Annotated in this window: 62 protein-coding genes and 1 pseudogene (2 of these 63 cut by a window edge); 41 read left to right on the forward strand and 22 right to left on the reverse strand. The window is 56.8% G+C overall.

The annotated features are described in order from the left end of the window. From AFERRID_RS11840 to AFERRID_RS11855, 4 genes are all read right to left on the reverse strand, one after another. Window positions 1–290 carry the 5' end (the start) of a tyrosine-type recombinase/integrase gene (locus AFERRID_RS11840; RefSeq protein ID WP_126605263.1) on the reverse strand. 706 nt of this gene lie to the left of the window's left edge, so 290 of the gene's 996 nt are visible here — the first part of the coding sequence; its start codon is at window positions 288–290; the stop codon falls past the left edge of the window. A 144-nt stretch (window positions 291–434) separates the two neighbouring features. Further along, window positions 435–569 (reverse strand): hypothetical protein, encoded by a 135-nt coding sequence (locus tag AFERRID_RS16020; protein ID WP_257248164.1) that lies wholly within the window; start codon window positions 567–569, stop codon window positions 435–437. Window positions 570–888: 319 nt separating this feature from the next. Then, window positions 889–1,122 (reverse strand): hypothetical protein, encoded by a 234-nt coding sequence (locus AFERRID_RS11850; RefSeq protein ID WP_126605264.1) that lies wholly within the window; start codon window positions 1,120–1,122, stop codon window positions 889–891. Window positions 1,123–1,235: 113 nt separating this feature from the next. Continuing rightward, window positions 1,236–2,000, reverse strand: a complete 765-nt coding sequence (locus AFERRID_RS11855) for a S24 family peptidase (protein WP_126605265.1) — start codon at window positions 1,998–2,000, stop codon at window positions 1,236–1,238. A gap of 81 nt (window positions 2,001–2,081) precedes the next feature. Here AFERRID_RS11855 and AFERRID_RS11860 point away from each other — a divergent pair, with 81 nt between their 5' ends. The 11 genes from AFERRID_RS11860 to AFERRID_RS11910 all read left to right on the forward strand — a co-directional run bounded on the left by AFERRID_RS11860 (window position 2,082) and on the right by AFERRID_RS11910 (window position 11,123). Next, complete coding sequence (locus AFERRID_RS11860) at window positions 2,082–2,306, forward strand: transcriptional regulator (protein ID WP_029316360.1); 225 nt, start codon at window positions 2,082–2,084, stop codon at window positions 2,304–2,306. A gap of 117 nt (window positions 2,307–2,423) precedes the next feature. Continuing rightward, entirely contained in the window at window positions 2,424–3,425 is a 1,002-nt protein-coding gene (locus tag AFERRID_RS11865) for a YdaU family protein (RefSeq protein WP_232027560.1), read from the forward strand. Between the two features lie 10 nt (window positions 3,426–3,435). After that, window positions 3,436–4,290, forward strand: a complete 855-nt coding sequence (locus tag AFERRID_RS11870) for an ATP-binding protein (RefSeq protein ID WP_126605267.1) — start codon at window positions 3,436–3,438, stop codon at window positions 4,288–4,290. Then, window positions 4,287–5,483 (forward strand): hypothetical protein, encoded by a 1,197-nt coding sequence (locus AFERRID_RS11875; RefSeq protein ID WP_126605268.1) that lies wholly within the window; start codon window positions 4,287–4,289, stop codon window positions 5,481–5,483. Before AFERRID_RS11870 ends, AFERRID_RS11875 begins: the two co-directional genes overlap by 4 nt. Further along, window positions 5,480–6,370, forward strand: a complete 891-nt coding sequence (locus tag AFERRID_RS11880) for a DNA adenine methylase (RefSeq protein ID WP_126605269.1) — start codon at window positions 5,480–5,482, stop codon at window positions 6,368–6,370. The genes AFERRID_RS11875 and AFERRID_RS11880 overlap by 4 nt, the downstream gene beginning before the upstream one ends. Before the next feature lie 62 nt (window positions 6,371–6,432). After that, complete coding sequence (gene ssb, locus AFERRID_RS11885) at window positions 6,433–6,927, forward strand: single-stranded DNA-binding protein (RefSeq protein ID WP_126605270.1); 495 nt, start codon at window positions 6,433–6,435, stop codon at window positions 6,925–6,927. A gap of 907 nt (window positions 6,928–7,834) precedes the next feature. Further along, on the forward strand, window positions 7,835–8,341 hold the full coding sequence (locus AFERRID_RS11890) for a DUF4231 domain-containing protein (protein WP_197722436.1): 507 nt from the start codon (window positions 7,835–7,837) through the stop codon (window positions 8,339–8,341). Next, a complete protein-coding gene (locus AFERRID_RS11895) occupies window positions 8,338–9,321 on the forward strand; it encodes a hypothetical protein (RefSeq protein ID WP_126605271.1) in 984 nt (327 codons plus the stop codon). The genes AFERRID_RS11890 and AFERRID_RS11895 overlap by 4 nt, the downstream gene beginning before the upstream one ends. Beyond that, window positions 9,318–10,031, forward strand: coding sequence for an 8-oxoguanine DNA glycosylase (locus AFERRID_RS11900; protein ID WP_126605272.1), 714 nt, complete (start codon window positions 9,318–9,320; stop codon window positions 10,029–10,031). Before AFERRID_RS11895 ends, AFERRID_RS11900 begins: the two co-directional genes overlap by 4 nt. Then, the gene (locus AFERRID_RS11905) at window positions 10,028–10,621 is read left to right on the forward strand and encodes a 7-cyano-7-deazaguanine synthase (RefSeq protein WP_126605273.1); all 594 of its coding nucleotides are present in this window, start codon (window positions 10,028–10,030) and stop codon (window positions 10,619–10,621) included. Before AFERRID_RS11900 ends, AFERRID_RS11905 begins: the two co-directional genes overlap by 4 nt. Window position 10,622: 1 nt before the next feature. Next, entirely contained in the window at window positions 10,623–11,123 is a 501-nt protein-coding gene (locus tag AFERRID_RS11910; RefSeq protein ID WP_126605274.1) for a TIR domain-containing protein, read from the forward strand. 774 nt (window positions 11,124–11,897) lie between these two features. Here AFERRID_RS11910 and AFERRID_RS11915 read toward each other — a convergent pair. From AFERRID_RS11915 to AFERRID_RS16025, 9 genes and pseudogenes are all read right to left on the reverse strand, one after another. Next, window positions 11,898–12,101 (reverse strand): annotated as a pseudogene (locus AFERRID_RS11915) (integrase core domain-containing protein); the annotation flags it as partial. Between the two features lie 243 nt (window positions 12,102–12,344). After that, window positions 12,345–13,891 (reverse strand): IS3 family transposase gene (locus tag AFERRID_RS11920; protein WP_126605275.1). Its coding sequence is split into 2 segments (ribosomal slippage): window positions 12,345–13,429 and window positions 13,429–13,891, totalling 1,548 coding nucleotides; the frame shifts between segments, so codons are not numbered across the junction. Window positions 13,892–14,168: 277 nt separating this feature from the next. Next, window positions 14,169–15,086 (reverse strand): restriction endonuclease, encoded by a 918-nt coding sequence (locus tag AFERRID_RS11925; protein ID WP_126605276.1) that lies wholly within the window; start codon window positions 15,084–15,086, stop codon window positions 14,169–14,171. Window position 15,087: 1 nt separating this feature from the next. Beyond that, on the reverse strand, window positions 15,088–17,394 hold the full coding sequence (gene hsdR / locus AFERRID_RS11930) for an EcoAI/FtnUII family type I restriction enzme subunit R (RefSeq protein ID WP_126605277.1): 2,307 nt from the start codon (window positions 17,392–17,394) through the stop codon (window positions 15,088–15,090). A 9-nt stretch (window positions 17,395–17,403) separates the two neighbouring features. After that, window positions 17,404–18,609: a restriction endonuclease subunit S gene (locus tag AFERRID_RS11935; protein ID WP_126605278.1), complete on the reverse strand. Its 1,206-nt coding sequence runs from the start codon at window positions 18,607–18,609 to the stop codon at window positions 17,404–17,406. Further along, window positions 18,606–20,060, reverse strand: a complete 1,455-nt coding sequence (locus AFERRID_RS11940) for a type I restriction-modification system subunit M (protein ID WP_126605279.1) — start codon at window positions 20,058–20,060, stop codon at window positions 18,606–18,608. The genes AFERRID_RS11935 and AFERRID_RS11940 overlap by 4 nt, the downstream gene beginning before the upstream one ends. 99 nt (window positions 20,061–20,159) lie before the next feature. Continuing rightward, window positions 20,160–20,534: a type II toxin-antitoxin system VapC family toxin gene (locus tag AFERRID_RS11945; protein ID WP_126605280.1), complete on the reverse strand. Its 375-nt coding sequence runs from the start codon at window positions 20,532–20,534 to the stop codon at window positions 20,160–20,162. Next, window positions 20,531–20,728: a type II toxin-antitoxin system VapB family antitoxin gene (locus AFERRID_RS11950; RefSeq protein WP_012536620.1), complete on the reverse strand. Its 198-nt coding sequence runs from the start codon at window positions 20,726–20,728 to the stop codon at window positions 20,531–20,533. Before AFERRID_RS11950 ends, AFERRID_RS11945 begins: the two co-directional genes overlap by 4 nt. A 355-nt stretch (window positions 20,729–21,083) precedes the next feature. After that, window positions 21,084–21,206, reverse strand: a complete 123-nt coding sequence (locus AFERRID_RS16025) for a hypothetical protein (protein ID WP_264318063.1) — start codon at window positions 21,204–21,206, stop codon at window positions 21,084–21,086. Window positions 21,207–21,596: 390 nt separating this feature from the next. Between AFERRID_RS16025 and AFERRID_RS11955 the strand changes: the two genes are divergently transcribed. From AFERRID_RS11955 to AFERRID_RS11975, 5 genes are all read left to right on the forward strand, one after another. After that, complete coding sequence (locus AFERRID_RS11955; RefSeq protein ID WP_126605281.1) at window positions 21,597–22,271, forward strand: hypothetical protein; 675 nt, start codon at window positions 21,597–21,599, stop codon at window positions 22,269–22,271. Next, window positions 22,268–22,591, forward strand: a complete 324-nt coding sequence (locus AFERRID_RS11960; RefSeq protein ID WP_126605282.1) for an integration host factor subunit alpha — start codon at window positions 22,268–22,270, stop codon at window positions 22,589–22,591. The genes AFERRID_RS11955 and AFERRID_RS11960 overlap by 4 nt, the downstream gene beginning before the upstream one ends. A gap of 66 nt (window positions 22,592–22,657) precedes the next feature. After that, window positions 22,658–22,933 carry an HU family DNA-binding protein gene (locus AFERRID_RS11965; RefSeq protein ID WP_126605283.1) on the forward strand — a complete coding sequence of 92 codons (276 nt, stop codon included), beginning with the start codon at window positions 22,658–22,660 and terminating at the stop codon, window positions 22,931–22,933. An 11-nt stretch (window positions 22,934–22,944) separates the two neighbouring features. Beyond that, window positions 22,945–23,292, forward strand: coding sequence for a hypothetical protein (locus tag AFERRID_RS11970; protein WP_126605284.1), 348 nt, complete (start codon window positions 22,945–22,947; stop codon window positions 23,290–23,292). 32 nt (window positions 23,293–23,324) lie between these two features. Further along, on the forward strand, window positions 23,325–23,522 hold the full coding sequence (locus AFERRID_RS11975; RefSeq protein ID WP_329394548.1) for an HU family DNA-binding protein: 198 nt from the start codon (window positions 23,325–23,327) through the stop codon (window positions 23,520–23,522). A gap of 599 nt (window positions 23,523–24,121) precedes the next feature. Here the strand turns inward: AFERRID_RS11975 and AFERRID_RS11985 are convergent. From AFERRID_RS11985 to AFERRID_RS11995, 3 genes are read right to left on the reverse strand one after another with little or no spacing between them, the layout of a single operon-like run. After that, the gene (locus AFERRID_RS11985) at window positions 24,122–24,259 is read right to left on the reverse strand and encodes a type II toxin-antitoxin system RelE/ParE family toxin (protein ID WP_318253106.1); all 138 of its coding nucleotides are present in this window, start codon (window positions 24,257–24,259) and stop codon (window positions 24,122–24,124) included. Further along, entirely contained in the window at window positions 24,246–24,515 is a 270-nt protein-coding gene (locus AFERRID_RS11990; RefSeq protein WP_126605285.1) for a type II toxin-antitoxin system RelB/DinJ family antitoxin, read from the reverse strand. Before AFERRID_RS11990 ends, AFERRID_RS11985 begins: the two co-directional genes overlap by 14 nt. A 24-nt stretch (window positions 24,516–24,539) precedes the next feature. Continuing rightward, window positions 24,540–25,436, reverse strand: coding sequence for a hypothetical protein (locus AFERRID_RS11995; RefSeq protein WP_126605286.1), 897 nt, complete (start codon window positions 25,434–25,436; stop codon window positions 24,540–24,542). A gap of 261 nt (window positions 25,437–25,697) precedes the next feature. Between AFERRID_RS11995 and AFERRID_RS12000 the strand changes: the two genes are divergently transcribed. The 12 genes from AFERRID_RS12000 (at window position 25,698) to AFERRID_RS12055 (ending at window position 39,474) form a co-directional block, all read left to right on the forward strand. Continuing rightward, window positions 25,698–26,189, forward strand: coding sequence for a lysophospholipid acyltransferase family protein (locus AFERRID_RS12000; RefSeq protein WP_126605287.1), 492 nt, complete (start codon window positions 25,698–25,700; stop codon window positions 26,187–26,189). Window positions 26,190–26,258: 69 nt separating this feature from the next. After that, complete coding sequence (abiEi, locus tag AFERRID_RS12005) at window positions 26,259–26,801, forward strand: type IV toxin-antitoxin system AbiEi family antitoxin (RefSeq protein WP_041838684.1); 543 nt, start codon at window positions 26,259–26,261, stop codon at window positions 26,799–26,801. After that, complete coding sequence (locus AFERRID_RS12010; protein WP_126605288.1) at window positions 26,791–27,762, forward strand: nucleotidyl transferase AbiEii/AbiGii toxin family protein; 972 nt, start codon at window positions 26,791–26,793, stop codon at window positions 27,760–27,762. The genes abiEi and AFERRID_RS12010 overlap by 11 nt, the downstream gene beginning before the upstream one ends. Before the next feature lie 135 nt (window positions 27,763–27,897). Next, on the forward strand, window positions 27,898–32,256 hold the full coding sequence (locus tag AFERRID_RS12015; RefSeq protein ID WP_126605289.1) for a DUF3560 domain-containing protein: 4,359 nt from the start codon (window positions 27,898–27,900) through the stop codon (window positions 32,254–32,256). Window positions 32,257–32,316: 60 nt separating this feature from the next. Continuing rightward, window positions 32,317–33,516, forward strand: a complete 1,200-nt coding sequence (locus tag AFERRID_RS12020; protein ID WP_126605290.1) for a hypothetical protein — start codon at window positions 32,317–32,319, stop codon at window positions 33,514–33,516. Further along, window positions 33,513–33,791, forward strand: coding sequence for a hypothetical protein (locus tag AFERRID_RS12025; protein ID WP_126605291.1), 279 nt, complete (start codon window positions 33,513–33,515; stop codon window positions 33,789–33,791). Before AFERRID_RS12020 ends, AFERRID_RS12025 begins: the two co-directional genes overlap by 4 nt. Before the next feature lie 9 nt (window positions 33,792–33,800). After that, complete coding sequence (locus tag AFERRID_RS12030) at window positions 33,801–34,208, forward strand: hypothetical protein (protein WP_126605292.1); 408 nt, start codon at window positions 33,801–33,803, stop codon at window positions 34,206–34,208. Between the two features lie 22 nt (window positions 34,209–34,230). Beyond that, window positions 34,231–35,232, forward strand: coding sequence for an LPD7 domain-containing protein (locus AFERRID_RS12035; protein WP_226832975.1), 1,002 nt, complete (start codon window positions 34,231–34,233; stop codon window positions 35,230–35,232). A 38-nt stretch (window positions 35,233–35,270) separates the two neighbouring features. Next, window positions 35,271–36,050: a hypothetical protein gene (locus AFERRID_RS12040; RefSeq protein WP_126605293.1), complete on the forward strand. Its 780-nt coding sequence runs from the start codon at window positions 35,271–35,273 to the stop codon at window positions 36,048–36,050. Continuing rightward, window positions 36,050–37,600, forward strand: a complete 1,551-nt coding sequence (locus tag AFERRID_RS12045; RefSeq protein ID WP_126605294.1) for a DUF3363 domain-containing protein — start codon at window positions 36,050–36,052, stop codon at window positions 37,598–37,600. Before AFERRID_RS12040 ends, AFERRID_RS12045 begins: the two co-directional genes overlap by 1 nt. A gap of 860 nt (window positions 37,601–38,460) precedes the next feature. Next, window positions 38,461–38,640 carry a Thivi_2564 family membrane protein gene (locus AFERRID_RS16110; RefSeq protein ID WP_009569006.1) on the forward strand — a complete coding sequence of 60 codons (180 nt, stop codon included), beginning with the start codon at window positions 38,461–38,463 and terminating at the stop codon, window positions 38,638–38,640. A gap of 18 nt (window positions 38,641–38,658) precedes the next feature. After that, entirely contained in the window at window positions 38,659–39,474 is an 816-nt protein-coding gene (locus AFERRID_RS12055) for a hypothetical protein (protein ID WP_232027562.1), read from the forward strand. A gap of 416 nt (window positions 39,475–39,890) precedes the next feature. Here AFERRID_RS12055 and AFERRID_RS12065 read toward each other — a convergent pair whose 3' ends face one another. Beyond that, on the reverse strand, window positions 39,891–40,148 hold the full coding sequence (locus AFERRID_RS12065; protein WP_232027564.1) for a hypothetical protein: 258 nt from the start codon (window positions 40,146–40,148) through the stop codon (window positions 39,891–39,893). 536 nt (window positions 40,149–40,684) lie between these two features. Between AFERRID_RS12065 and AFERRID_RS16375 the strand changes: the two genes are divergently transcribed. The 3 genes from AFERRID_RS16375 (at window position 40,685) to AFERRID_RS12080 (ending at window position 41,527) form a co-directional block, all read left to right on the forward strand. Then, a complete protein-coding gene (locus AFERRID_RS16375; RefSeq protein ID WP_012536654.1) occupies window positions 40,685–40,831 on the forward strand; it encodes a type II toxin-antitoxin system RelE/ParE family toxin in 147 nt (48 codons plus the stop codon). A gap of 3 nt (window positions 40,832–40,834) precedes the next feature. Beyond that, window positions 40,835–41,134 (forward strand): addiction module antidote protein, encoded by a 300-nt coding sequence (locus AFERRID_RS12075; protein WP_012536655.1) that lies wholly within the window; start codon window positions 40,835–40,837, stop codon window positions 41,132–41,134. Window positions 41,135–41,242: 108 nt separating this feature from the next. Then, window positions 41,243–41,527: a hypothetical protein gene (locus tag AFERRID_RS12080; RefSeq protein ID WP_126605296.1), complete on the forward strand. Its 285-nt coding sequence runs from the start codon at window positions 41,243–41,245 to the stop codon at window positions 41,525–41,527. 32 nt (window positions 41,528–41,559) lie between these two features. Here AFERRID_RS12080 and AFERRID_RS12085 read toward each other — a convergent pair whose 3' ends face one another. Next, window positions 41,560–43,083 (reverse strand): transposase, encoded by a 1,524-nt coding sequence (locus AFERRID_RS12085; RefSeq protein ID WP_226833168.1) that lies wholly within the window; start codon window positions 43,081–43,083, stop codon window positions 41,560–41,562. A gap of 243 nt (window positions 43,084–43,326) precedes the next feature. Here AFERRID_RS12085 and AFERRID_RS12090 point away from each other — a divergent pair, with 243 nt between their 5' ends. From AFERRID_RS12090 to AFERRID_RS12135, 10 genes are all read left to right on the forward strand, one after another. Next, entirely contained in the window at window positions 43,327–43,779 is a 453-nt protein-coding gene (locus AFERRID_RS12090) for a hypothetical protein (protein ID WP_126605297.1), read from the forward strand. After that, complete coding sequence (gene trbB / locus AFERRID_RS12095) at window positions 43,776–44,744, forward strand: P-type conjugative transfer ATPase TrbB (RefSeq protein ID WP_126605298.1); 969 nt, start codon at window positions 43,776–43,778, stop codon at window positions 44,742–44,744. The genes AFERRID_RS12090 and trbB overlap by 4 nt, the downstream gene beginning before the upstream one ends. Window positions 44,745–44,836: 92 nt before the next feature. Beyond that, entirely contained in the window at window positions 44,837–45,223 is a 387-nt protein-coding gene (locus tag AFERRID_RS12100) for a TrbC/VirB2 family protein (protein ID WP_126605299.1), read from the forward strand. Between the two features lie 3 nt (window positions 45,224–45,226). Beyond that, a complete protein-coding gene (locus AFERRID_RS12105) occupies window positions 45,227–45,604 on the forward strand; it encodes a VirB3 family type IV secretion system protein (RefSeq protein WP_126605300.1) in 378 nt (125 codons plus the stop codon). Continuing rightward, on the forward strand, window positions 45,604–48,126 hold the full coding sequence (locus tag AFERRID_RS12110; protein WP_126605301.1) for a VirB4 family type IV secretion/conjugal transfer ATPase: 2,523 nt from the start codon (window positions 45,604–45,606) through the stop codon (window positions 48,124–48,126). Before AFERRID_RS12105 ends, AFERRID_RS12110 begins: the two co-directional genes overlap by 1 nt. Further along, complete coding sequence (locus AFERRID_RS12115) at window positions 48,123–48,404, forward strand: hypothetical protein (RefSeq protein ID WP_126605302.1); 282 nt, start codon at window positions 48,123–48,125, stop codon at window positions 48,402–48,404. The genes AFERRID_RS12110 and AFERRID_RS12115 overlap by 4 nt, the downstream gene beginning before the upstream one ends. Before the next feature lie 83 nt (window positions 48,405–48,487). Continuing rightward, window positions 48,488–49,228 (forward strand): P-type conjugative transfer protein TrbJ, encoded by a 741-nt coding sequence (trbJ, locus tag AFERRID_RS12120; protein WP_126605303.1) that lies wholly within the window; start codon window positions 48,488–48,490, stop codon window positions 49,226–49,228. Between the two features lie 5 nt (window positions 49,229–49,233). Continuing rightward, entirely contained in the window at window positions 49,234–49,494 is a 261-nt protein-coding gene (locus AFERRID_RS12125; RefSeq protein ID WP_226858156.1) for an EexN family lipoprotein, read from the forward strand. Window positions 49,495–49,509: 15 nt separating this feature from the next. Further along, window positions 49,510–51,282 (forward strand): P-type conjugative transfer protein TrbL, encoded by a 1,773-nt coding sequence (gene trbL, locus AFERRID_RS12130; RefSeq protein ID WP_226832976.1) that lies wholly within the window; start codon window positions 49,510–49,512, stop codon window positions 51,280–51,282. Window positions 51,283–51,356: 74 nt separating this feature from the next. Then, entirely contained in the window at window positions 51,357–51,719 is a 363-nt protein-coding gene (locus tag AFERRID_RS12135; protein ID WP_226832977.1) for a hypothetical protein, read from the forward strand. A gap of 173 nt (window positions 51,720–51,892) precedes the next feature. On the opposite strand, the gene AFERRID_RS12145 is transcribed toward AFERRID_RS12135, so the two are convergent. From AFERRID_RS12145 to AFERRID_RS12160, 4 genes are all read right to left on the reverse strand, one after another. Then, the gene (locus tag AFERRID_RS12145) at window positions 51,893–52,360 is read right to left on the reverse strand and encodes a phosphate-starvation-inducible PsiE family protein (protein WP_126605304.1); all 468 of its coding nucleotides are present in this window, start codon (window positions 52,358–52,360) and stop codon (window positions 51,893–51,895) included. A gap of 366 nt (window positions 52,361–52,726) precedes the next feature. Then, a complete protein-coding gene (locus AFERRID_RS12150; protein ID WP_126605305.1) occupies window positions 52,727–54,211 on the reverse strand; it encodes a trypsin-like peptidase domain-containing protein in 1,485 nt (494 codons plus the stop codon). 50 nt (window positions 54,212–54,261) lie between these two features. Continuing rightward, on the reverse strand, window positions 54,262–54,525 hold the full coding sequence (locus AFERRID_RS12155) for a hypothetical protein (protein ID WP_126605306.1): 264 nt from the start codon (window positions 54,523–54,525) through the stop codon (window positions 54,262–54,264). Window positions 54,526–54,711: 186 nt separating this feature from the next. After that, on the reverse strand, window positions 54,712–55,001 hold the 3' portion of the coding sequence (locus AFERRID_RS12160) for an Hsp20/alpha crystallin family protein (RefSeq protein ID WP_009569199.1). The gene runs 157 nt beyond the window's last position; 290 of the gene's 447 nt are visible here — the last part of the coding sequence; the start codon falls outside the window, past its right edge — the gene reads right to left on this strand; it ends in the stop codon at window positions 54,712–54,714.

The following is a 55,001-nucleotide window of genomic DNA, read 5'->3' on the forward strand; positions in this document are numbered from 1 at the left end:
GCGGTGTATTGGGCGAGCCAGGGGGTGATGCGGGCAGCATGGAATCGGGCGGTCTCCGGGCTACGCAGGTGCTCCAGATGCTTGAGGTACAAGGGCATGACAGCGGCAAGCGGTGGATCGCCGGCACGCTCCGGCAGGGGTCTTGCCGATGTCAGTTCGGCTCGAAGTCTGGCTTCGACTTGCTTGGCGTCACGCGCAGACGACCCGGCTGGCAGGATGCGATGTAGGCGTCTGCCGTCAACTTGAACTTGGACATTTCGACGCTCTTTGTTGTCGATCCAGATGGACACTGCCTATTCCTTTTTGACCACTCAAGCACTTCTGCCAAATTGTACCTTTTACCACGCTTGCCTACCGGGATAAATGGCATTCCGTCATGCTCCATCCGGCGAATCGTGGACTCACTAGTCTGTAGTTTGGCGCAAAGCTGCTGTCTAGTTAGGTGCATTGATCATCCACCGTCTAGTCCATGCCGTAGCGTTATCCCATGCGTCGATCAGCGCTGGTATAGCATCTTCCAGGGAGTACCCGTAGGCGATGGTGGCACCGATGGTCGTCTCGAGATCCACGTAAACGCTCCTTACGGACGTTTCCCCATTGGGCTGAAGCCCGGTTATGGGCAGCCTGGTGCCATTAAGCCGGATGAGTGTGCCAAGGCGCGAGGCATCCTTCTTTGCTGCCGCGATCATGACGGAACCTCATCCCAGAGTTGAACAGAGCGCCGCCAAGAGGGGGTATCACCACGCGCAGCTATGCCGACGCGGCCCGGCTCCCGAAACAGAAATGACCCTCTCGGCGCACACAAGAGTATCCGGCAAAACAGCAACTCAGAACGGCTCCGTTGCTTCGGGTCCTTCCTTGTGGCTATGAACAGGAGGGTGCGCTCCATCAGAGCACCATCTTCTGCACCGTGCCGGCGCGGGAGACCATGGTTATCAGGTCCACAATGGTTGTGGAGCGATCGAAGAGGAAGGTCAGTACAGCGCCGTCGCGGTAGGCGACGGAAACCGGTGCGTGTTTCTGAGAAAATCTGAGAGGGATTAGGTGCTGTGGGACAACCCCGTCCGCATTGGGGTGGAACCCCTGCCTAGTTGGTTCACCATTGAGCATGGTTCTTTGCATGGCTGTTGGTCTCCATGATGCCGCGCCGGATGGGCGGCTTCGACGGAGAAATTATAACCGCTAAGGTTATCATGTCAACATAATGGTTATAACAACGACAAGCGCCTAATCCATCACCTCATTGGTCTGCCGCCACTACGCTCCAAGTAGCCTCCCCAGATCTCCACGGAATCCATGCGGTTCTCAGGGACTGAAAATGGGGCGTATATCGGGTCCTGGTTGATGGAGCTCACCCGCAATGATCCGTCCGGGAGCCGGTGAACCATTTTAACCATTACTTCAGCGTCTACGCGCAGGACAAAAGTACACAATCGTGGATCTGTCACTCCCGGTCCGGGCGGAACGCGCCGACGGGTGTCTACAACGATCCAGTCATTGTCAAAAATAAAGGGGCTCATGCTTTCCCCTCGCACCCGGTACGCCTTGCACGCGTTCGGCACACAACGTCTACTCACAAAGAAATCAGCGTCGTATAGTCTCAACTTCTTTTCTGGCGCCTCAGTGACAACTAGCCGATTACCCGCCCCAACTTCCAACATTACTGCCTCTATGGCGGCGTAACCATCCGGCACTGGTTCCTCGCCTGGATACCACGCACTGACATCCATACTTTCAGTCACACCAGCCTTTTCCGACTGGCTGTGAATGCCCTGTCCACCAATCGCATCAAGGGTCTCAGCAGGAACTCCTAGTATATTTGATAACCTAACCAGCTCCTTTCTGGGAACCCCTCGCTCCTCCCAGTGTTGATAGTTCTGTGCATCTTTGAGCTGGAGAACATCTAGCGCATAGCGGCGCTTGGATAAGCCGCGTCTCTGCCTATCCGATTCCAACATGGCAATAGCAATTGTAGATCCTGTAGGTTTTTGGTTTTTCATGCGCTGATTGTTCCCCTTAGCTCACAAGCATGGAAGAACCGCTGTGTTGACAGTATCACCATTGTGGTTATACTTTGCCCCATGAATGGACTTGACCGTGCAGTGTCACATTTTGGCTCCCAGTCATCGCTCGCGCGCACGCTAGGAGTTTGCCCAATGGCAGTTAGCCACTGGCGGCGTCGAGGAGTCCCCCTCGCCCGCGCCATCGCCATCGAGCGCGCCACCGCCGGCGCCGTCACCCGTGCCGAACTCCGGCCCGACATCTTCGGCCCCTTGGATGAGATCAGAGACCGGGGAGCCACATGAGACACCATTCGACTACTACGACTTCTATGCCAGGAAACGGGGGCACCCGGATTGCGTTTTCAGCCGCGCGATCATTCCTGGCGCCCATTCGCAGGGCTGAGAAGGCTGGAAGAGACCATGCCAATTCCAATTGACGCACAAGAACAGGATTGTTCAGCACTTTCGTCCCCACCTGTACCGGCAGACATTGATCTGCGTTCCTATTGCTGGATGAAGCTGGACCTGAGCCGACTTCATTCCAGCGATTTCATCCACCTGGCCAACAATGAGGAGTTCGGCGCAGCGGTAAAGCTATGGACCGAATCCATGCGGCAGGTACCTGCTGGCAGTCTTCCCAACGATGACAAGATCCTGGCGTGCCTCGCTGGATATCGAGGTTCTCCCCGACGGTGGATGAAAGTCAAGACTATTGCACTGCATGGCTTCTCCCTTTGCTCCGATGGCCGCCTGTACCATCCCGTGCTTGCGGAAATGGTACTGGATGCCTGGGGCAACAAGACCCAACAGCCGGCATCAAGCCCCTCGGACCCGCGCGCCAAGGATCGCGAGCGCCTTCGTCGCTGGCGGGCGGCACAGAGGGCCAGGCAGGAAAACGCTCAGTCTAACAGAACTGAGGAAGCACACTCTACCCAAGCCGATGAAACGATTGAAACGTTTCAAGGCCGTTTCACTGAAACGTTTCCTGAAACGGCTGAAACGTTTCATAGAAAAGAAGGAGAGGGAGAAAAGAGAGAGAGAAGAAACGTGGATAACGTTTCCGAAACGGCGGGTGAAACGTTTCAGGAAACGCCGCTCACAGAGCCCTCTCCACTGCCGACTGCAACCCGCGAAGGCACGTTGTGCAAGAAACTACGGGGGCTTGGCGTCCGTGCGGCCCCTCACATGGTCGTTGTGCAGGAGATGTGCGCCCGTCATTCCGATGAGCACATCCTGGCGGCGGCGGAGATCGCCCTGGAGAAAAAAGGCAGCGGCATCCACGTCGGCTACATCGCCGCGATGCTGAAAGACGCTGGGAAATCTTCAGGGAAAGGAGGAAAGAACCAGCCGGCAGCGGGGCCGCCCAACCGCTCGCTCCTGCCGCCCGTCGCCGTTGCCGAATCTCATTATGTCAGACTGTAGGAGAGCCGCCATGGAAAAGAAGTCCGATATCCACCATCAGCCATCCGTCCATGCGGGCGATGCTGCCAGGGATCTCCTTGCCAAATGGGGATTCGACCCTACCAATGAGGCGATCCTGCCCGACCGTCATCCCCAGTACCGCGAGTGCGCGCGCCACGGCCGCTATTCGATCTCCATGGTGGATGAGCGGGACGTCATCCGCTACCTGCCACCGGTCTGTCCGGTGTGCGCGGCGGAGCATGCCTCCCGCCGACTTATGGAGAGCGCGGCCATCCCCAGTCGCTACATCGACTGCGGCTTCGACAACTACGTGGTCGAGGTCCCGGGACAGCAGATAGCTCTCGATGTCTGCCGGGACTACGCAGATCATTTCGAAGAGCGCGCCCAAAAGGGATCCTGCCTCATCCTCTGCGGGAATCCCGGCACGGGCAAGAACCACCTGGCGTCTGCCATCGCCCACGTGGTGCTGGCCAAAGGGCACAGCGTGCTCCAGGTCACCGCCTACGACATCATTGCCCGGATCCGCCAGACCTGGCAGCGGGGAATCGGCAACAGCACGGAGCTGGAGGTCATTCGCGGGTTTGCGGAAGTGGGTCTGCTCATCATCGACGAGGTCGGGAAAACCTTCGGCAGCGATGGCGAGCGGGTGCATCTCTTCGAGGTGATCGATCACCGATACCGCGACCTGAAGCCGACCCTCATCCTGTCCAACGAGAATATGGAGGGTGTGGAGAAATACCTGGGTCCGGCCGCCTTCGACCGGCTCTGTCAAAATGGCGGGCTGCTGCTCTTTGACTGGCAGAGCCATCGCCGGGGGAGGGGGTGCAAATCCGACACGGCTCTCTGTCTGCGGGGTGAATCATGAACAGAAATCATGAGCAGCAACTGCTGATAGAGCCCCTCTCAGAAGGCCACCCGACGCTGAACACGCATCCCGTCCGCTCCGCTTGCGCCCGAAGCGCGACCAGAGACATGGCATCCTACCTGATCGACCTCGGCCCATTCTTTTCAGAGCCAAAGCAGTTCCTGGAAGACCTGCGCGCGAGTGACTTTGCGCCGAAGGGATACGATTGCAGCGCACAGGTGGCCATCCGCCTCATGCGCTGGTCGCAAAGCATCCAGTTGACCCCCCGCCAAAATCACATGATGAACCAGATCATCTCTGAGGCCATTCGGCGTGGAGCCGCGATCATCGAATCCAAAATCAGGACGGCTGAATGGTCTATACCAGATCATCGCGACGATCATCACGATCTTGCCGTCACGGCGGCCACCAAGGCATTGCAACACTTTACGGAGAAGCACGACCTGGCCACGGTGCCGCACCCCAATATTGCGACATTCGTTGATGTGCATACCCGGTTTGCCTCCCGTGATGCCATGGAAGATTTCATTTATCGAAAACGGCTCGATGCGGAATCGGTGTTGCCCCACGAACCGACGTTCTCCAAAGCATCGCTGGAAAGAGTCATTCGGCAGAGGCGATCGGAACTCAAGCATCTCTCCGGAGAAAAACGGCAGAAGAAAATGCGGGAGCTGGAAAGAATGGAAGCCACGCTGCATGGAGCGCGAACAGAGGTTCGCCTGGAATATGCGCTGGAAGAAAGGGGAGACCATGAGGCACGGGGCAGTAGCGAGCGACTTTCGCTGGAGGATCAGGTGTCCATCGCAGTCGGGGGTATCGACCTGGAAGAGGAAGACGACAGTTATGAGATGCCCGCCGACCAGCGGGAGTTCCTGGATCTTCTGATTCAGGTGGGCAAGCAGCAAATCGCTGCAAGGCAGCTCATCCCTTACCTGGCCGAGGCCAGGGAATACCGTGCCATTCTCGGTCTTCTCCGAATACTGAAGAAGACCGATGAAATCAGCCTTGAAGCAGCATCGCTGCGTGAACTGCTGGGCAATCGAAACCTGGCCGATATTCGAAAGAAGGTCTTGCGCGTTGGCCGGGCCGACAGCCGTGAAGTGGTCTCCCTTTTCGACTCGTGCAAGGCATACCTTCGTGGGGAGAATGGTGAACGTGAGGTGCTGGCTGCACTGCAGGTGGCTTCCGTATGAGCGTACATCCGCCATTCCCATGGCTTGGTGGCAAGGGGAAACTGGCTGACCAGATTCTTGCCCGGCTTCCCGAGCCGTCGCGGGAGCTGACCTATGTGGAACCCTTCTTTGGCGGCGGGGCGGTATTCTTTGCCCGTCGTCCCTCGGGCATCGAGGTCATCAATGACGCCAATGGCGAGATCGTGACCTTCTTCCGTGTGCTCCGAGACCGCACGGACGAACTGATCCGGTATTTGCAGCACACCCCCTACTCGCGCCAACTGTTTTATGAGTGGCGGGCCATTCCGGACCCGGCAAGCCTGCCAGACCTCGAACGCGCCGCCCGGTTTTTCTATATCGCCCGGTCCGCGTTCGCCGCCGAGTCCACCCGCAAAAATCCGGCGTGGGCCTTTGCCAAGGTTTTTGACAATAAGGCTCGGTCCATGGCGACGGTTATTGATTCGGAATTGCGATTGGTTCGGGATCGACTGCGGTACGCACTGATTGAGAACGATGATGCCACTGCGGTTGTCCGGAGATTCGACAGCCCATCCGCCGTTATCTACTGTGATCCGCCTTATCTCCAGGCTACCCGCAGAGACGGGCAGTATGCCGATGAGATGACTGACCAAGATCACGAAAACCTGCTTCGGGTGCTCTGTGCCTGTGACGCCTATGTCGCGATCTCCGGCTATCCCAGTGATTTATACGCGGATCATTTGGAATCCGGGCAAGGATGGTCCTTTGTGGATTTTGCCTACTCCTGTCACGCGAACCGGTCAGGGCAAGCCGGGGAGGATATCGATCGAGATCGGACAGAAAGGATCTGGATGAATCCGCGCCTTACGCAGTGGTATGAGCGGCACGCCCCGCGCCAGTGCTCCCTGTTGGATTTGTGTGCAGTGTGACCCACTCCCGATCTATACCGAACCGAAAAAAGGACGTTTCGTCATCTCTCAAGGAGAAAGTCATGGCAGGAGTGAATAAAGTGATCTTGTTGGGCCATCTGGGGCGAGACCCTGAGATGCGGTACATGCCAGACGGGACGGCGGTCGCCAATATGACCATCGCCACTTCGGAGTCCTACAAGGATCGGGACGGCAATCGCCAGGAGCGCACCGAGTGGCACCGCGTTGCCCTTTTTGGGAGGACGGCGGAAGTCGCCGGCGAATACTTGCGTAAGGGAAGCCAGGCGTACATCGAAGGGCGTATCCGCACCAGAAAATGGACCGATAAGGACGGTCAGGAGCGGTATTCCACGGAGATCGTGGGCGACCGGCTCCAGTTGATCGGTGGGCGCCGTGACGGGGCCGATGGTGGCACTCCAGCGCCACAGCATGGTGGTGGGGGTGGCGGGGACATGGGTGCTGCACCGATGGAGGAATTTGACGACGATATTCCCTTCATCACCAAGGCGGAAAACCTCTACCAACCCGGTCAGAGGCTTCCGCGAGTGCGGTTCTGAGGGGAGCGGAACTTGCTCAGACTCTGGCATTCAGGTGGTCCCGCCTGCGTCAACCCCTGATCTACCGGTCTTCAAGGAAGAACATTTCCATAGAGCTGATTCTTGTCCAGCACGGCGTAGGTATTACCGCTTGGATCTACCCTGAATTCCCCGCAGTGCCAGTACCGGTGGAGCAGGCCATCAAGGTGCTGCTCCCGGAGGGTGGAAGTTCGCCAGGATGGCGCTAGTCGCATTTTATATCTGCTGGAGAATCCTATACCGGCCCACTCACTCTGGCGGCGGCCGGCGAGATGTTTTATAAAGGTAGTACCAACAACAACTAACCAGGGGGGGCGCAATTTGAATCACTCGCACCTGCGATCGCCTCGGCACAATCCCTATATCTCGCGTTGGCTACGCGGGACTGTGGCTGAGTTTTATGGTGGTCGTGCTGGTGGTGGGGGCATGGCTCGCCTGGTCCGACTGGCAGTAAATTACTTCATAGTTGCGAGTCCTATGGCCAGTTTTGTGTAGAACTGAAGGCTAGGAGAAAGGCAGGGGCGTTGTTGCGAGGCAAGGTCTAAAATGACTTGCGGTTATGAATTTCCACAAGCAGTCTGTTTGTTGACAACCAGTAGGCTCAACGGCGGCAGTGCAGCGTAAGCGGACCTTTCCGTGCAATTTGGGGAGGAGTAATATCGACCTAAAAGCTGACGTTCGGTGATGGCTCCACGAACTACCGGAGTTCGGCCTGAGCAGTCATACAAAGTGTATCGAAAACCACTAAGTTTGCCTCCCATGAAGTTCGCTTCAAGTGGTTGAGGAAAAAATGGGGGTACAATTCGCATGCCCCCGCTAAGCCGATGACGCACTGATCCCGGGGACGATGGAACGCATGTTCAACTGATCACCTGTGAGGAGGAGCGCCGTGACGGCACTTAGCAAAACCAACGACAAGCCCGATGAACTGGCGGTCGCTGTACCTGATTTCGCTGTCAATCAGCCCGCTTGGTTGCGGCTAGAGGATCAACTGAGGTGGTACGACGACAAAAGCTTACACAGCCAGCACTGGTACAAGAGGATGAAGCTGGCTCAGGTGGCGCTGGCAATGCTGATTCCAGTGATGAGCCTTTTGCCTGCTGACTTGGCAAAATGGGCCGCAGCGGTTTCTGGCATTGCGATCGCTTTGTTGGAGGCCGTGCAGCAGATGAACCAGTATTCGACACTCTGGGTCACCTATCGCTCGACAGCAGAGCGTCTGAAGCATGAGAAATTTCTGTTCCTGTCCACCGCCGGCCCCTACCGTGGCTTGGCGGAACCGGAGCGGCTGATCCAGCTCGCCGAGCGTGTCGAGGAGCACGTATCAACGGAGCATGCCAACTGGTTCAACGAAACTCGCCGTGTCGCCGCCGCTGTCAAGCTGGAGGGCAAATGATGGCTGTGAGCCGCCCAGCTGAATTGCAGATCGGCGAGAAATCTCTCCCGCTGCCGGTCTACTTTCCGTCCATCTCGTCGGTAAAGACGCCGCTACGGCCGCATGACTACTTGCAGGTTCTTTCATCACTGGTTGGGTTAAATGGCCAGTATCTGGTGTCGGCCTTTGATTTGGCCGTCATCGAGAGCCCGGAAAATGCTGTACAGATGCTACAAGCCTCGCGTGATGCGGGTGCGGTGACATTGATGGATTCCGGCAACTACGAGAGCTTCTGGAAGGATGCACAAGGCAGCTGGGCTCAAACCACGTTTCACCGGATGCTAGGGGCATTCCCCTGCGACCTTGCCTTTGGGTTTGATGAACAGCAGCCACCGGACGATGCGGACGAACACGTAGCGCTAGTGGTCGCTCGCTGGCGCAGCGATCAGGCTGCGGCAGGTGTTTGCCGGGTGGTGCCGATCATCCACGCCACGGCAGAGGCCTTGCCTGCACTTTGTGCTGCAGTGGCCTTGGAGACGGGCGTTCCGATGTTGGCCGTGCCAGAGCGCAGGCTGGGCGATGGCGTCATCGAGCGGGCCTGCGCGGTACGAGCTATTCGAGGCGAACTCGACAAGCTGGGGCGTTACGTCGCCCTGCACCTGCTGGGCACGGGCAATCCGATATCGATTGCGTTGTACGCTGCGATGGGAGCTGACAGCTTCGATGGATTAGAGTGGTGCCAAACCGTTGTCGATCACGACACAGCATTGCTCTACCACCTGTCACAGGCCGATTTCTTTACCGGGCAAACGGCTTGGGCCGATGCCAAACTCTCGTTTCAGGCGCGCACACTGGCACACAACCTCGAGTTTTACGCGGGGTGGATGCACCGCCTTCGGGCTGCAATGGCCGCCGGGAACGTGGTCGACTTCTGCCGCCACAACTTCCCGGTCCGCGCGTTCCAGCAATGTGCCCCAGCCTTTGAATGGAGTGCATCATGAAGGTGGACATCATTAACCGGACAATTCGCGCGATGTGCGGCGAGGTCAAGGCACAAGGCAGTGCGCTACAGGACTGGCATCTGCTAACCGAAGAAGAGCTGCTATACGAAGCTGCGCTGTGCATCTTCGGCAGCCAGATGGTGTTCGAGATGGCAGTGGCCACGGCAGACCGCTTGCGTGACGTGGGCCTTATCCTGCCGCAATGCCGGCTCGATCACGGCGAATACGAATCCCGCATCATTGCGGTGCTCTCCGAACCATTGGTCATGGTGGGGAAAGACGGCTCCACGCGCTGGGCGCGGCCGCGACTCAAGAACCGTCTGGCCTCGTTACTGGCAACCACGGTAGCCGAGATCTACGGAAAAGGCCGCTCAATCCGAAGTCTGTTGTTTGCTGCCGAGAGCGCCAAGGGGGCGCGCGAGGTTTTGATCCAGAACATATGGGGGTTTGGGCCCAAACAGGCCAGCCTCTTCTTGCGGCGAGTCGGTTGCTGCGCGGATCTAGCTGTCCTGGATGTGCACGTACTGGACTATCTTCAGTTGGCACGCGGGCTTTCGCTCACGCCTAGCAGGCTAGGACGGTTGTCGTTCTACGAAGAAATAGAAGATACCTTTCGTGAAGTCGCGGATGAGTTCGGATACTCGCTTGGTTGCGTCGATCTGGCGACTTGGCTCACGATGCGCGTTGCCAAGAGGGAGGCCTATTTATGAGCTTTGTGAACTTGGTTTCTGGTGGCCTCGACTCGACCCTGGTCGGTGTGATGGCAAAGGAAGACCACATCGACCACTTCCCGTTATTCATCGACTATGGCCAGCGGGCTGCAAATAAAGAGTGGGCAACCTGCCAGGCCGTCCATAAGCAACTTGGATTGCCCGAACCGACGAAAATGGACCTCTCCGGATTCGGGCGCGTCATTGTCTCCGGCCTGACGAGCACGGAACTGGATATTAAGAACGAAGCCTTTACCCCAGGCCGGAATCTGATGTTCCTACTGATGGGCAGTGCGTACGCCTATCAACTTGGTGCTTCATCAGTCGCCATCGGGTTGTTGGCAGAGCAGTTCAGCTTGTTCCCGGATCAGCGGCCACCGTTCCTTGCTAATGCCGGGGAAGCCATCGAGGCTGCAATGGGGCGCCGCATCAAGATACTGACACCTCTAATCGAGTTCGGCAAAGCAGACGTCGTCAGACTTGCAAATGAAAAAGGCGTGAGCGGCACCTACTCGTGTCACACCGGTGATTCACTGCCTTGTGGTCGCTGCATCGCCTGTCTTGAGTTTCAATTCAACGAAGGAGAATGACATGGGTGGAGGTTCCGGCGGCGGCTTATTCAGTTCAGACATCAAGAGCCTAGAGGACAAGGTTAAACAGCGCCTCGCCGAAGCCATAGGGGACGTCAGTAGGCACGTTTTCATCAGCTTCGACCATGATGACCTCCATGAGGTGAACTTGCTCCGAGGGCAGGCCAAAAATGACAAACTTGACCTGCAATTTGATGATCATTCGCTCAAGGAACCCGTCGACAGCGCGAACGCGGACTACATCAAGCGGAACATTCGCGAAAAAATAGATCGCTGCTCTGTAACGGTGGTTTATCTAACCGACAAAACTGCTTCAAGCGAATGGGTCAACTGGGAAATCGAAGAGAGCCTTAAGCGCGGCAAAGGCGTTGTCGGGGTCCACAAGGGTGATATTCCGCCTGCCAAGACACCACCAGCTTTCCAGCAGAACGGGTGTAAAGCAGTGAAGTGGGGGCATGCTGCTCTTATGGAGGCTATTGAGGAAGCAAGCACCAAGCGTTGATCTCTGGTTCGGAAATATGACTTGCAAATTAGAACCACTGATGTGGACAATAAATAGATTTATAAGACGCATCATATTTGCCGCTCACGCTAACGGGTTGAATATATGGTGACAAGGTCAGGACACCAATTATTGCGACCTCGACTACACGGCTCTGGAAATTTGAAGCGCATGGCTATCCCCAACCACCACTGCGGTAGAGTGCGATCACCCAGAATGCTTACCTACTTTCGCAGAGAAGATCAGCCAACTATGAGAATGCTCGTTAGTCATTCGACTCGTGATACCCGTGTCCGCGTACTTTGGAGATTTATAGACGAGTTGCAGATCGCGCTTAACGTAGCTGGTGTACCGATTCAGCTTGTCAATGTCGTATCTGAATGCGGAACAAAACAAGTTCCCGACCTCCCCGGTGAGCTACGCAGCGCTACAGCGGCCACAGATTTGACGATGATGGTTCTCACACAGGGCTATGTTAACTCAATGCGGTGTGACGACGAGATGCACGGTCGCGCTCAAAGCTCCTGCCGTGACTGCCCTTCTCATCGTCTCTTCCCTGTTCGGTGGCGGACTTATCCATGGGATAAATTGTGGTCACGGAGTATCGAAGGGTGGGGGTAGATCTCCAGGACGTGATGACTGACGATTTTCTAGACACAATAGAAATGCAGTTATGGGAGGCTGGCAAGAGACCTGAAAAGTGGCATCATGAACCGCCCCGGGTTTCGTGGAGGCCATTTGGTTTAAGTGCAGGCCGTTAATTCGGTCTGACACGGCGAGTTGCCGATAGTAGTTTGCCTCAGCTTCTGCCGGAGGGATATAGCCGATTGGTTCGAGCAGCCTGACATGGTTGAACCACGCCACCCATTCGAGGGTCGCCAGTTCCACCGCTTCCCGTGTCCTCCACGGGCCGCGCCTGTGAATTAGCTCCTCCTTGTACAGCCCATTGATCGTCTCGGCCAGGGCGTTGTCATAGCTTCCAAGGTGCCGTCGATATATTGCATACTGGGACACATCCATTCGGCAGGGTCATACTGATTTTGGCTGTGTTTGTAGATCACAAAGTCCCAGTTATCTTTTTTCCGCGCCATTCCAGATGGCAGATGGGTTGTGGTGCATTGTTATCATCAGCCCGGCTCAAATACAAATAGCATTCATTGTAGCGGAGCTTGTAAGCGCAGTTCCGGCGTCTGTCAAGGTAGTTGTCGCGTCACCCATTTTTTAAGCGGCCTTTTTATCCTGTCGCTGCGGGTTCAGATCTACCGCACCGATCGGTGTCCAATTGCGTGTGCGGCCTGACCAGCGCGCTGGGTTTCTCGCCTTGGCTGCCTCATAGAGGGCATGGCGCTTCGCCAGCAGCACATGATCCTCGCCCCGGTGACGCTGGGCGGGGGTGACGAAGCGAATGCGGCTGTGACGATGCTCATGGTTGTACCAGACGATGAAGTCACGCACCCAGATTCGTGCGGTGTCGAGGTCCGCAAAGCCGCTTTCCGGCCACTGTGGGCAGTATTTCAGCGTCCGGAACAGCGACTCTGAATACGGGTTGTCATTGCTGACCCGTGGTCGGCCCCGGGATGGGGTGATCCCCAGATCGTAGAGCTTGGCCAGCAGGGTAGATGATTTCATCGGGGCGCCATTGTCGGAGTGCAAGACCAGTGGCTGCCGCCAGCATTGCTCCGCCATAAAACCCCTCTGGATGAGCGCAGCGGCATACTCGCCACTCTCCTCCGTATGGACCTCCCAGGCCACCGCCTTGCGGCTGTAAAGATCCTCAAAGAGGTAGAGATAGTAGTACTGCCCACGCACCGGCGACGGCAAATAGGTGATGTCCCAAGACCAGACGGTGTTGGCTGCGGTGGCCGTATGGGTGGTGGGTAACTTCTCCTTGCGGGGCGGGTGCGCACGGCCACGCCGTGCCCCCATGCCCTCGGCCTTGAGGATCCGGTAGAAGGTGGACTCCGATGCCAGATAAACCCCCTCATCCGCCAGCCGTGGCACAATCTGGGTCGGTGGCAGGTGTGCAGTATCCGGACGATGACAGGCGTCCAGCACCTCCTGCACCTCGGCTTCACTCAGCTTATTGCTGGGTGCCAGTCGTTCGACCGTCGTGCGGGCATCCGCCTTCACCATTCCCTGCTCCTCTGTCCATCGCTGGACGGTGCGTAATGATAAACCTGCTTCTGCGCAGGCCCGCGACCGGCGGGCGCCGCCGTCAGCCGCTTCCTGTATCCAGGCGACCAATTGTTGCCGCTCCGGGACCGGGGTTAATCTTCCCCGGCGTCGTCCCCCCAGAGGGCGTTCAATTTTTTTCGCAAGATCAACAGCGCAGCCGCCTCGGCTAAGGCCTTGTCTTTGCGACGCAGTTCCCGCTCCAGCTCACGAATCCGTCTCTGGTCTGCACGGGCTTGCGCACCCGCTGTCTGTTTCTGTTGGGTGGCGGTCTGCTGTCCAACGATACAAGCCTGTTTCCACGCTTTTACCTGGTCTGGATACAGCCCTTTCTCCCGGCAATATTCGCTCAACTCCACCTCGGACAGCAGGGCCGTTTCCACCACCGCTGCCAGTTTGGACTCGGCAGACCAACCCTCTGCTGTCTTCTTGGTCACTGCACTCATCGCCCCACTCGCTATCGCCTGCTTACGCCAATGGTACAGCGTAACATCAGAAATCCCTTCCTGTTTGGCCAGTTCTGCCACGGACAAACTGGTGGGCGGCAACATCTTCTGCAATACAGCGGCCTTACGTTCTGCTGAATAATGCTTCATCCCGATAATCCACTTTCCGCCCCCACCCTATGCCTGACTCCATTTCAGAGAGGCGACAACTACCCTGACACCGGGGGTTCTTAGGAAGCTTCGTGCTGAAGGTGTCTATTAGAACCCATATCTCTGCTTTTATTTCGTCTGTTAGTGAGGGAGTTTCACTCTTCATGGTCATTTCCCAGCAGGAGTAGGGGGAATCATTTTATCATTTCCCCCAGATGCTTTTGGTTGAATTTTAATGTCGCGTTGATTGTTAATATCTCAATTAATCTATATAAGCTCATTTTGGTGCATAAAAATATATTGGCATTAAAGGCAGAAGCACTTTATCGTCATCGGCCATTTTAGGATAGAACTCCTGCCATAGGGCAATCAAGCGATCCAAATCAATCAGCTCAACATGCACATGTGAACCTCTCGCGGCTGTTTTAGCATCTGGGGTGAACCCACCTGATGAAACAAAAATACCAACATCTCCTTCTTTCTGTAATAAGCCCATTAATTGGCGAACTTCCATTACTGGGGCCTTGTCCTGTCGGTGCTTGATTTGCACTTTGATGCGTGGAGTTACTGTGCCTAAGGGGTCGCGATAGGCAATGATATCAACCCCGCCATCCTTACCTCTTGGAGCAATAAATGGGGTATAGTAGCCCATGCCGCGCAGTAATGCGGCAACAATATCCTGGAATTCATATTCATTTTTCTTGTCGATACCAGCTTTAATGCCATCAATAGATGCTTCTTCCAGTTCTTGGATGGTCGCCTCTTGGCGGTGCTCTTCGATTTCACCCGGGCCTAATAATGGGGATTGTATTTCTGCAATAGGCGTGTCTGCGTTTAGGTTTTTGGCTTTCCAGTCACGATAAGCAGCAGTCGCAGCATCTAGAAGTCCTTTCGGTCCAAGCTCCAATTTCTTTTCGCCCTCCGGGGTGAGGTACCATACCCCTTTCTTTTTGACAAGAAATCCCGCTTTAATGGCATCAATACTAAAAAAATGTAGTGTAGATTGCCAGCGAATATTTCCACTCTTTTCGTAGCTCGCTTTGGCCCAATCGTCCAGCTCGACCTTATTAGGTATCTCAGCTACAAGATCGCGTCCTGGCGCCTCACCGCCCTTGTCTTTGAGAATCACGAATGCCGCGTGAAGGACCTTTGCAGCAAGTGCTCGCGAGCGTGAAACATCGGTTGCGTCTGACATCTTATCTCCCTGTTAGGTGTTCGTTAGCAGCATACAAATACCGCTGAAACCCACTGAATGCCTTCCTCACCTCTGCCGGGCTACCCAGCTCAGCAAAGGCATCGGATATGGCGTTGTTGTACTTCAGCCGGAGTAGCGGCGATAATTTTTCGGTATCCAGTTCCGCATCACCCACTTTCACGTATTGCGCCAGCACAAAGTCCAGAAAGGCCCGCTGCTTGTCGGTGAACTGTTGGTCCATACTCTGCTTGGCGTGTTCAGCCCGCTCTGATCTGGAAACCGGTTGCAAGGCAAAGGCCACATAGGCCAGCACGTCATAGAGATCACTATTCTGCGCGTCGATGATTTGCTGCATCTCCATGAGCAGTTCCCGGTTATAGCCCTTCTCGGCCAGTCCCTGCAGAAAGCTCTTCCGCGTCTCAGGATCGCTCCATATCTGGCGAAGCGCGTCCTCATCCTTGAAGAACTCCGGCAGTGTGCCAAAGAGCCCTTCCAGAAACTGCGCTGCCGTAACGGGATTTCCATCTGGTCCGAAATAGATGGTGGAAGATATGCTCTGGATGCTGCGCTCCTTCCCATCCCGCAGCTTCACCCGGATTTTGACGGGCCGCTCGGTCGGCGGTAGAGGTAGACGGGGTTCCCGCACTTCGCTGCTTCCCCCTGTGGATTCCGCTTCCAGCGGCTCGCCATCCCATTCCGGATCACCAAAATGATGATGCGCCTTCACGAAGTCATAGACGGTGAAAAAGTCCTTCCCATCATACAGCCGGGTGCCCCGACCGATGATTTGCTTGAATTCGATCATGCTGTTGATTTGGCGAAGCAGAACGATATTGCGAATGTTCCGGGCATCGACGCCGGTGCTCAGCTTTTGGCTGGTGGTCAGGATGGTGGGGATATTTTTTTCGTTGTCCTGGAAGTCTTTCAGATACTGATCGCCCATGCTGCCGTCATTGGCCGTCACGCGGACACAGTAGAGGGGATCGGTGCTGGTCTTCTCCTGATTGATGATGTCCCGCACCATGGCGGCATGTTCCTGATTGGCGCAGAACACCAAGGTCTTCTCGCGCTGGTCGATCTGGCTCATGAAGAGTTTTACCCGATAGCGTTCCCGCTCGGGGATGACGATTTTGCGATTGAAGTCTTTTTCCAGATAGGTTTTTCCAGGCTGAATTTCCCCTTCGAGGAGATCATCATCGGGGGTGTATATGTATTCGTCGATGGTGGTGGCGAATTGCTTGACCTTGAAAGGGGTCAGGAAGCCGTCGTTGATACCGTCCTTGAGGCTGTAAATATAGACCGGCGCTCCAAAGTACGCATAGGTGTCCACGTTGTCCCGGCGCTTGGGTGTAGCGGTGAGGCCCAACTGTACCGCAGGCGCAAAGTATTCGAGGATGCCGCGCCAGCTGCTTTCGTCCTTGGCGCCGCCCCGGTGACATTCATCCACCACGATGAAGTCGAAGAAGTCCGGCGGATAGTCCCCGAAGTACGGCGTGTCACCGGCACCGCTCATGAACGTCTGGAAAATGCTGAAAAAGATACTGCCGTTGGTAGGGACGCGGCCTTTCTTGCGGATATCCTCAGGAGCAATCCGCACCAGGGCATCTTCGGGAAACGCGTTGAAGGCATTGAATGCCTGATTGGCGAGGATGTTCCGGTCGGCCAGGAAAAGAATACGCGGCCTGCGGCTGGGTTCGCGGGAGAGGTTCCAGCGGGCCTGAAAAAGCTTCCAAGCGATCTGGAAGGCGATGAAGGTTTTGCCCGTGCCGGTGGCCAGCGTCAGGAGGATGCGCTCCTGTCCCTGTGCAATGGCTTCCAGGACGCGCTGTACGGCGGTCTCCTGATAGTAGCGGGGTTGGAACGAGCCGCCGACACTTTCAAACGGAATGGCGGCAAAACGATCCCGCCACGCATTTTCTACGACATGGGTTTGATTCCAGAGTTCTTCGGGGGAAGGATAACAGGGTAGTTCACCTTCCGAACCCATTTCCATGTCGATGCCATAGATGGTTGTTCCGTTGGTGGCATAGGTGAAGCGTATGGCCATCTTCAGAGCGTATTGCTTGGCCTGCATGACTCCTTCGGTATGGGGCAGATCGCGGCGCTTGGCTTCGACGATGGCGAGCTTTTCGTTACGGTATTCCAGCACGTAGTCGGCAATCTCGGGCTTGCCGCGTTGTCCGGCACCTTGTAACCGCCCCTGAGTGATCCGGTACTCCCGCAGTACCCGGCTGCCTTCCACCACACCCCAGCCAGCGGCCTTGAGGGCAGGATCTACCAGTTGGGCGCGGGTGTCGGCTTCATTCATGGCGGAGTCCTATAGGTTGCCGTTAAAGGCTTGGTGTAGGAGGGATTGTTTTAGTTCGTCGAGGGCTGCGAGTTTTTGCTGGTAGATAGATTCGAGATGCTGGGTTTCTTCATGTAAATCGTCAAATATGGATACAATTTCTTTCTGGCTACTTAATGGCGGGAACGGGAAATATTGGCTTTCAAAAGTCGCCAGGTTTATGTTATCTTGCGCGCTTCCTTTTCCCAGAAGCTGCAAGCGAGATTTGAAACTAGTAAGCAGATATTCTATATATTTATTGGTGGATATTTTTTCGTTGGCGACTAGTCCAATAATGCTATCTGGGAAGCAAGCGTCAAAATCTAGGATGCCTGTCTCCGCAATGTTTGCTGCAATGGTTATGCAAAGAGTTCCTTTAGGCCAAAGTTTGCTCTGCGCCAGACCTGCATCGTTATAAGTTTGATCGTAAGAAGTGATTAGATGGCTTGAGTTGCGCACGTCTCCAGTTTGAATGAATGGAAAGCTTCCGCCGTAAAGCTTAGGATCGTTACGGGGCCGATGTTTTGATTTTCCACGTCCAAATTCCATGGCCACATCACCTAACCGCCGATCCACCCACCCCTCACCCCGCTGCGAAAACACCGCATTCAGATGGCTCTCAAAGATCTCACGGGCATTCTGGAGATTCTTCTCGATGTTCGCTTTTGCGGTTGCTATGCCTTCAAAGGCTTTGTCGAGGATGGCGACGATGCGGCGCTGTTCGGGGAGGGGTGGAATCGGAATAGGATAATCTTCAATAAAGTCCTTTGTGATTCGCTTATGGCCTACAGCTCCGGCCATTCTGCTAGCACCTTCGTTTCGGAACGATTGCCGTGACAGGTAGTAATATAGCCATTCGGCATCAAGCTGTTCGTTTGCTCGAAACACAATGTATTCACTGGAGCCAAACCCGATATTATTAATTAAATCTGATGCGATACCCAGTTTTCCATTCTCAAAACAAGGCGTAATTTTGGCTAACAGAACATCGCCATTAGAAAAATAGGTATAGCTTCCTACCACGTCACTCATGGTTCTAGTCTGGTTAGTGATCAGATACTTCTGATCTATCCCTAAGGTTTCCATAGGTGCAAACGATACTAAAAAATCGGCATTCTGGCCCTTGCGAGCCTCTGACTTCGGTGGTTTTATAAGGCACATTTCTTTGAGAGGTTTGACCTCCCACCCCTCCCTCACAGCAGCCCCCGAATAGCCGCCAGCACCTCAGCACTCTCGGCATCCAGTGCGGCAATCTCATCCAGAATCTCTTCCGGGCTGCGCAGCACCTTCTCATCACCGCCATTGGGATTCTTGGCCGACAGGTCATACGTGCGAGTGTCGATGCCGGACACGTCTACGGTCCATGACTGCGGCGAGTCGGCTTTGGTCTTCTGCAGTGCGACAAACTCCGCCAGATCGTTGTCATTGAGGGGATTCGTCTTCCCCATGTTCCGTCCGGGGTTGAGCTGGTAGTACCAGACCTTTCGGGTCGGCGCGCCCTTATCAAAGAACAGCACCACGGTTTTTACTCCCGCCCCCTGAAAGGTCCCGCCTGGCAGATCCAAGACGGTATGTAGGTTGCAATCTTCCAGCAGCAGTTTGCGCAGACTGACTGAGGCATTGTCCGTATTGCTCAGGAAGGTGTTTTTAATGACCACACCGGCCCGTCCACCAGCTTTCAGCGTACGGATAAAGTGCTGCAGAAATAGAAAAGCCGTCTCGCCGGTCTTGATGGGGAAGTTCTGCTGAACCTCTTTGCGTTCCTTGCCACCGAAGGGCGGATTCGCCAGCACCACATCCACCCGGTCTTTCGGCTGGATATCCATGAGATTTTCGGCCAGGGTGTTGGTATGGACGATGTTCGGCGCATCAATGCCATGCAGAATCATGTTCATGATGGCGATGACGTAGGCTAGGCTCTTTTTCTCTTTGCCGTAGAAGGTACGCTCCTGCAGCGTCTGCATATCGCTGGTGGTCAGTCCCGGCTGGGCCTTGAGATAGTCGAAGGCTTCACAGAGAAAACCCGCAGAGCCCACGGCGCCGTCGTAAATCTTCTCGCCGACCTTGGGCGCCACCACCTGCACAATCGCCCGAATCAGGGGGCGGGGCGTGTAGTATTCGCCGCCGTTACGACCGGCATTCCCCATGTTCTTGATCTTGGCTTCGTAGAGGTGCGATAGCTCATGCTTCTCCGTCTGGGACCGGAAGCGCAGACCATCAATGATCTCCACGATCTCCCGCAGGTTGTAGCCACTTTGAATCTTATTTTTGATCTCGCTGAAGATCTCACCGATCTTGTACTCGATGGTGTTGGAACCAGTAGCACGACGCTTGAAGCCTGACAGATACGGAAACAGCCGGATATTCACAAAGTCCCGGAGGTCGTCCCCGGACATGGCCTTGTGGTGGTCCATCCTGCCATCTGCCGTTTTGGGCGCCGCCCAATGCTCCCAGCGGAAGGCATCCTCCAGGATGAAGGTGTAGGGACGACCTTCCAACTCCGCCTCCATGGCCCGGTCCTGCTCCAGGGCATCCAGATATTTTAAAAACAGTAGCCAGGAGGTCTGTTCGGTGTAATCGAGTTCGCTGGAGGAGCCTGCGTCTTTATGGAGGATGTCATCGATATTCTTGAAGGCCTGCTCAAACATGCGTCTCTCTTGCGATCAGTAGTTGTTATAGATTGTGGCTTGAATATAAGGCATTGAAGGCACGGCGGGAAGGAGCGCGGCGTGGGACTGAACTGCCTTCTATTCGGATGACGTCGGCGAGTACGCGCAGCCAAGTTCGGTAGCCAGAGCCATGAGACGTTTGTCGCGGGACCATAAATTGGCCTGCACGAGCATGGCGGAGGCTAGGATACTCGCGTCAATATAGCCTATACCGCGTCCCATCAGTCCATGACGCCCAATGAAAAACAGGGTTTCTTCTGGAGAGGTGGCGGTGCATCGGGGTAAACATGAGAGCAGATATAAGGTCTGTTGCCGATTTTTGAGATTCCCGCAAGCGATTTCTCCGATGATGAAATCGTGCGTTTGCACCATGGCATGATCAAGCAGAGTAGAGAGGTGTGCATCTCCAGAGCGGAAATGGTCGATCCAGACGGAGGTATCGACCAGAATCAAGCGGCAGGCTCTCGTCTGCGGGGAATGTTCTGTAACTGCGGTTCTGTTCCACCCAAGCGAGCGAGGCGACGGGCACTTTCCCGTTCAATCAAAGCACGCAGGGCCTCTTTTAAGAGGGCACCACGGTCTTCTACGCCACAGAGCGTTTTGGCTTGGGCCAGGAGCTCATCATCCAGGTTGATTGTCGTTCGCATAAGATGGACCTCACCATGGCATCACATGATGTTATTTTAGATGTTTGGTGTTGGTTTGTCATGGGCTCGGTGCGCATATTCGGACGATGATTTCTATGTTGTGTAGCGACAGCCGTCGGTCGCAGCGCCGACCGATCCGGCTTTCAGCCGTAACCTGAGGCCGCCGTCTTTTAGCCGGTGGAGTATTCACTAGAGAGGGGAGGGGAAGGGAGGGGAGTGGAACGGAACGCAAGATAAAGAAGGGGGTAACGTGCAGGCATCCTGCGCAATATCAACGCGTTGGCAACGCTCCTCGCTGGATCAAAGCACTGACCAAGTTCGGCTTCATCACCTCCGCCACCACCGGGAGCGTTCTTTACAGCAGTAAGAGCACCGCCACCGCCGGGTGCACCGCCACCTCCGCCACCACCAGGAGGGCCTCCTGAATTTTTTGGCGGACCACCTCCAGGCCCTCCGGGTGGACCACCTCCGCCACCATGAACTCTGCCGCTCCGATTCCCCCGATGAATCGGAGCGTTCTGTTAAGCCACGCCACGAAACGGCGTCGGCTTGGTCGGATTGTTCATGTGAGGGAGACGGGGTTACGGGCACAGAAGCTCCTGGCCTGTGAGGGCCATTTTACGGGATCTGAAAGCGGCTATGCAGGATCCGGCAGAAATCCGAACTGGACCAGCTTAGGATGACGAAGCCATTCTGACAGATACAGGTGGAAAGCGTCTGGAGCACGCAGTTCCCAGATGAACCCTGCGGGAAGCTATGCATTCCTCTCTGCTGCGTATTTCCGTCTGCCCCGGTGAAAGGCCGCACACCCCGCCAAGGGGCTGTCTGTAAGATTTGCCAGTCCCCGCCAACATGGTAAATTGCAGCCATGACTAATGTTCACCCATTTCCCAAAGAACGCATCGGCAAATCTGCAAAAGCCAATCGCAAGGAACGCGGCCTTGCAGGCGGTTACCCCGCATTTCATCTGCCGGATATAAATAACGAGCCTGTGGATGTACTCATGGCGGTTATTCAGGCGGGTGGCCTGTATCTTACCCCCACGGCGGAACGCCCTGCCGATGACCTGCCAACGACCCACCTGCTGCGCACTATCGACGGCCTCAATGCGCTGACGGACGCGGCTAACGTGCTCATTGATTACGCCATGCGTCATCCAGCGGAATTTTCCCAGGAAGATGCGGACAGTCTGGCCCGGCGAGGCGAACATGCCCACAAAGTGATGCACAAGCTCGATGAGATGCTGCCGTCGGACGATTTCATCATGACCATAGACAGCTACGGTCCTGACCTGATGGCGGAATACGCCACCAACGCGGCCATCATTGTTGTCGGTGCCTTTGCCCTGGATATCATGGCGCACTACGACGAATCGTTCATCCAGACCGGCAAGGACAAGCGCAAAGCCATATTCAGAGATTTTCAGGGGGCCTATCAGGAAGCCCAGGATGAATGTTTGTCCCGTTCAGAAGGGCATGAATTTCTGATCAAAGAATTGACATCGGCGCAACGTGCCCTAAAAAAGCTACTGAAGGAACCATGACTATTACCAAGAAAGATCTGGCAAATCATTTGTGGGAAGTGGGCGGTTGGACCCATCCGCAAGCCGAGCAATTTGTGGATGCCTTCTTTGAACACATGCGTGCCGCTATCATCACAGAGTCGGAACTCAAGTTATCGGGATTCGGTAGATTTACCGTGCGGGCTAAATCGTCGCGCCCTGGCCGCAATCCAAAAACCGGACAACCATACGAAATCAAAGCCCGTCGAGTGGTGACATTCAGCGCAAGTGTTCAGTTGCGCACGAAATCTAATCAGATTTTGCCGTATTCTCGGCGTCTACGTCATAAAACCCCTCAGTAGCCGCTTGCGAATTGGAATGGCATTCCTTAAAGTGGGGCGCACCCTTTCCTTTTGTTGAGGTCCATCATGAACAAATTAGAATTTGTCGCTGCCCTGGCGCAACATGGGGCCATGTCCAAGGTGGACGCCGAGAAAGTGTTTCAGGTCTTCCGGCATACGCTGGAAACAGAGTTGCCGACAGCCGGGAAGATCGTCTTTCCGGGTTTCTGCACTTTTGAGGTTGCAGAAAAGCCAGCCCGTAAGGGTCGTAATCCGGCGACAGGCCAGGAAATCGACATTCCCGCGAAGAAGAGCATCAAGTTCAAGGCGGGGAAAGAATTTGCGGATAAAGTGAATAGCTAAAGGATCTCATCATGGAAGCAACCAAAAAGTATGTTCGTCGTACTGCCGAGCAACGTCTGGCGGATTTGGAAAAGCAGCAAGCCGAAATTATGGAACGTCAGAGTGCCGCGCTTGCCAAGATTGAGGAAGAAAAGAAAAAACTGATGCAATCCCCATCCAGCCGCAAGAAAAATCTGGAACAAGAAAAACGCTTTGCGCGCGCTGCATCGACTCTCGCACCAGATTGGGATTTCCGGCATTACATAGCAGCCATTGAAAAAGCCTTGATCGATGATGCCGAAGCGCTGTTGGCGCGTGGTGAAGCTTTGCTGGCAGAGCATGGTAAGGGTAAGCGTGGACGGCGGCCCAAGAACGGATAGGTCCGACTATGACGGTTACCAGACAGGAATTGATGGATTACCTGGTGGATACCTTCGGTTTCAGCCATAAGGGATGCGCGGAATTGGTTGCCAGTTTTTTCTCAAGACCGGGGCGCAACCCCGGAACTGGCGTGCCATGTGAAATTACTGCGTGTCGCGTGGTCACTTTCAAGGCCCGCCCCAAATTGCGGCAACGATGTAACCCACACGTTCAGGATGCGGAAGCATAGGTGGACCATGGGTCAAAAGTCATTATACCGGACATCAACGGCTGTCCCAGTAGACAGATCGTTCGTGTGATTGGCCCCGTGTATGGCCGGGTGTCCGATCCCACAACATTGTCGGCAATTTCCTTAGCGGCGTCCGCGCCATCTTTGCCGGCAAGCAATGTCACGGGTCGGCAATATGGCGCCATTACGCCGACTACGGTGTGGCGCCATATTGCCGATCCGTGACAGCCGCCCCCTATCGTCAACGATCCGCCGTTCTGATCTGAGAAATCGCTCTCTCCGAGCCATGCCGCCCCGTTCACAAAATTGGGCTGCGTGGCCTTTTTATGCCGCCGTTTGCCCCTCATGTAACTTGACCAGAGAACCATCAATTTGGCTGACCACATTCAAGTTTGGCGTTATAACTCACACAGCTTCGAATCATGCGCGATCGCAAATACCTATTTTCTGGTGCCGACTGGTTCTCAGTCGAGCGCAACCAACTACAAAAGATGTCCGTGGAAATTGCGGGTGTAAACGGCGAGCGCCTGCTCAATACGCGGTTGATGATCTAGCACGGTTCTTCGAGTCAAAGTTCCAAGTAGAAGTACCTACGCTCGTCATGCATCGAGGGGCTGATCAGTCGCCAGTGCCACCAATACCGGCCTGAGCGTGTCATCGAGCGTGGCCCGGTGTTGGCCCTTGGCCTCGCGCTTGTAGTCGCGTTTGAACGCGGAGGAACGGTCAATCGTCCGCATGCAAATCCGCCATCAGACCGTTCACGCTAGTGAACTTCTTGCCTTTGCCCGCTTCCAGCTCGGCAATGGCCTTCTTGGTGGTGGCGTTGGGCACCTTCACGTGGAAAGGCATGCGTTGTTCGTCGGCGATGCGCAGCATCAGCAGACGGATGGCGTCGGAAACCGACAGCCCCATTGCTTCAAGCGCGCTGGCGGTCCGCTCCTTGGTGTTGGTGTCAATGCGGGCGCGGACGTAGGTGTCAGTGGTAGTGCTCATGGTAATTGTCTAGGAATGCTCAGGTTACACCGTGGGCAATTTTAGCTGTGTGGCATGAGTTTTGTGTTCCAGAACTTTTAATACGGCATAGTCCGTTTTTACCCCGGCATCTGTTTGCCATTGCGTGACCCGGACGCGGCAAATCAAAACGTCCGATTTTGCAAAAGATTCCTTATCGGAGTTCACTCGAAGAAGGAATTCTGTATCCTCAATAGACACAAATACGGTCGCCTGCCCATCATACAGTCTCCACTTGTTGCCTTCTTGAAACGCCAGATTAGCGATAGAGAAAGCCTGTGTTCGCTCTTCAGAGAACAAAATCTCATCCGTGGCTGGTGGAGTAACAAAGTATCCACGCTCCTTTTTGCTAACAGTGACATCGACAGATTCATCCCGGCCTAACGCTATAGTCTCAATGCCATCACAGTTCAGGGGATCCAATGCTTTTTCGAGCTTTTCCCGAAATTCGCGGTGCTGAAGCAAAATAAGAGTATATTCTTCGATTTCAAGCTGATCCTCATCTTCCGTGATGAGAATTCGTTTGTTCCCGTGAATATCTATCCTGTGAATTTTTCGTCCGCGCAACCATTTCAGAGCAGCGATGGCGCCACCGCCAAAAGCCCCCAACCCCAGGAGTACTGCTGTCGCGTTGGCCAGCCCTTGCCCGTCCTTACCGGAAAACCAGTCTATCGTTGACTGGAGCACACCGGATGTCAAAGTAAGGTCTACACCAAAACTGCCGGTCTTGAACGATGCCTTGACGTTTACCACCATTTTGCTCTTCGGGCCAAATAGTGCCTGACTGGCAGCATCACAAGCGTCTGCCAGAGAGAGCAGCGCGGGAGCCAGATCCCGCACATCCATTTCGTGCGTATCCAAGGCTGGACCATCGTAGGTAATCCGAAAATGTTCAGTGCTCATCGAAATTTTTGTCCGATCTGAAGCTGCTCCTAGGGTAGCACCATCTGCTCAGATTTTCTTCCGCCAGGTCGTGCGCTTCTTGGCAAATTTGTTCTCAGTCCCAACTATGCTTTGCGGGTGCTGAATTTTTCGCCATGCGCAGAGCACGAAGTCCCGACTACAGCCCTGGCTTAGTCGCGGGAGGATTCACTGTCCGCATGCTCCGATACCCGCCCTGTGCATGATCTATACCCTCCCATCAGCCTTCACGGGAGTATCGCCATGCCGGGTCACCTGATCCTTGTCCGTCCGCATACGTCGTTGCTGGACGGCCCTGTCATTGCCCGTTACCTGCATCAGATGGGTGGACATTGCGGCTACCTGTTCGCCGTCGATCCAGATTATGCCCGCCACCCTTTCTGGCGAAGGGCGCTGACTTGGTATGGCCGGGTCCACGGCCACCAGCGCATGGTCGCCCTTGACCAACGATCGCCCATGGCGCTTCGGGTGATTCTGCGCACCCTGGAGGCGGGCCACGGCGTAGTGCTGTTCCCGCAGGGAACAGGCATTTCCAGGCCGGGCAGACCAGACATGCCTGGAGCCTCCTGGCTGGCCCGAAAATCCCGATGCCTGATCACGGAGATTTGCCTGGTTCACACCCTCGGGATCCCTCAAGTGGCGTATCAGGGGCGTGAGCGCCGCGCCACTCCTGAGCCATGCCCAGTCACTGGTCTGCCCTGTGCGCACGGGGATCAGCCTGAAGGCGGGTCTTGATAGACAAGCGACATGGCAGATTCTATTATGTGTATAGAAACCCTACACAACTGTCTGGTTCGCGTGCACATGAAACGACTGGATCTGCTGAATCGCCTATCCGCCCTGGAACAGAAGGGGCTTGTCGTCTATTCCAGACGAGACCTGGAGAAGATTTTTCCGGAAGAGGATGAGAAAGCGCTGGAGAAGAGCTTGCAACGCATGTGCCAGGACAACCTTCTGGTTCGCGCCGCTCGCGGCATCTACGTTTTTGGTCCAGCTGTGCCGCGTCACCGGGGCTGGCTGATCGAGCGGATCGCGCAGGCCCTGCGCCCGGGAGATTTCAATTACGTTTCTCTGGAAAGTATTCTCTCGGAATATGGTGTGATCTCACAGATTCCTGTGGATCGCTTGACGGTAATGACCACAGGCGCGAAAGGACTCCACAAGACCCCCTTTGGGGCTATTGAATTCACGCACACCAAGCGCACTATTCCGGATCTTCTGGAAAGAACATTAGTCGTCAAGGGGCGTCCATTGCGTATTGCCAGAAAGCAGGCTGCCATCCAGGATCTCCATCGTGTAGGACGGAACATAGACTTGATTGATCGGGACGAGGTGGATGATGAATAAAGAAGATTTTGCGCAATATGTAGATGTGGCCATGCGGGGTGACGGGCTGGGTTTTTTGCGTCCTGTGGTGGAGAAGGAATTGCTGCACTATGAGATTTTTAGCGCATTGGACGAAGAGGGGCTGTTAAAGGATCTGGTGTTTCAGGGGGGAACCTCTCTGCGTCTATGTTATGGCTCTGAGCGATTCAGTGAAGACCTTGACTTTGCGGGTGGAAAGAATTTTTCCGCCCGGAGTATGGCCGCCGTCAAAGGCTGCATTGTCGGGAAGATTGGCAAGCGCTTTGACCTGGATATCACGGTCCGGGAGCCCAGGGATGCTCCATTTGATGGGACAGTGCGGGTAGATAAATGGATGGTCACGATCCAGACCAGTCCGGATCGTCCGGACGTACCACGGCAAAAGATCAAACTGGAAATTGCCAACGTACCGGCCTATTCCAGGGATATTCTTCCATTGCGGATTAACTATTCCGTTCTGGAGGGGCGTAGTCAACCTTTGGTGGCGGTCGAGTCCAGGGATGAGATTCTGGCGGACAAGCTGATTGCACTTCCTGCTTCCATTTCCAGAATGATTGGCCAGGAGATGGAGTTGACCCCATCGCGGATCAGGCATCGGGATATTTGGGATATCGCGTGGTTATCTGGTCAGGGAGCGCAGTTGGATACCCAACTGGTCAGAAGGAAAATCTCGGATTATGGATTGGATGAATTCCCCCAGTTTTTGGATCGCGCCATTGCTGCGATTCCCGTGATTGCTGGTGGAGAGGGGTTCCGTGCGCAGATGGCGCGATTCCTGCCGCAAACACAACATGACAGGATGTTTGGCAAGGAGGGGTATGAGAAATATTTCGAGAATACGGTCAGCGGATTGCTATCCAGTCTGCGGAAGGATCTGGAATTTGATCTCAAAAAAGTCCAGCAGGTGCTGCCAGGGAAGAAAAAACGTGGGCCGAAGTTATAAGGCATCCTGATTTTAAGGCACAGCAGAGCAACTGCGTCTCTATGCCGGGCAGGACGCTGCTCGGCCCGATAAAGCTATACCACGATCGCCCGATCTATACCCTCCAGTCGAAGATTGACTGCGCTGGAGAGTACGATGCCCGTCCCCGCCTCACCCCGTTCTGGGAACAACACTGAAAAGAAAGACCATCGTCTTGAGCTTGCCGACAGACTGATTGAACAGATCGAACAGGGCACGGCGCGATGGCAGCGCCCCTGGAAGGCTGGAGAGATCCTTGCGCCCGTGAATGGGGTGACCGGAAAGCCCTACCGTGGGGTGAATTACGAAAACCTGATGGCCTTGTCGCCGGACCCCTCTGATCCCCGCTGGTGTACCTACAAACAGGCCCAGGAGCAGGGCTGGCAGGTGCGCCAGGGTGCTTCCGGCTTGCCGCTGGAAGTCTGGAAGGAATACGAGCACAAGCGCACAGAGGAAGAAATCCAGCGATTGGAGAAACAGGGTGTGACAGATCCCGAGCCGACGGAGCGCCGGTTGGGTGTCCGGTATTACACCGTGTTTCACGCCTCGCAGATGGACGGCATCCCGCCTCTGGAGCGCCAGGAGCCGGACCTGAAACTGGAGGGCAAGCCGGATGTGCGGTTGCCAAAGCTGGCCGAGCGCCTGGGCGTGGAATTGCGGTACGGCGGCGGCCGGGCGTTTTATCGTCCGTCGGAGGACCGGGTGCAGATGCCTCCCGTGGAATCTTTCGAGCAGGCTGTGGGGCATGACACCACCCTCCTGCACGAGCTGTCCCATGCCACAGGTCATGAGAGACGACTGAACCGCGATCTGAAAAACTCCTTCGGCAGTGAGAAGTACGCCATCGAGGAGTTGCGGGCGGAGATGTCGGCGGCCATGACCGCCGCGAGTCTGGGAATTGGCTTTGATCCTGCTTCCCAGGACCTGGAAGAGGGCCGGGAGCTGGGCAATTCCGCAGCCTACCTCGCTTCATGGCTCAAAGCCCTGCCGGAGAAAGAGTGCAAGCAGATCCTGATGCAGGCCATCAAAGATGCCCAGGGGATCAGCGACTATCTGATCGAACGGACGCCGGAATTGCAGGTGGAGCAGGAGCGACCAGCCCTCTCCCGTGGCGATTACGTCCGATACAGGAATGAGATTGGGCAAGAGGTTGAGGGTGTGGTGCTTGACGCCGCCCAGCCCGGCGAAGCGACGCGACTGAGGCGCATCTACCGGTGGCCCAACGGCACTCCCGGCCTGGACGGGGCGGACCACATCGTGCCCACGGTACTGCCTAACGACCTGGTGGAACACATCCCGGGCGCTGGCACCCCCGGTCCGGATCTGGACGCCATCGATCCGCAGACCGATGCGTACCAACGCACCATGGGCATGGACGATTCGCGCGATCGGGCGGGCCGCGCCGTGCTCATGGCGGTCGAAACCGCGCGCGGGCAGTCGGAGCGGGCGGCGGCCCTGCAGGCGGCGGCCCTGCAGGCGGCGGCCCTACAGGCGTCAGCCTTGCCGGAACGCGCCCTGGACCCGGAGCTGATCGCGTTTCTTGAAAACCGCAACCGCGCCCGGCAAGGCGAACACCCGAACTTTGCCGGACTGAGCGATCCCGTCGCCAATGCCGAAGCCTTCGTGGAGCGGCAAGGCCGTACCGATCCCCAGCGTTCCGCGCAATGGGCCAGAGCGCTTCAGGAAAGCCCGGTGGCTTATGGCGATGCTGTGGGCCTCAGTCCGGCCACGGCGGGTCTCGTTGCTACTCAGCTGAATGTGGGGGTGCAGCGCATGGAACGACCCCAGGTCGGCGATCTCGTTCGTTTTGAACCGCATGAACCGGGTGTGACATCCAGTCCCTTCTCAGGACGGATCATCGCGGCCCTGGATACCTCTGGCGGCGATATCCGCTATCACCTGCGGGCGGAGACGGGGCCAGATCAGGGTATGGAGGCCCGTGTCTATGGTCGAGACGGACAGTTCCGCGAGATCGCTCTGGAGCAGGCCGTGGGATTCGACCGGGCTCTCGCTCCAGAGGCAGAGAAAACCCCCCAGATGAAGGAACAGGCGCTTCAGGAGTACCAGGCGTTTTACGCCCAGTTGCCACAGCGGGAAGAGAAACTGGTGACGGCGGTCCGCGAGCGCTCCGAGCGTCTGGCTCCGGCGGATTTTCGGGGCTTCTCCGACATGATGCGGGATTTCCGCACAGGCGTGGACGATACCTTTGGGATCCTCGGGGAGGGAGAAAACCGGGGAGCGTCGGCCCCGGAGTTGCGCCTGGCGCAGGCATTTACTCCGGAAGAGATCCCCGATCTGCCCGCCGTCCAAACCGCCCATGACCAGGCAAGACGGCTTGGCGAGCGATTTCACGATCTGGACCGGGAAATCCGGGACACTTTCAAGGCACGGCTCAGGGAGCATGGCAAGGCACTGCTGGAGTCCGGCAGCCTGCGCGAACCCCGGGAAATCGCGCAGGCGACCTACTGGAAGCACGGGATTGAGGCAAGTCCGGACAGCCCGATGATCGGAAAAGTGGTCGGGGCGATTCAGGACAAGGATCTCAACACCCTGCTGGGAATGATTGGCCACAACAGCCAAAACCCGGGATCGGAAGAGGTATTTACGCACATGACGGGTGTAAAACTGGGCAAGACCCAAAAAGAACGGGTCGCACAGTTGCTGGAGTGGGCCGGTCCTGAAAAGGCGCAGGCCCTGCGGGAAAGCAATGCGCTGGCGGAGCGGGAACGGAAAGCTCGGGGCTTGCGAGATGGCGTGGTCGGCGCCTGGGCGGATCTGAAGGGCCTGCGCGTGGATGTCGGTGGCCAGGTGGTGAATGGACAGGAGTATGTGACGCTGAAAGTCGCAGGCGGCCAGGATCGCATTGCTTCTGGCAAGGAGGGTGCGGCAACCACGTACCATCTGGTCAATGACCGGGGCGAGTATTCCCGCGTCAAGGACGTGCGGTTCACGGCCTTTGCCAAGCGGGTTTTGGCCATGGACGCCGATGGCATGGTGCGTAACGCCCTGGAGAAGGCGGGCATTGTGCAAGGGATTGCGCCGGAAGCTCCCGGGAAGAACGCCTACGAGCAAAAAATCGAGGCGCGCAAGGAACGGTATCTTGCCCTTTCTGAAAAGACCCGGGCGCGGGCGAAAGCCCGCATGGAGCAGGCCAGGCGCATGGCGGACGCCATCCCTTTTGGTCAGCCGATCCTGGTTGGCCACCACAGCGAAAAACGCGATCGAAAGTTTCGTGAGCGTATCCACCAGAACTTTGGCAAAGGCTTCGACCTGCTGGAGAAGGCAGCGTATTACGAACGCCGCGCTAAAGGCGTCAACGACTACGCCATCAGCGCGGACGATCCGGATGCCGTGAAAAAACTCAGGGAACGGGTGGAGAATCTGAAGTCTTCCCAGGAGCGCATGAAGGCGGCGAACGCCGCCATCCGCAAACATCAGAAGGATGGCCCCGAGGCGCAGCAGGCGGCCCTGGAGCATCTGGGGTTCCAGCCGGACCGGGCAAAAGCCATTTTGACCCCGGATGTCATGGGGACCGTGGGTTTTGCGTCGTACTCCCTCAGCAACAATAACGCCAACATCCGGTGGCTGGAAGAGCGTATTCAGATCCTGGAAAAGGCCCAGGCCCTGGAGGACCGTGAGACACCGTATGCCTGGGGAACGGTTCGGGAGAACAGGGAGATCAACCGCATCCAGTTCCGGTTCGAGGATAAGCCTAACGAAGAGGTCCGCAATCTCATGAAGTCGAGCGGCTTTCGGTGGGCGCCTTCCGAGGGCGCCTGGCAACGGCAGTGGACGGGCAATGCCGTATATGCCGCGCGGGATGTCATCAAAAAGCTGGACGCGCTGATGCCGCACGAGCAGGTGGCAACCGTGCAGGTGGCAGCCGCGCCGGATTCCGCTCCCAGGCTCGACAACGCCCCCGCCCCGAAAGGTCATGCAGTGAATCCATCTGATGCTATCCGCGACCCCAGTGCCGCGCTGGTTGCGGCCATCAAGGACCGCGACGGCGACTGGTACCACCTTTCCGTGCAGGAAAGGAACGGTCTGCTGGCAGGCACTATTCAGCGTCGTCACTCCGGAACGGCGGAGTACGAGAAGGCACCGTTGCTGTTCCAGCCGACGAGACTGGGTGGATTGCAAGCGGAGTCCGGATTTGCGAATGGCCAGAAGATCCTCGTGGATCTGGAGTCATCGGAACCGTCGGAACAGCAGCGCCTGGCCCAGGTGAATGTCCGGGTTTTCGAGCGCGGCATCAACGAGCGGGGGGCGCTGGCACTGAACCAGATCCATGAATATCCGGGACATCTGAGGGCCAATGAAGCGCTCCAGAAAATCCCGGACCACCGGGAGGGCAAGGTCATCGAACAGGCTTTGGGCGTGGACCCGAAAATGCTCGATCCCCTGCCGGCGCGGGAAGCCTACAAGTCCCCCGCCAGACTGCAGGAGAGACAGAAGCAGCAGGGCGTGGAGTTCTAGGACATAAAGCGTATGGAAGTTTTTTGAGCAATTTTTGCTGGAGACGGAAAGGAGAAAGTGATGGCTACACGGATGATGCAACGGAACAATCTCGCGGATGCTTTTGTGCAGGTCAACGATGAACCAACGAACGCCGCCCTGAAAGCCGCGCGGGAACAGATTGGGGACGCGGAATGGAAGAAGGGGTACTCCCCGGAGAACAAGGCGATCGTCCGCGACGCTCTGAAGGAACATGGGGCACGGTACGAACAGGCGCTGAAAGGCAATCTGGTGGGTGTGCAGGTCGCGGAAACGCAGGCCAATGGGGAGACCTTCAGGAAGCTGCGTGTCACGCTGGAGAACGAAGCCGGCAGGACCATCCTGTCGGCGGACATGGGCTCCGAGTTTGCTCAGCGGCTGATCACCAAGCTCGACACAGCGACGCGGGAACACGCCGGAGGCGCAATCAGCATTGGCGCCTTTGCCAAGCAGACGGAGCGGGATGATCGGACTTTCGTGGATCATGTGGCCACCATGAAGGGCCCTGACGGGCAGGAAGTTCCGGCTACTTCCGGGCACTTCGAGAAGGCCAGGGAGCGGGTGGAGGCGGCGCAAAGGCCGATGCTGGATGCCGGTATGAAGGACAGGAAGATTCTGAACCAGATCGCCGCCAGCACCCGGGAGAGCTACTTCGCCGAGGTTGCCGCTGGTCTGTCCGAGCGGATGGTGGAGCAAGGGATTACGCCGAAAACCGTAGCGAACGAGCGGGGAGCCTTGCAGACGGCAGCCTTGCAGGCGGCAGCCTTCCCGGCGCTGGAGTCCGGCATCAAGGACCGTGACGGAGTCTGGCACAACCTGTCCATCTATGAAAAAGATGGGCAGTTGACGGGGACCTTGCAGCGGCGCGATGTCCAGACGGGGGACTACGAAAAGGCGCCTGTGGTGTTTGAGCCGGATGGTAAGGGCGGGCTGGCGGCGTTGGCAGCGTATGACGGCGGCGAGAAATTGACCGTCAGCCTCTCCCGTTCGGAACCGACCCTGGGTGGCCATGAAAAGGTGGATGTGCGGGTCTCTTCCGGAGACCAGCAGATTCACGAACACCCTGGGCGTCTGCGGGCCAACGACGCGCTGCAGAAGATCCCGGATCATCGGGAGGGCAAGGCCATCGAGCAGGCTTTGGGCGTGGACCCGAAGATGCTCAACCCGGTACCAACGCGTGAGGCCCAAAGGGCTCCCGCTAAAGCACAAGAGAAGCAGCATTCCCAAGGAGTGCAGCTATGAGTCTGGCGGAAGAACTGCTGGAGTGGGCCGAGGAAGAGCTGGAGCGCGGCGACGCCGCGCATCGGGAGCGGGTTGCGCTGATCCTCGCGCAACTCCGTGAACTGCCCGACCCCGAATCGCTGCCGGTCGGGTCCACCCAGCGATTTCTCGCACAACGGCGTGTGGACAAACTGGCCGAGAGCGCCGAAGAGCTGGGTTTTGAAACGCCCGGCAAGGCGCTGAAAAAGGAGATCGGCAAACAGATTGCCGGTCATGCCCTGGGCATAGAACTGTAAGGAGGCGTGATGTTCGGATTTTTCAAGGCCCTGACGGGGTTCCGTCACACCCTTGCAGGGTGCAAAACCCTTGCAGGAAGCGAATCCACGAAGGGGAAAGGCCAGTGCAATCTGTGGATTGGCGGTCATCCGGATCATCTGCGTCCGGTGGACGATTCCCAGGGGCTGGGCGGGTATCAGCTGGCCATCGAGGCGCTGATTCGTGATGAATCACCCGAGGTGATTTATCTTCTCTCGGAAACCGGAGACCTGTCCGTGGTCCGCAAGAGTCTGGAGTACCTTTCCCGAATCGGCGGGCAGGTCGGCGTTGCCGATCAGCTTCCCGATGAGAAAGTGGCCGCCATTTTTGGTGTCGATGTCCGGTCATACCAGTCCGCCGTTGTGAATCCGCAGGGGGATGCGGCGGCCTATGGTTGAGGCAATTTCGCGCGGAGGTCACATGGCAGCACAATTAGATCACCTTTTGTCCTACGGCCCTATGGATGTAGTGGCCAGCAATGATGAGAAGAACCCAGGGCTTCACATCGTCCACATGGATGCGGAAAACCGCGCGTTCATTCCCCAGGATGACCCACTGCATCGGGAAATCCGGAACCTCATTGAAAAAAACCCGCATAGCAAAGGCTTTGTGGCCAACCAGATCCACGCACGTCTGGAGCAGGAGGGGTGCTGGGATGGGCCGGGGTTGCACCCTGCGAAGGGGCATGATGCCGAGGGCCTGAGTTTCACCCCATCCCTGAACCCGGAGCAGGAGAAGGGCGAGGCCCTGAATGTCGGAGAGACTCTGGCCCAGGGGACTGCAGGGCCAGAGATTGTGGAACCCGCACAGCCGGCGCCTGAAAAATCGGTTGAAGCGGAAATCGCGGACGCGACCGGGAAAAAGCCCGATCAGGAACCGCAGCAAAAGACGATAACGGAACCCGACCCCCTTGCGGATTGGCCAGGGACATCCCAGAAGTCCCCGGAGCCGCTCATGCCGCCGGAGAAGCTACGATTCGAGCGCAAGAATCCGCCGGAAGTCCTCTTCGCCAATCCCAAAGGCAAGCCCTATGTGCTGGATCATGGCGACAAGGTGACGGTGACGAACCGCGCGATGCTGGGCTTGGGGCATGAAGCGGCGGAGAAGCGGCGAAAAGCGGTCGAGGTTGGCCTGAAAGCCGCCGTGGACCGATTTGGGGAGCCGGTGCGTTTTCATGGCAATCGTGCCTTCCTGGAAGAGACGGTGAAGGTTGCCCTGGAGCCTGGCAGTCCCATGGCCCGGGACATCTACGAACGGGCGATCAAGGAGCATGGGAATCAGCTTGGAACGCCGAAGGACGCCACCCTGCCAAGGACTGCACCCTGCCAAGGGTTGCCCCATATCGGGCGCCGGAGAAGAAGCGGGAAGTGGAAAACGGCAAAGGCATCGGGCTCTGAGGCCGGTTATCCCTCCGTGCGCTGATCTATACCCTGTCGATGCTCCTGATGACAGGAATGGCCATGGATGAACTGGACGAAATCGCACAACTGGAGGCGGCAGGTCAGAAGCTGATGGCCGAACCCATCTCCGCGCTGCGAAAACGGGAGGCGGCAGAGGCAAAGCGGGCGTCCATCGCGGACTCCGTCCATGTCGAAGCCCTGCTCGCCGAGATCCGTGATCGCCTGGATCTCCTGTTGCAGGCGAATGGCTCCTCGCAGGGTGCCAACGCCTCGCAGGGTGCCAACCCGTCGCAGGGGAGCCTTCCTGAAACCCCGCCGGTTCCCGACACGTCGGTTCCCACAGCCGAGGAAACCGATGAACTCCGGAAAGCGTTTCCGCATGAGGACGCAGGCCCGCCAGTGGCAGCCCTGCCGGGCGCAGCCCTGCCGGCAACGGCCTCCGCGAACATCATGATTTCCGACCCGGATATGACACGGTTGCTGGCCACCGTGGAGGACCGGGTGACCCGTCATGCGCTGACGCACCATTCTTCGGTCGTCGTCCTGCTGGGGTGGGCAATGGCCCTGCTGGCGGCGGGTCTGGGCATGGGATACGGCTACATCGTCGGGTCTGGCCGGTACCCATTCTGGGGTCAGACCACCCATGCCAGTGTTCTTTCCAGAATGGCCGCCGCGGTTCTCGGTGCCCCGGTTGGGGTGGTCCTGTTACCCATCGCGGGGGCGATCCTCTGGGAGGCGAGCAAGGAAGCCCGCGATGAGAAATACCAAGCGATATGGAGACTGGCGGCTATCGGGGTATTTCTCGCCGGCATTCTGCTTCCCCTGTTTTCACTGTTCTGATGAATCCCAAAACATCACCCAGCCAAACCCGGAAGGGGCGATTTCTCTCCTCTACCGAAACGCTGGATGATCAGCTTTCTCCGGACGGTTCTCCACGTGGACACCATCGCGCAGTCGCATCTCGTGTTCACAACAAGGTGCATCGAGTAAGGGGGAAACAGGGATCCGGGGCTGTACGCTCCCTGATCAGGCGTCTGCTTCCCCATGCCGGGAGCAATTTCTACAAGGCCCCGTCGTCCCGAGGGCCGGCGTTGCAGCATGCCGGGCGTCGCTGCACGGTAAAGGTGACCTATGTGCGGAGCAAGGGGCCGGATCAGTGGCAGGCCCACGGCAAGTACCTGAGCCGCGAGGGCGCGCAGCAGGACGGCGAGAAAGGCGAGGGCTTTGACCGGGATTCCGATAGCGTCAACCTATCGTCGCTTCTGTCTTCCTGGCAGGAGGAAAACGATCCACACCTGTTCAAGGTCATTCTGGCACCCGAAGATCCACTGCGGCCAGAGGCCCTGCGGGATATGACGCGCCGATTCAATGCGCGCATCCAGCGGCAGATCGGGCGGGATTATGAGTGGGCGGCCATCGACCACCACAACACCAGCCACCCCCATGTTCACCTGCTGATTCGTGGCAAGGGCAAGCTCGAACTGGAGCCGGATATGATTCGCCGGGGGATGCGCGCCGCCGCCCAGGAGATTCTCACGGAAAGCCTGGGATATCGCAGCGAACGGGAAATTCAGGCGGCGCGGGAGCGGGAACTGGATCAGCGGCGTTTCACCGCCCTGGATCGGGGAATTCTCGACAAGGCGACATCCGCGCCGCAAGGCGGCCGCCTGCAAGGCTATTCACTGGTCGATGAGTCGCCTCCCAACCTATTGAATGACAAAGAGCGCGAAAACCGACGACTCCGGCTCGCCCGACTGGAAAAGCTCGTGGAAATTGGTGTGGCCGACAAGATCGGGCCGAATCTCTGGCGACTGGAGCCTGGTTGGGACAAGGCCCTCAAGGAGCTCCAGATATTGCAGACCCGGACGAAGATGCTGGCTGAGGCGCGTGCCTTGATGACGGAGCCCCGCTGCCCGCCACAGGTCACGAAGATCCGGGCAGGCGACCGTCTGGTGGGGCGTGTGCTGGGTACGGGACTGGATGAGCAATATGACCGCAGCTTCGTGCTCATCGAGGGCGTCGATAACCGGGCGCACATCGTCTACCAGACGGGATCGATAGAGAAAGCCAGAGGAAGGCAGGATCTGGGCCTTCGGCATCTCGTCGCCCTCACCGGCCTCGACCGTGGCGTTGCCGTCAAGGACTACGGCATCGAGATCCCGGACCAGGGCTGGAAACGGACAGAGATTCCCGAAGCGGCACTGGATGACCAACTGGCGCATGAACGACGGAATCCACCCAAGGAAATGATGGACCCGACTACCGGCTTTGCGGCGGAATGGCATCGCCGGCTGCTGGATCGGCGCAAGCAAAAAGAGAAAGAATGGGCACTACAGAAAAAACGGGCCCGGGAACAGGCAAAGCCGCAGCGGGGATCGGAGATCGAGTAGAGATTTGGGAGCGGGAATGGACAAGATTGGGGATTTTGCGTTCAGTGTGTTGGTATACTCTTGCTGCTGGATCATATTCAGGAAGCGAAAGACGGTGGATTTTTTCGTGCGGTGAGCTACTGGATCAGCCTTGGTGCGGAAAGCCGTGAAGGCAGTGCCGAAGATCGTGTTTTGTGATACCTGTCCGAAGTATATGACCCCGGTATCTCTTTGCCCTGGGTGAGCCGCCTGCTGGCTGGCTTGGGGTTAGTCGGTTGCGTGGCGGCGCTAATCATACTGGTCAACGGGCTCTGCTCCCTCTATCTCATGTCAGCTCCACTTTCGCGGTATTGGATCGGTTGGTTTGAAATGGCCATGCTCATCGGTGTCCTTCTGCCTATTTGGTGATATTTTCTGGAAAATGGCGGGACACGGTCAATCAGCGGCGACTCGGTGCTGATTGCAGGATTTTTGGCAATCTTGATCGAGCGGCCGCAGTAGCCTATGGGTTGCGAAACAAATATCCAGACGCATCCGATGTACCTACCACCTGGGTCTGCTTCCGCCGACGGCAAAGCTCTTGATGGCGCCGCTCAGGTAAGGCCAGAATGAATCGCAGAGCCTGTCCGTTTGCTCAAGGTTAGTCGCCTAGTCAGGCCACCGGGATCACGACACGCCGGCCGGTGGACGACGAAATATATGCTATACTTCAAGGTGATATTTATAAGGACTTGTTGTGGTATGGTATTGATAGTTTAAATTGTTCTTCTGCTTGGTAGATTATAAGTTTTGCTTCATTAATAAACATAACCAATACGATGCTGTGCGGGTGTTAGAGATAGAACCAAATATTGCTACAATACAGACCAAGGAGATATGAGATGACACCTTTGATTCACATAGTGCTGGTCCTGATCGTGGTTGGCGTCCTTCTCTGGCTCGTCAATAACTATATACCCATGGCATCTTCCATTAAGTCAATACTGAATCTGGTCGTGGTCGTTGTTGTGATTTTATGGCTGCTAAGCGTCTTTGGGATTTTTAGTCTTCCCTCCAGATAAAGCCAGCGAGGTGCTACTGTGGATGATCTCATCATAAGCATGAACTACGGGCGTGCGGTGGACATCATGCGCGCAAATAGCCCATTGGATTTGTTAACTCGCTTGGGGACAAGTCTGCAGGACAAAGCTCAGGACATGGTGATGTTCTGGCGTAAAAAACTTTTCAGGAAGGATGTCGTGGGGGTATTAATGGGGCTATATTGTGCTGTTATGGGTCTGGCTTATTCCCAGTTCGCTGCAGCGCAAATCATCAGTGATCCTGCAGACGCCTGTAGCTTTCTGGCACGTAATGTCTTGCCAGTGAACACCTCAGAGCAACAAGCCGTACAGAATACCGAGGCGTTGGAGCCCGTTCCCACACCTGTGCCGGTATATCTGGATCCTCCCGAGATCATCGCGCGTGTTGCGCACATACCAGGCGCGCCTTATCTTACGGCCGTTAGCGGTAACACCATACGCTGTGTCGCGGTAGCGCCGCAGTGGCTATTACCCCTGTCTACGCCAGAACGCACCTGGCTCATTCTCGTGGGTATCGCCAACAGTCAGGATCCGCACACTTACCATCTGTTGGTGCTCGCGGCCGGCAATCAACTGCCCGGATGGCTCTCCGGACTTACCGACTGGTTTGGCAAGCGTGCAGCCCACCAAGCCATCCTGCGCTCAGAGACGCAGGCTACGATCTGGTTGGCGCAGGATCATGGGGGTGCCATGGGCATCGCCAGCCATGCGATACTCATGTTGGGCAGGGTGCCAACTTTTGCCACGAACCCCTGGTTGCCATCGCTCGTGGAACAACTTGCGGCCATCGGGAAAGCGTTCACAGCTCCAGGTTAAGAGGTGGCAAGTATCGAAACTTTCAGTGGTCAGTGACCGTTTCCGCTGTAATGTGCTGCACGACCGGTTGGGCGAAAGAACCAGCCCGCACAGCCTGCGCGAGCTCCGCAGTCTTGCCCACCCGAGTTCGACAGTTCATCGGCAAAAATCGTCAATTTCGTAACGCCGCCCCAGCATTCATAGGGGTTTCAGCGCCTATTTTCTAAAACTTCTGTGGTGGCACGTTTTATTACTTAGTCTCTTTTATTGACATGCCTATGAACGCTGATAAAGCTGCGGCATGCATGTGAAGATAACCACCTCCGGCAGTCGCCGCTATGTCCAGCTTGTGGAGTCCTACCGGGATAATGCCGGAAAGGTCAAAAAGCGCAAAAATTCAGCCTAAACCCTGGTCAAAATTGGACGCTGTTAGGTGGTCAATTTTCGACGCTGATTGACAGGGATCGATAAAGAAAGCCCGTGGACGGCAGGATCTGGGTCTTCGGCATCTCGTCGCCCTCACCGGCCTCGACCGCGGCGTTGCCGTCAAGGACTATGGCATCGAGATCCCGGACCAGGGCTGGAAACGGACGGAGATTCCCGAAGCGGCACTGGATGATCAACTGGCGCATGAATGACGGAACCCGCCCAAGGAAATGCTGGACCCCACTACCGGTTTCGCGGCGGCGTGGCACAGACGGCTCCTGGAGCGGCGCAAGCAAAAAGAGAAAGAACGGGCACTACAGAAAAAACGGGCCCGGGAACAGGCAAAGCCGCAGCGGGGATCGGAGATCGAGTAGAGATTTGGGAGCGGGAATGGACAAAATTGGGGACTTCGCGTTCAGTGTGTTGGTATACACTTGCTACTGGATCAGCCTTGGCGTGGAAAGGCGTCAAGGCAGTGCCGAAGATCGTGTTTTGTGATACCTGTCCGAAGTATATGGCTCCGTGATTTCGATACCCTGGGTGAACTACCTGCTGGCGGGCTTCGGGATGGTTGTACGGTAACTGAGCGGCGTACTCCTCACAACCGGACCCAGCGGCTTGACAGGTGTATAATTTGGGATACACTCCTCCACATGATCAGCATCAAAAACGACGGCGACTTTTGATCGCTGGCTCCATGGCCTGCGGGATCGCAGGGCGAGGGCGCGCGTTCGGGTGCGAATCGATCGCATGGAGTTGGCCCATTTTTGGCGACTGCGAACCCGTCGGAGAGGGCGTATCCGAGATGCGTATCCATTACGGTCCCGGCTATCGGGTGTACTTCAAGCGGTTTGGCCTGGAACTCGTCGTGCTTCTGGCCGGAGGCGACAAATCCACGCAATCGGCCGACATTGCCCTAGCATTGAAGTTGGCACGACAACTGGAGGGGTGAATCATGGAAAAATTGGAATTGCACACATGGGACAGTGCCGAGCACCTGAAAACCGAAGAGGACATCGCGGCTTATCTCGACGCCTGTTTTGAAGAGGCGGGGGATGACGCGGCCTTCATCGCCAGGGCGCTGGGTACCGTTGCCCGCGCGCGCGGCATGACCCGGCTGGCCCATGACGCCGGCATGGGCAGGGAAAGCCTCTACAAAGCCCTTTCCGGAGAAGGCAACCCCAGTTTTGCCACCATTCTCAAGGTAGCCAAAGCCTTGGGTGTGCGCATTCGCGCCGAAGCTCTGCACGTCTGACCGGATCATTGCTGGAGTCATTCCGGCATCCTGTCAGCGGCTTATCGCATCCAATCCTCTGCCACAGGTGGTTTTTGCAGTCATAGTGTCACCACCACGTCGTCGGCGTTGATCTCGCTGGGCCTTTCGATCCGCCCGGACTACGCCGCATTGGAAGCTGGAAAATCGTTTTTGTTTGCCTACGGATTTCTGGTGCTCTCTTCCCTGTATGCTGCGCATACAGCGCCTCGCTTTTTGGAGACGGTAATTTTGGCGTTATCACTCTATTTCGTGCCAGTCGTATTTCAAGGGGTACTTGCCGCCTTTAGCGAATGGAGTCAGAAACGAGACGATCTCATGGCCTACCCGATGTCTGTTTTTTTGCGGGATATCCGAATCCTCGAAAATCAATGAAAACTATTTTCCTTTGATCCTAAAAAAAGCAGTTAAGGTCCGGCAAGTGCCGGAAAAGTCCCCGGCGGTGACCATGGTGATCGCGTAATTTGCGCAACGATGTAGCTCACGAGGAGGTCCCAGGGCTGGTGTTCCAGGAACTGCTCCGCAGTCTCCCGAACTATCCGCAACCCTCTACGGATATTCTCAATTCCGCGCTCCACCTTTTTCTGCGCGGCATGCATGGGTGTCAGAAAAAGATGAATCTGTCCAGCGTGTTTGGTGCTGCGACCTATAGCGGAGAGCAGCAATGGACGACTGGTGATGGCTTCTCTCCGTGACCCCGGAAAAGCCAGTCGGGAATACCAGCTCCACCAGTTGTAGACCAGCCCCACGGCACGCGCGGAGAGCCGACAACGGGCCAGATCACGAGTGGTGTACCCGCCCCATCCCCACTGGTTCTTGAGTTCGTCAAAACCGTTCTCCGCATCGGCCCGGTCGCGGTACAACTGCGCGATACTCAGAATGCCTTCTTGGATATCCGTCACCAGTACGGCGTATTCGTAGACCTTGGTCTGGCGACGGTCCACGAAAGCAAATTCCAGCTGGCCTTGATGTTCCTGGGTGGCGATTAGATGGTCTTTGAGTAGGCGACGGAGAATGACTACCCGGCGGCTCTGCTGCCACCCGGCCAGTTGAATCGTGTCTTCGCGGCCTTCCCAGCCTTGTCCTGCATCCGCCCAGTCACGGCGGGTAAATTCCCGCTGTAACAGGCGCTTGACCCGGGGCGATTGACGCAATTTGAAGAGATAGGACTGCTGCCGCGCTTCCATCTCGCGGATAACCGCATCATTGCCAAAGCCACAGTCGCCACGGACCAGATAAGGACGCTGTTCGGCACTCAGGGTGTCCAGTACGCGGTTCAGCCCCGGTTGGGCATGGTTGGAGGCCGTGGTGTTGCCGGCTGTCACTTCTACATCCAGCAATAGCCGCAGATTACCGACCCAGTACGCATGATAGGCATGGGATGGACGCCCCGGTTTGTGCGGATTGTAGCCTACTTCAGCCCCTTGCTGATGCCCGAATAACGTTTTGATGGTGGTGTCGATATCAAGAATCCAAGGCGTGTCACAGGCTGCCTTTGCGCTTTTGAACAAGTGCTTGCGCATCCATTCGGTGCCTTCGCCTTCGGGGATTTTACCCAGCGCCCGGCGCAGGGCGTCTTCGCTGACGATCTTGCTCATCCCCAGAATCTGCGGACTGACACCATCACTGCGTAATCCAGTGACATGTGCATAGCGTCGGTGACCCGCCAGTATGGAGAGATCCCAAGTGCCCAATACATCGCGCTTCTTGGGTGCGTTGGGGCTGTTATAGATCAAGGGACATTCTTCTACCCAAGCATCAAACAAACCACTGACTTTCTGAAACTCGGCAAAGAACACCAACTGGCCAAAGGGAGTGGCTGCCGATTCCTTATCCCAGGATACCTGAACACGACCGCCCATCGTATCCACAATCATGCTCTGTATAGCCTCAGGAATGGGCTTTTGGGGCCGCTTAGTGCGTTCACCCATTGGGTGAGCCTCCAACACAGGGGAAAAATCAATCCTATCAGAGGAATCCTGCCAAATCAGCAGGGGTAACTGCCGAATTTAGGTTGATTGAGGGGCGGGCTTTCGTTCGCATAGGATCCCAGCGCAGATCCCTTTGCGCATGGCCCCAGTATCCGCCCCGCCGAATCTGCTGCTCCCTGGGGCAGCTATCGTCTCCGCGCCCGATCTATACCCAAATGGAATAATAGCGATAGGGATAGATTCATGGCACTGCACATCACGGTAAAGATCAAGCTCACGGGCACCTATGCCGACAAGGTGCGGGTCGAAGCGGCATCCCGGCGCATGTCTTTGGCGGCCCTGACCGCCGAGTATGCCATGCGCGGGCTCGATGCAGAGGCGCAAGACGGCAGCGAACTGGCCGGTTTTGAGCGCCGGATTGCTGCAACCATACTGGCGTCCAGAAGTGACCTCGAAGCCGTCCAGGCCGAGCTCGACACGGTGGCCGCGATGCTCGACACCTTCGTCAAGCTCATGCTGGTTCACCTGCCGGAACCGGGCACGGAGAAGGAAGCGACCCAGGCTTCCGCACTGGCCCGGTATGAACGATTCATCCAGCAGGTCGGCATGGCCTTCGAGGGCGATAGGCCGCAGGCCCTGAAAAAGATCGGAGAGCTGATTCAGCAGCGGATCGGGACGGCGGAGGAAAATCAGTGAATATCCACGCGCACGATCAGCAGGAACAGCAGGCCCATGCCCGCCGGATCGAGCAGATGCGGCGCATTCTGGGGGCGGAGATCGCCGCCCTCTTCGATGACACTGGCGTCGTCGAGATCATGGCCAACCCCGACGGACGGGTCTTTGTCGAGCGTCTGGGGTCGGGAATCTCCCCCCTGGGCGAGATCGATGCGAGCCGTGTCCAGTCGCTGTTAGGGCTCATGGCCGACTACCTGCATACCACGGTGAGCCGTGACCGGCCCATCGTCGAGGGGGCCATGCCCATCGAGTTCCTGCGCAGCCGCTTTGCCGGCGCGATCCCGCCCATGGTGGAGGGCGCGTCTTTCAGTATCCGCCTGCCGGCCCGTTCGGTGTACACACTCGATCAGTACGTTGAGGCGGGCATCATCACGGCGGCGCAGCTGGACACCCTCTCCGATGCCGTGCTTTCCCGCAATAATATCCTGGTGAGCGGTGGCACAGGATCCGGCAAGACCACCCTGGCCAACGCCATCATCGACCGGATCTCCAAACTATCCGATATCGGCACCCGCATTGTGATCATCGAAGATACCCGGGAGCTCCAATGCACCGCTCCCAACGTCGTCCAGTTCCTGACCGACGATGATGCGGGCATCGACATGACGCGCCTCTTAAAGCTCACGCTGCGCTATCGGCCCGACCGCATACTGGTAGGCGAGGTCCGCGACAAGGCGGCCCTGGCGCTGCTCAAAGCCTGGAACACGGGACATCCGGGCGGCATCGCCACCCTGCACGCCAACAACCCCGAAGCGGCCTTGTTGCGTCTCGACCAGCTCTGCCAGGAAGCGGGTGTTCCCGCGCAGCAGACGCTGATCCATGAGGCGGTGGATATCGTTTTGCAAATTGCCCGTGATTCGAATCATCCCGCTGGTCGCAGGATTTCGGCCATCCTCGATGTGAAAAGTGGGGAGGTGCGGCAATGAAATATCATCCTTTTGATTCTGGGTATACCAAAACCCGGCGATCTATACCCGCGCAAGGACAAATGCGTGTCCGTCCACGAAAGGGTGTTCACATGAAAAAGCGGTTGAAGGCAATATTCTCCGGGGTTCGCAAGGTCAGCGCCGCGGGCCTCATGGTCCTGGCCCCCGGCGTAGCGCTGGCGTCCACATCCGGCGGTGTGTTTTCTCCCATTGCGGGGCCGCTGAATACGGTCCTGACGGGTATGCAGGATTTGGGCGGACTGGTCGCCGCTGGCGGCTTCGTCGCGACGGGACTTTCCTGGTGGCATGGCGGCGAACACAAAAAGGCCATGATGATTGGCATGGGTGCGACGGTCGGGGGCATTGCCATGGCCAATGCGAAATCGCTCGCCACCAGCATCACCGGCGGCGCCACGATGGGCCATGTGGGCATCCTGGGCCTCGCCGCATCGCACGCCCTGCACGTCGTGGGGCTCTAAGCCATGGCGGCGGAGCTTACCCGCCGTCTCCCGCTCCACCCCTCCCTGACCAGGCCCATGCTCGTCGCGGGGGGTGAGCGGGAGGCCACATTTGCCCTTTGGTTCGTCTGTCTCTCTATACCGGTTCTGGTCTCTCTCTGGTTCATCCCGGTGGGTCTCATCGTCGGCGGAGTGGGGCAGTCGTTTCTGCGAACACTCGCAAAACACGACCCGCAATCCTTTGGCGTCGTGCGTCGCCACTGGAGCCAGCAATCCGTCTACCTGGGCGGGGCCAGCGCTTATGCACCAGTCCAATACAAGGCCCCCAAAGAACAGACGCAAAGTGCCGCGTCTGGCGGCCTACTCAAAGCCCTGTCGAAACTCCTGAGGAAGAAGAAATAATGCGCTCCCTGAAACAGTACCGCGATCAGGCCCTGGGCCTTCCCGATCTATTGAACATCGCTTTTCTGGTGGATGGCTGGCAGACGGATGCCGGGGAAATGGCCATCGCCCTGCAAAAAGACGGGAGCTTTCTGGCGGGGTTCCGCTATGACGGGCCTGATCTCGAGAGCCAGTCCACGCAGGATCTGGAGGCGCTCTCGGCCACCTGGAACAACGCCATCGCCCGGCTGGGCACAGACTGGGGTGTGCATGTCACGGCGATTCGCGAGCCGGCCGACGGCTATATCGACGAATCGGAGTGCGCCTTTCGCGACCCGGTGTCGCGCCTCATCGAGGCCGAGAGGCGGGCGCAGTTTGGATCGGAAACCCATCACTTTGTGAGCCGTTATGCCATCACCATCGCCTGGCGAACGCCCATCGATGCGGAAGTACAATTGGTACAGTCCATGATCCAAAAGAAAGCTGGTAAACAATCCGGGCAGCTGGCCGATGCGGCATTCCGGGATACGCTGGCCCGCTACCGGCAGGTGATCGAAGTTATCCTGGGCATTTTCAGGCACGGGTACCGGGTGAAGGCCATGGATGCCGATGCCCTGCTCACCCATATCCATGAGTGCCTGACCGGCGCCACGCATCGCGTCAATGCACCCCGGATTCCGGCGTATCTGGATGCCCTCATCGGGCATCATGATTTTGTGGGCGGTCTGGAGCCGTCCATGGACGGGGAAGAGATCCGTGTCGTAACGGTTCTGGGCTATCCCAGCATGACCTTCCCCGAGATGCTGGAGAACCTGCATAGCCTGCCCATTCCCCTACGCTACACGCTCCGCTTCCTGCCCCTCGATCCGCCGGATGCGGTGGCGGACATGGCGAAGATCCGGGATCGCTGGTTTGGCTCCCGGGCCAACATGAAATCCCTGCTTACGGAGAAGATGACGGGCGAAGCCCAGGGACAGTTGTCCGCCGACGATACGGTGGTGAACCTCGCCTATGACGCCAAGCAGGCCGTCAATGAGGCGCGGGAGGGTGCTGTGAAGTTTGGCAACTTCACACTATCCGTCGTGCTGCGTTCCGCCGATGAAAAAATGCTCGCGAATCGGATCAAGGCGATCAAGACCTTCTTCGACAATGCGGGCTATGTCGCCCACCTGGAAACGACCAATACGGTGGAAGCGTTCCTGGGCAGCATCCCGGGTCATCTCTATGAGAACATCCGCCGGCCACTGATGCACTCGCTGAATGTTGCGGATTTCGCGCCCAAGACGGAAATCTGGGCCGGTGAAGCGCGTTGCCCGAGTCCGCTGATGAATCTGTCTGACGGCCGTAAAGCCCCGCCCTTGCTGTACGCGGCGACCACGGGCAATACGCCATACCGACTGAATCTCCATGTCGGCGATCTGGGGCACAGCCTGATTGCCGGCATGACCGGGGGCGGAAAGAGTACACTCCTGGCCCTGTTGGCCGCGCAATGGCAACGTTATCCCGACAGCCGGGTGATCGCCTTCGACAAGGGCATGAGTCTCTACGCCCTCACGGAAGCCATGGGTGGGCAGCATTATGATCTGAACGGCCCGACCTCCGATCTGTTTTTTGCACCCCTGCAGCACGTTGATGATCCGGCCGAGGCGGCTTTTGCGGCCGACTGGGTGGAGGCGCTGGCCGTCCTGCAGGGGATGACGGTCACGTCCACGGAGCGCTCTGCCATTCGGGATGCCGTGCATGGCCTGGCCCGGGAATCCGGGCGCTCGCTCACCGCGCTGGTCCAGATGATCCAGAACCGGGGGATCAAGGATGCTCTGCAGTATTACACCCTGACCGGGCAAACGGGGAAGCTGCTTGATGCCGAGAGTGACGGGCTTTCGATGGCCGATGCCAGCATGATCACTTTCGAGATGAGTCACCTGATGAACGGCAGTCCGGCGGAGCACCGGGTAACGGTTCCGGTACTGCTGTATCTGTTTCACCGGATTGAGCAGATGCTGGATGGACGGCCCACCCTCATTCTGCTCGACGAGGCCTGGACCTTTCTGGACAACGAGCTGTTTCTGGCGAAGTTGCGGCAATGGCTAAAGGAACTGCGGAAGAAGAATGCCGCCGTCGTTTTTGCCACGCAGTCGCTGAATGATCTCAAGAACAGCCCGCTGCTTCCGGTCCTGAAGGAATCCTGCCCGACGAAAATCTTCCTGCCCAACCGGGCTGCCACCAGTCCGGACCTCAAGCCCCTGTATATCGACATGGGGCTGAATGATCGGCAAATCGAGCTGGTGGCGGCGTCCACGCCGAAGCAGGACTACTACCTGTCCACCCCAGAGGGGCAGCGCCGGATACAGTTTGGCATGGGGCCGGTCACCCTGGCTTTTTGCGGTGTCTCCGATCCGCGTGAGGTCAAGCGGGTAGCGGAGCTCAAGACGCAGCACGGCGATCGCTGGCCGATCGCCTGGCTGAAAGAGCGGCTGTCACCCAGCATCCGGGATGGTTGGGTGCGCTATGCGGAGTCCCTTTACCAGGGAGAACGGGCATGAAAAAGCAGATCGGTGTGGCGGTTCTTGGGTCCCTGTTTGCGGCCTTGCCAGTTTTTGCGGTGGGCGGCGATTCCGCGACGATAGCGCAGTTGCAGGCGGAGAACGCCGCGATCACCGCTGGAAACCTTTCGGTGAACCCGCTGGCAGAGCGGACGCAATTGGTGAAGGCATTGGGGTACGACATGGGCCAGATCAGCAACTACATGGTCCCCATAAACGGCGACGTGGCGAATTTCGCAGCAAAGGCCAATGCGTTGGCGCAATCGCTATCGCAGTAAAGCCATAGGCATCTCTACCCAGTCCTGATCTATACCCATGGAGTCCGGATGATTGCGCCTGGATCGGCGCAGGGAGGTTTTCGATGAGCATCCAAAGCAAGGCAGTCATGCTGAGCGTGAGCCTCGCTCTATTGCCGGCGCCCGCCTTTGCCGTCAGTGAAGTGGCCGGTGCCACTTTCCCCGAACAGATCGTCCAGGAAGCGACGTCTGTTCAGCAGTTGGCGAAGCAGGCGCAGGAGGTAACGACACAGATCAGCATGTACGCCAACGATATCGAGCGCTATCAGAACATGGTGACCAATACCCTGAACATGCCGGCGGCCATGTATGCCCAGATCTGGAATCCGCTGGTGGGATCCATTCAGAAACTGACCAGCATTTATAGCCAGGCACAGGCGCTGGGCTACGCCGGGCAGAATATCGGCGCTGAACTCGCGCAGGAGTATCAGGGGGCTGGCAGCTCCATCCAGAATCTGTCCTCCGTCTATGCCAACTGGAACCAGACGACCAACACCGACATGGAAGACGCTCTGGAGTCCCAGCACCTGGCGGCGCAGAACTTCGCGACACAGGATGCATCGATGCAGACGATCCAGAATGAAGCGCAGACAGCTCAAGGCCGGGAGCAGGTGGCCGCTGCCGCCGTGGCTGCGGCCAACGTCACCACCAAGTCGATCCAGCAACTGGAGCAGATCACCATGGCTGGCGAGGACGCGCAGATCGCTTATCTGAAGCAGAAGAAGGCGGAAAAGAACGTGACTGCGCAAGAAGCGGCAGACGGACTCTTTTCCGGTGGCACGAACAACCCCAGCCTTTTGCCTTGAAGGAGATGATGATGAAAAAAGCGCTATTGCTCGCAGCGATGGGCGTCATGCTGGCCGGTTGCGCACACCAGCCTGTGTACACCGCGCAGTATTACCGGACCCACAAGGCAGCGCTCAAAAAGGAAATCGCCTTCTGCGCGAAGGCGGAAAAGGTTTCCGATAGTGAGGCGAAGAACTGCCGGATGGCGCAGGCGGTACAATCGGATGAAGAGGCGGCAAATGGGCTCTTCTCCGGCGGTACGAACAACCCCGCATTGCTGCCGTAAGGAGCGACCAGGCTTATGCGTGGACACCGCAGGTTTCCGTGGATCATGGGCATGCTTCTGGGTGCCGTCCCCGGCATTTCGTTCGCAGCGGGTTCGGGATCGTTGAGTCAGGTACAAAGCCTTTTGCGAGGCAAAATTCTTCCTTGGCAAAGTGTCATGCAAACGGCGGCCACGGATCTGTTCTACGTCCTGGCGGCGGTCGAGTTCTCCGTCCTGTTTCTGAACCATGTTCTGCAAAAGCGTGGGCACGAAGATCTCTTTGCCGGTATCATCAAGAAGGTGGTGACGCTGGGGTTTTTTCTGACCCTGCTCGACAACTCCGAGACCTGGATTCCCGACATCATCAATGGTCTGGCCGGTGGAGCGCACGCGCTCGGAGTGACGGCCGTGACGCCCGGGCAGATCGCGACGGAGGCTCTTCAGGCATTTCTCGGGATCGTGCTGTCTCCAATAGCTGCCGCCACCCACAACCTGGGTAATACCTTCAGCGACATTTTCAGTGGTAATTTCTCTGCGGCTTTTTCTTCTGCGGGAAAAGCGGTCGCCAGCAGCAACCCGGCATCGCTCCTGGTAGAGACCCTCCTGGCGGGGATCATTGGTCTGCTGGCAGGGATGGGCATTCTGGTCATGGCCCTGGAGTTCCTGATGGTCCAGATCGAGAGTTACCTGGTGATCGCCCTGGGCGTGATCATGCTGGCCGGCGGCGGGCTGCGCTGGACGGCCAAGTATGTCGGCAGTTATTTCGATTACGCCATCAACGTGGGTGTCCGTCTTTTTATCCTGACCGCGCTGGCGTATCTGGTGACCTACAGCATCGTGCCGCTGATCCAGACGATCCTGGAGAATGTCACGAATCCTTTGCAGGCTGGATTCGAGGTGCTTATTCTGGGTGCCCTCATCGCCCTGTTGCCCCGCAAAGCATCCAGCATTGCCAGTAGCCTTCTGTCCGGTAACTCATCCTTCTCCGGCGGAGAACTGGCTAAGGAAGGCGGGATGATCGCCGGTGGCACGGTAGCACTGGGAGCGGCTGGCGTGGGCCTGGCCGCCGCTGCGGGCGGGGGGCTCGCCGCTGGTGGATTATCCGCAGCGGCGGGTGCTGGAGGCGGTGCTGCCGGAGGCGCTGCCAGCCTTGCAGGCGGCCTTACCGGGGCGGCTGGCGCGGGAGAAACCGGCGCGGCGGCTGGTGTGGCGGCACCGGAAGCTGGGGCGATGTCCGCAGGCGGTGGCGCGAGTTCCGGCGCGAGCGCAGGGAACGCCGTACCGGCCCCCGGCATGGGCGGTTCGGCGGGTGGTGAGGCGCCCCAGGCAGCCAGGGCTGTGCAGGCCCCAGCGCCGATTACGCAATCCACTGGCCAGCAAAACCCATCCAAGGGTGTCGAGGCGCCGAGCCAGGAAACTGGAAAGGAAGCGGGCCAGGATAAGCGGAAGGATGAGGAAATGAGCGCAAGCGAACCCTTCGCAGGGGGCAAACCCCATCCCGATGCGCCGCCCGTCCCGGTCAATGCGGTTCCGGCTCCTGAGCCCGTCAGTACGCCTTCTGGCGGTGGCGGTCAGGGAAGCACGGCGGCTCCGGCTCCGAGCGCGCCCGCAAGTGGCGGTGCCACGATGGACGATGTGGTCGAGCAGCTGAAGCAGATGCAGGGGCAGCCGAAGGCGGCAGTGGATAAGCTGAAAGATGGGTTTATTGATAGAGCGAAAAGTCATGTGGAGGGTGTCGCAACAGGGAACTCGAGAGATGTGCCTTCAGGCGGAAAAATCTCTACCGACCACATGAGGGACTTCGATTGATGGATTTCTTGACATGGGGTTCCTTTCTGCCTATCGGTATACCGTAATTTTGCATCGTTAGGGCGGTGAGCGAGATGAGCACCTATTGGGATCCATACCAGAGAGAAAAAGAAGACCGGGCTCGGCGAGCCGCAGATGCTGCTGATGCCGCGTTCATACATGGAATCGCTTTGGCGATCTACTTTGCGCTTGGAGCTGCGATTGGCCATCTCCTGGCTCTGGCTATCCGCCACGGATACGGCAAGCATATCCTGTTCCTGGTCTTCGTGGCCCCCGTCCTGCTTTTTGTGGTAGCGCTGGTAGTAGGGCTGGTTCTGGGCGTTCACGCACACCCCCAGGCATTTCTTGCGTACTGGCAGGCGTATGTCATCCGGCACCCGGGAGCGGCCTCGTGGACCTGGCTGGTTCGGGGATTCACGGAGCTCTGCCGTTGGTAAGGGATATCCGGTGGGACCAAGGCCAGTCCCACGATAGCCAGGAGTTCTTCTGGTGGGAGGGGGACACGTTGGTGGTCAACATTCTGGGCAAACCCAGCGCGGGCCGGGATCAAGACATAAGTTGTCGCCTTTCTGAAAATAGAGTCAGACGTAGGGTAGGGGCGGAAGGTGGATTATCGAAATGACGAATTACTGCTCTCCCTGATATCAAGAACATAGTAAACTATTCCCAGGCACAATATAGAAATTCCATAGCCAACGATGATGGCGGCGTGCAGTGGTTTTGCGTCTAGCAGAATGTACTCTCTCGAAATGCCTAATATCGCAATGAGGACAACGGTTTTCACGCGGACTATTTGTCCACGGTGTTGAATGGAATGGAAAATCGTATGGTTAAATTCCAGGGCCATCAATAAACTCATGATGGATCCAAAGACGACTGGAAACTGGTCTTCCTGCACTACAGCGCCTGGCGTGTTGATTAGATGCGCGACGCTGGAAATCAGGTTCCAAAGAGCAGCCAGGATGAGAATCGAAAGCAATAGCGAAATCACTAATGAGACGATCTGCTCGAAACGTTCGTAAATCGTAAGAACCGTCCAGTTTGTGCGGAGTCTTTCAAGAAACCATCTGTTCCTCATCGCGTGATCTCCAGTCTCTATTTCGCATTATTTATTCTTTCTTTTTTGAAATACGTAAATATTCATCACCTGAAATGCTATTAATAACAGAAAGACAGTGGATGTTGTCGTGTAGCACATCGGTCATGACATGCCAGAAATGAAGAAATCAACACCTGTCATGACGGATGTCCATAGAATTATGCTTTTTATATGATTTATATACATATGAATCAGATCCTTGCACAGCGCCATTGTTTATCTGGATGATTTTCTTGCCATTGCCTGACCGCTGCTTGTGGAATCTGCTCTGTCAAGCAGCGGTGAATGGGCACCATGGAGACACCAACAAATGGATAATCACATCCCGAACAATCTCCACTTCGACTATCGTGTGGGCAGCGTAATCACGACGAAAATACTCCCATGGTGATTGCGAATACGCATGGAAATGGGTGTATTCGCAGGGAGAGATTTCACCAGTTGAGCCAATTGTTCAGGGCTGGTTACCCGCAGTTGGTTGATGGACAAAATCGCCATTCCACTCCGTAGGCCAATAAAAGATGCTGGCCCCGGATAGACGGACTGAATCAATACGCCGTGATCCACCCCGAGTTTCTGCTGCTCCTTTGGTCCCAAGGTGCCAACGCGTACCCCCAGACGACGAATGTCGATGCTCTGTTGATCGGCAGTCATCAGCATCTTTTGCGGCATCTCGCCGACCTGAACCTGCAATGTCCTGGGCTTCCCGTGATCGAGGATGCCGATGGGCACAATCCTGCCTGGTGGTGTGTCACCTACTAATGGAGGGAGCGTGCTAACGTTGTAAATAGGACGGTGATCATAAGCCACGATCACCTCCCCGGACTTAATGCCCGCTTTTGCCGCAGGACTCGAAGGCATAACCTGCGCGATCAATGCGCCTACTGGTTCCGGAAGGTGCATCGCCTGCGCCATTTGTGGCGTCACCGACTGAATTTCGACACCCAGCCAACCAAATTTTACTTTCTGATGGCGCTCGAATGCATGAACGGCACGCATCGCGGTATCAATCGGGATGCTGAAGGATAACCCCATGTAGCCGCCATCATTGGTATAGATCTGGTCATTGATCCCGACGACCTGTCCACGCATGTTGAAAAGCGGACCGCCAGAATTTCCAGGATTGATGGGCACATCGCTTTGAATGAATGGTATGTACTGATTATCATGAGGTAGTGATCTATTCATGGCGCTGACCACGCCTTGGGTTACGGTGTTATAGAGTCCAAACGGCATACCAATAGCCAGCAGCCACTGACCGACCTGAAGGTTCTTTGAGTTCCCCAGTTGTACGATAGGCAGATCGTGGGCATGAATCTTCAGCAACGCGGTATCATAATGGACGGATAATCCGACCACTTTGGCTCGATACGCGTGATGATTATTCAGGGTCACCATAATATGGTGCATGCCTCTCACGACATGTCCCGCCGTGACGATGTAACCGTTGTGAGAGATGATGAATCCAGACCCGAGAGCCTTGGTCACCTCCTTTTCCGGGGGCGTGTAATTTGGTAGCCCATGAAAGAAACCAAAAAACGGCGAGTTTTTCGGAAATGGATTAAAAAACCCCTGATGTTCATGAACTATTTTTGTGTCAGAATCGCTGATTCTAACGATTGCGTTGCCATATTTTTTTACGATTGGGCTAAAGTCCGGTATCTTGACCAATCTTGGCCTTGTTTCTGCCTCACTTGGTGAGGGCAGAGGCGTAATGGTATGACCTGATTCCCCAAAAACCCATCCCGTTGCTCCCAGTCCGAAACCCAACGCAACGGCAACAGCAAGGGATACTATATAGCGTGGTCTTTTCCATTGGATTTTTCTCATGACGCACCTCTATCGTACGCTTCTTAACACTTCACTCTCTATCAAGAGAGCTATCCGTGGCCCGTTTCCGCTTCCCGGTGGTGGTTAGTCTTTGTCGTCCACAAATCCGATATGTCTGGTGAAGGTTTGTAAATTCGGCAGCCCGGGACGAGATAATCCGGATTGATATGCTGCATCCTGGCCTGCTCTGATGTCTTACATGCGTATATATCACCGGCCACCTGCGTCAAATGGTTTGACAACTGGGCGAATGCCGGAACAGAGAAGGACAACGGCAGGATGATGGCAGGTAACACCATTTTTTGGGTGTTCATTTGAAGTCCTCCAGACAATTGGCAGGGTTGTACCTGTGCCGTTTCTGCTAAATCGGATCAGACACCGATCATCTGGATCAGTTCCACTATGAAGTTATCAATTTCCAATATGTTATCACCCGTTCCAGGCGATATCATGGAGGAAGTGAGGCCTCATGAAAATACACGAGGCCTCACCCCTATCGCTCAGGAAATCGCAATCTTTTTGCGTTTGGCAGATTCTGTTTTAGGCAGAGTCAACTCTAAAACACCATCTTTGTATATGGCCTTGGTTTGATCGCCATTCACATCTGCAGGGAGCTGCACGGTGCGAGAAAACTCTCCATATCGACGCTCTCGGTAGATATAATTCCCTTCTTCCCGAGAGCTATCTTCTTCCTTGACGCCACTGATATAGACCTGGTTACCGTGTACCTGGACATCCAGCTTATCCTTATCTACGCCGGCAATCTCCGCCTTCAATACAAAAGCGTCAT

Source organism: Acidithiobacillus ferridurans, assembly GCF_003966655.1.
Classification (GTDB): domain Bacteria; phylum Pseudomonadota; class Gammaproteobacteria; order Acidithiobacillales; family Acidithiobacillaceae; genus Acidithiobacillus; species Acidithiobacillus ferridurans.

Bases quoted from the DNA above. Each gene is read 5' to 3' on its own strand.
- AFERRID_RS11925 (WP_126605276.1), bottom strand. From the start codon at position 15,086: ATGTCAGACGCAACCGATGTTTCACGCTCGCGAGCACTTGCTGCAAAG.
- ssb (WP_126605270.1), top strand. From the start codon at position 6,433: ATGGCAGGAGTGAATAAAGTGATCTTGTTGGGCCATCTGGGGCGAGAC.
- AFERRID_RS11900 (WP_126605272.1), top strand. From the start codon at position 9,318: ATGAAGGTGGACATCATTAACCGGACAATTCGCGCGATGTGCGGCGAG.
- AFERRID_RS12145 (WP_126605304.1), bottom strand. From the start codon at position 52,360: ATGAGGAACAGATGGTTTCTTGAAAGACTCCGCACAAACTGGACGGTT.
- AFERRID_RS11990 (WP_126605285.1), bottom strand. From the start codon at position 24,515: ATGAGCACTACCACTGACACCTACGTCCGCGCCCGCATTGACACCAAC.
- AFERRID_RS11880 (WP_126605269.1), top strand. From the start codon at position 5,480: ATGAGCGTACATCCGCCATTCCCATGGCTTGGTGGCAAGGGGAAACTG.
- AFERRID_RS11870 (WP_126605267.1), top strand. From the start codon at position 3,436: ATGGAAAAGAAGTCCGATATCCACCATCAGCCATCCGTCCATGCGGGC.
- hsdR (WP_126605277.1), bottom strand. From the start codon at position 17,394: ATGAATGAAGCCGACACCCGCGCCCAACTGGTAGATCCTGCCCTCAAG.
- AFERRID_RS12090 (WP_126605297.1), top strand. From the start codon at position 43,327: ATGGCACTGCACATCACGGTAAAGATCAAGCTCACGGGCACCTATGCC.
- AFERRID_RS12035 (WP_226832975.1), top strand. From the start codon at position 34,231: ATGGCAGCACAATTAGATCACCTTTTGTCCTACGGCCCTATGGATGTA.
- AFERRID_RS11910 (WP_126605274.1), top strand. From the start codon at position 10,623: ATGGGTGGAGGTTCCGGCGGCGGCTTATTCAGTTCAGACATCAAGAGC.
- AFERRID_RS11995 (WP_126605286.1), bottom strand. From the start codon at position 25,436: ATGAGCACTGAACATTTTCGGATTACCTACGATGGTCCAGCCTTGGAT.
- AFERRID_RS12010 (WP_126605288.1), top strand. From the start codon at position 26,791: ATGATGAATAAAGAAGATTTTGCGCAATATGTAGATGTGGCCATGCGG.
- AFERRID_RS11955 (WP_126605281.1), top strand. From the start codon at position 21,597: ATGACTAATGTTCACCCATTTCCCAAAGAACGCATCGGCAAATCTGCA.
- abiEi (WP_041838684.1), top strand. From the start codon at position 26,259: ATGAAACGACTGGATCTGCTGAATCGCCTATCCGCCCTGGAACAGAAG.
- AFERRID_RS12135 (WP_226832977.1), top strand. From the start codon at position 51,357: ATGAGCACCTATTGGGATCCATACCAGAGAGAAAAAGAAGACCGGGCT.
- AFERRID_RS12030 (WP_126605292.1), top strand. From the start codon at position 33,801: ATGTTCGGATTTTTCAAGGCCCTGACGGGGTTCCGTCACACCCTTGCA.
- AFERRID_RS12105 (WP_126605300.1), top strand. From the start codon at position 45,227: ATGGCGGCGGAGCTTACCCGCCGTCTCCCGCTCCACCCCTCCCTGACC.
- AFERRID_RS12110 (WP_126605301.1), top strand. From the start codon at position 45,604: ATGCGCTCCCTGAAACAGTACCGCGATCAGGCCCTGGGCCTTCCCGAT.
- AFERRID_RS11865 (WP_232027560.1), top strand. From the start codon at position 2,424: ATGCCAATTCCAATTGACGCACAAGAACAGGATTGTTCAGCACTTTCG.
- AFERRID_RS11970 (WP_126605284.1), top strand. From the start codon at position 22,945: ATGGAAGCAACCAAAAAGTATGTTCGTCGTACTGCCGAGCAACGTCTG.
- AFERRID_RS12015 (WP_126605289.1), top strand. From the start codon at position 27,898: ATGCCCGTCCCCGCCTCACCCCGTTCTGGGAACAACACTGAAAAGAAA.
- AFERRID_RS12125 (WP_226858156.1), top strand. From the start codon at position 49,234: ATGATGATGAAAAAAGCGCTATTGCTCGCAGCGATGGGCGTCATGCTG.
- AFERRID_RS11960 (WP_126605282.1), top strand. From the start codon at position 22,268: ATGACTATTACCAAGAAAGATCTGGCAAATCATTTGTGGGAAGTGGGC.
- AFERRID_RS11905 (WP_126605273.1), top strand. From the start codon at position 10,028: ATGAGCTTTGTGAACTTGGTTTCTGGTGGCCTCGACTCGACCCTGGTC.
- AFERRID_RS12115 (WP_126605302.1), top strand. From the start codon at position 48,123: ATGAAAAAGCAGATCGGTGTGGCGGTTCTTGGGTCCCTGTTTGCGGCC.
- AFERRID_RS12085 (WP_226833168.1), bottom strand. From the start codon at position 43,083: ATGGGTGAACGCACTAAGCGGCCCCAAAAGCCCATTCCTGAGGCTATA.
- AFERRID_RS12000 (WP_126605287.1), top strand. From the start codon at position 25,698: ATGCCGGGTCACCTGATCCTTGTCCGTCCGCATACGTCGTTGCTGGAC.
- AFERRID_RS16375 (WP_012536654.1), top strand. From the start codon at position 40,685: ATGCGTATCCATTACGGTCCCGGCTATCGGGTGTACTTCAAGCGGTTT.
- AFERRID_RS11895 (WP_126605271.1), top strand. From the start codon at position 8,338: ATGATGGCTGTGAGCCGCCCAGCTGAATTGCAGATCGGCGAGAAATCT.
- AFERRID_RS11860 (WP_029316360.1), top strand. From the start codon at position 2,082: ATGAATGGACTTGACCGTGCAGTGTCACATTTTGGCTCCCAGTCATCG.
- trbJ (WP_126605303.1), top strand. From the start codon at position 48,488: ATGAGCATCCAAAGCAAGGCAGTCATGCTGAGCGTGAGCCTCGCTCTA.
- AFERRID_RS12100 (WP_126605299.1), top strand. From the start codon at position 44,837: ATGAAAAAGCGGTTGAAGGCAATATTCTCCGGGGTTCGCAAGGTCAGC.
- AFERRID_RS12045 (WP_126605294.1), top strand. From the start codon at position 36,050: ATGAATCCCAAAACATCACCCAGCCAAACCCGGAAGGGGCGATTTCTC.
- AFERRID_RS11950 (WP_012536620.1), bottom strand. From the start codon at position 20,728: ATGCGAACGACAATCAACCTGGATGATGAGCTCCTGGCCCAAGCCAAA.
- AFERRID_RS11940 (WP_126605279.1), bottom strand. From the start codon at position 20,060: ATGTTTGAGCAGGCCTTCAAGAATATCGATGACATCCTCCATAAAGAC.
- AFERRID_RS11985 (WP_318253106.1), bottom strand. From the start codon at position 24,259: ATGCGGACGATTGACCGTTCCTCCGCGTTCAAACGCGACTACAAGCGC.
- AFERRID_RS12020 (WP_126605290.1), top strand. From the start codon at position 32,317: ATGGCTACACGGATGATGCAACGGAACAATCTCGCGGATGCTTTTGTG.
- AFERRID_RS16110 (WP_009569006.1), top strand. From the start codon at position 38,461: ATGACACCTTTGATTCACATAGTGCTGGTCCTGATCGTGGTTGGCGTC.
- AFERRID_RS12075 (WP_012536655.1), top strand. From the start codon at position 40,835: ATGGAAAAATTGGAATTGCACACATGGGACAGTGCCGAGCACCTGAAA.
- AFERRID_RS11850 (WP_126605264.1), bottom strand. From the start codon at position 1,122: ATGCAAAGAACCATGCTCAATGGTGAACCAACTAGGCAGGGGTTCCAC.
- AFERRID_RS11975 (WP_329394548.1), top strand. From the start codon at position 23,325: ATGGATTACCTGGTGGATACCTTCGGTTTCAGCCATAAGGGATGCGCG.
- AFERRID_RS11965 (WP_126605283.1), top strand. From the start codon at position 22,658: ATGAACAAATTAGAATTTGTCGCTGCCCTGGCGCAACATGGGGCCATG.
- AFERRID_RS12025 (WP_126605291.1), top strand. From the start codon at position 33,513: ATGAGTCTGGCGGAAGAACTGCTGGAGTGGGCCGAGGAAGAGCTGGAG.
- AFERRID_RS12040 (WP_126605293.1), top strand. From the start codon at position 35,271: ATGGATGAACTGGACGAAATCGCACAACTGGAGGCGGCAGGTCAGAAG.
- AFERRID_RS11855 (WP_126605265.1), bottom strand. From the start codon at position 2,000: ATGAAAAACCAAAAACCTACAGGATCTACAATTGCTATTGCCATGTTG.
- AFERRID_RS12150 (WP_126605305.1), bottom strand. From the start codon at position 54,211: ATGAGAAAAATCCAATGGAAAAGACCACGCTATATAGTATCCCTTGCT.
- AFERRID_RS16025 (WP_264318063.1), bottom strand. From the start codon at position 21,206: ATGGTGGCGGAGGTGGTCCACCCGGAGGGCCTGGAGGTGGTCCGCCAA.
- AFERRID_RS11875 (WP_126605268.1), top strand. From the start codon at position 4,287: ATGAACAGAAATCATGAGCAGCAACTGCTGATAGAGCCCCTCTCAGAA.
- trbL (WP_226832976.1), top strand. From the start codon at position 49,510: ATGCGTGGACACCGCAGGTTTCCGTGGATCATGGGCATGCTTCTGGGT.
- AFERRID_RS12155 (WP_126605306.1), bottom strand. From the start codon at position 54,525: ATGAACACCCAAAAAATGGTGTTACCTGCCATCATCCTGCCGTTGTCC.